Genomic DNA, 57,671 nt, shown 5'->3' with positions numbered 1-57,671 from the left:
AACACACCAAAAGCGGTTAGGGCGATACATAATATGAGTTTTTTCATTGAGTTCTCCTTAAGCGCTAATTTCATCTGAGAGAGGTCTTTTATTGTCGTCTCCATAGTGTAGGTGACGGTGTAAAAGAAATGTGAATACGGCATTGAACAAGCTCGTCCCGATAGAATTGTCGTACTGCGTCTATCGCTGCGTTAACGAACTTTAGCGTTCAACCCATCCTTGATGGTCTGGAGGGTTCGAGCTATACAAGTTTTTCACACTTCTATTGATAGCTTAGTGACGATTAAAGTCATGATTGGATTGAACTCGTTGTATGAATAGAAATTTGATGCTCAATTTTGGTGTTGTACTCATTACGTTACTTGTCCCTTACGCTGTTTTGCAAATTGGAACTCCGACTCTTGAATGGCCCCTATTTTGGCAGGTGCGCACTTATTTGGTTAACTACAGTGGCATTGTGTCAATGTTGCTTATGTCGTTGTGCGTGATTTTATCTGTTAAACATTGGCCTTTAGAGCGCTGGTTAGGAGGGTTAGATAAACAATATCGATTGCATAAGTACCTTGGTATTTCTGCCGTGTTTTCGGCGTTGTTTCATTGGGGCACATTTTTAAGTGATGATTTCGCAATGGATTTTGGTTTTGTCGAACCAAAGGATGAGACTTTCCCGTTTTGGAAACTAATAGATGCAATGGGCGACCCTGCTCAGCTTATTGGTGAGTATGGCTTTTACCTTTCCGCTGCGTTTGTTCTGATCGCATGGATTAAAAAGTTTAAGCACAACGTCTTCCAACTCACCCACAAAGTGCTTCCGTATTTATACTTATTTTTAGTTTTACACATGGTGATGTTTTTTGAGGCGAGTCTATGGCTAACCCCTTCTGGAGCCATTCTCTTATGTGTGAGTGGGTTAGCAACGGTAGGGTGCTTCATGACCATCTTTAATTTGAATGGTAAGAAGAAATGCCATGATGCCAAAGTACAAAGTATCAAGCCGATCAGTAATGGCATTGAAGTCATGCTCAAAGTTGATTCAGCGGAGTTTGTTTATCAACCAGGTCAATTTGCCTTTGTCGATTTTGGTGATAACGAGCGCCCACACCCTTTTAGTTTAGCTTCCGCTTACCATCAAAATGGTGAAGTAAGGCTCATGATCAAAGCGAATGGCGATTACACCTCTGCGTTGAAAGGTTCTTTAAAGGTTGGACAAGCTGCGCGTATTGAAGGACCGTATGGACGGTTCAATTTTCAAGATAATGCAGAACGACAAGTTTGGTTTGCCGCAGGCATTGGTATTGCGCCATTTTTAACTGCGATAGAGACAGTTGGTACGAGCAAAACGGTGTACTTGTTTTACAGCTATCGAGAAGAAGATAAGCCACTTTTGGAGGAGCTAAAACAAAGAGCAAAGAAGGCTGGTGTTACGCTATATACGAAGAACACAAGTGTACAAGGTCGATTCAGAAATGCAGAAGTCACAGAGTGTGTAGAAGGTACTAGACATTGCAGTGTGTGGTACTGTGGACCATCAGAATTAGGCAAGACACTTGAGAAAGCATTTGTAAGGTTAGGTTTACCGGCGAAGTCATTTCATCGAGAGTTGTTTGAATTGAGGTAGTTAGAAATCGCTATCTGTTTACACAAAGGCGAACCGTTTGGTTCGCCTTATTTGGTATCTTTAGATGGGGTTGAATCGCCAATATCTGCGGTTAGAAAATGGTCTGCTTCTTATCTTTAAAGTAGAAAAATACGCTGATGGCGATAAACAAGAACGTAAAGTAATAAAAGAATGAAGATAGCGAAGCGATGAAATCGATGTGCTGTGCGATCTGTTCTTGCGTATAGTTTTGCGAGATTAACTTGTAGTAATAGGCATAAAGAATACCAATTGAGCCGTAGCCTAGGTTAAACATTAAACCTTTAAAGCTAAGTACCGTCGCTCGGTTGTGAGATTCCGTTTTCTTGTTGAGATGATAACTAATGAAAATGTTCATCGTCATAATGATGAAGATAAGGATCAACGCCGGAATGACGCCGTAAATAGACCATCCAAGGCTAATCCAATAATACGTCGCCATACTCGCAAACCCCATTATTGCAATGAACGTTTTCGGAGCCATGCTTTCTGCTAAACGACGACTTTGTCCTGCCAACAAAATCTGCAACACACTGATGCCTGCACCAATAAAACCAAAGTAAATAATCGGAATATCAATGGCACGGTAGTACTGGCTATTCATGGTTAAAAACATACGTGATGTATGCTCAAACAAGCTGTAGTAGAGAAGAATGAACAATACATAAGGCGTCGACAATACCCATTTTGCCGTGTTGAGGGTCAGCTTCATACTCTCCATCGTGGACGCTAACTTACTGCTGTTGCTCGGGATGACTTTTTTCGCTTCTCTCATGCTGAATGCCGAGTAGATAGCAATCATTGCTACAAACAAGGTCGCATAGACGGGGATTCTCATGATGTCTTGTGTAGACTCTGGCTCTGCGAATCCTAAGAAATGATAAACGCTTGCCATAAAGTTGACGTCGTACATGGCTGCACCCAAAAGGGTGACGACTATACCGATACTCGAAGACAGTCGAAGTTGGATTTGCAGCACTCGTGGCCACAAATCTTCTTTGCCTTGCTCTTTTAGCGTGTCGTAAGCCAGCGCTTCATCTGCGCCGCTTGCCAATGCCATAGCTAAGCCACTCAACACTCGGTTAATCAAAAATACAATGAAAACAAAAGTGGGATTTCCTGTAGGGACAAAGGCGATCATTGCAATTTCGATGAACATCACTATCGAAGATAGCACCACCAGTCGTTTGCGTCCTAATGTGTCGGCAAATGCACCGGAAGGGACTTCAGCTAGCACGATGGTTGCAGCCCAAACCACATTGAGCATCGCAAATTGAGACAGTGTTAAGCCGTAATCTAAATAGAGTAGAGTGAACACTGGATAGTAGAATCGCGCAAAGTAACTGCTTCGGAACATTAAGAAGCAGCGGACATTACGGATTTGCAGAATTTGTTTTAGCGTCATGAAATATCAGCACTTTGAATAATATAAGTTTATGTATAAACCTTTTTTAGTTCTGTGGTAAAGGTCTGTACTGGGAAATCATGATATCTCGTGGCGCATAGTCGCTATTCTTTGCTATCGGCTCAATGCCTCACCAAGCGGTCTGAAATAAGCTTGCAGTGCCTGGTGAATGACTTGGCGATGAGCAATGTCTGGATAGACGATAATGGCGTCCGCCTTAGTTGTGCCGGAAACCAAATAAGAGTTTTCGATGCCCGAGCAAGATTCTACGACGGCTTCAAATGCTCTTGCCATCATCTCCGTAGGTTGAGAAAAGTAACTAGCGCCCATTGCTTTATCCGCTTTAACGCTTCGAGTCACGTAATCGTGTTTATCTTGTCCGTCGGCACTGAGCAAAGTTGTATCGAAAATCTTAAGCAGTCGCTCGTTTAATGGGTGAGGGAAATGCTCTGCGTTATGCAGCCAGCAATCACTGGCAAATATCGTCTTACGTTGTGGACCTGATCTATCACCAATATCAAACGCTTTTTCCGCGATGTAATGGTCGAACGCATGCCAGAACTCATGAGCAAGTGCACCAGCACCTGCATTCTTAGCTAAAGCAAGTTCGCGTTGATTCGGTGCATAATGCGCTTGAACACCTTTACTTCCACCTGTACCGAAGGCGAGGTTCAAATTGCCTCTTAGCCCTATGGCGGAAGGTGGCAACGCTAAGAGATAAGCTAAGTCAGCCAAAGAATCAAAGCTCAAGTTTGCAGCGAGATCTTTTTCCTCCGTATTAACCCATTTGCCAATCCGGATACCACCAATGCCAAAGGTCTCTTTAATATCGATGAACGACACTTGCTCCCCATGACGATAGTCAGGACCTTTTCGCGTTTTGTATTTAAAGCTGGTTAATTGCAAGGCATTCCTCGGAATTGGCGTTGATTGAGTTTCCTCAAACTTATACTCAAAAGGTAAGGTGTCAGATTATAGCGTAATAGAGGCGGAAGTAACTGACTCCTTCTACACTAAAGGTAGTGCTCTTGTGCAAATAACTCAGAGATTCAATCACTTTGATGCGCTATGTCGTTCCTTTCTCGAGTTCACTAAATACGGATATTTTATGCAGCCAACCTTTCTGGTTTTTAGACAAAATAAAGAACATAGCCGATGGACCCGTTAACTCAAGGACTCGTTGGGGCATCTTTGTCTCAGTCGGCAAGTAAAAAACAGCATTTAGTGGCGGCAGGTGTGCTTGGAATGCTTGCAGGCATGGCGCCAGATTTAGACATTCTGATTCAGTCTTCGAGCGACCCGCTGTTGTTTCTTGAATACCACCGACAATTCACCCATTCATTGGTGTTCATTCCTATTGGCAGTTTGCTCTGTGCATTGGCTTTATACCCAATGCTCGGCAAAAGGTTTGGGTTATCGTTCAAACAAAGCTGGTGGTATTGCGCACTTGGTTACGCGACACATGGTTTACTGGATGCGTGCACCAGTTACGGCACTCAACTGTTCTGGCCGCTAACCAATGCTCGTTATTCGTGGAATACGGTTTCTGTTATCGATCCTCTCTTTACGCTTCCAATTTTAATTGGCGTTCTGTTTGTGTTATTGAAACGTAACCCTTGGTACGGGCGAATCGCTTTAATTTGGGCACTCGCTTATCTCTCCTTCGGAATGATTCAAAGAGAAAGAGCAGAAGAGACTGGATGGAAGGTGGCTAAAGCAAGACAACATGTGCCGTTGCGATTAGAAGCTAAACCCACGTTCGCAAACATTCTGGTTTGGAAAGTTATCTACGAAGCTGATGGTAACTACTATGTGAACGCCATAAGAGTAGGGACGTACACAAAAATCTATACTGGTGAATCTGTGACTAAATTAGATGTCAGCAAAGATTTTCCTTGGTTAAGCCGTACATCACAGCAAGCCGCAGATATTGAGCGATTCCGATGGTTTTCTGATGGCTTTGTCGTACGAGATCCCAACAATGAACGGCGTATCATTGACGTACGTTACTCACTAGTGCCAAACCAGATAAATGCCTTGTGGAGCATTGAGCTTACGAAAGCTGCTAAGGAAAGCGCTCATGTGGCATACACGACACATCGTGATATGTCTGCTGAATCAAGACGAGCATTTATCGATATGCTAAAAGGCGACGACTAGGCGTATTGAAAGTCTTTAACGAGCGTGGGCTTTTTGGAGAAGAAAAGTTTGCTAAACAAGGATTTGTATTCCCACCCAAGAGATAGCAACCTTTTCGCTAAATTTTGGTTTTCGATGATTGCAACTTCAACGCCTTGGTAGTGATGTGGATTGCTTTTGATGTAGTTGATAAAAGCCGTTAGCACACCTTGACCTCGTACCGAAGGATCAAACTTGATCGACACTATTGAAAAACGTTGACTGGCGATAGAGCAACGAACAAAGCAATAACCGAGTGGGTGACGGATGGTTTCCGATAGCTCAGGAAAAGGGCGAGTAGCTAAGTCTTGAGACAGCTCGTCGTATTGATGACACAGATGGTGAAAAAGTTGTTTTGCCTCGTTGTTCATAGGTGAGCCTCCTGAGTGTTACGTTTGAAAGCTGTTGATTTCATAAATATTGTAAACACAGGAAGCCGTACTAAATGCGGTGAACTTTGATGGAGGCAAGTTCCTCTTTTTGAAAGTAATGGAATTTCAAATGAAAATTCGTGATCTCTATAAAGCCCTTACCCAAAGTTAAAAGCGAGGTTGCACGGGTACATTCAAAGCTCCTAGTTCTCCAAAGTTATGAAAAACTACGATTTATGGTCAAATAAGGGGCAGAATGTGTTCTTCGGGGGTTAAGGTTGGCAGCCAGAGAGTAATTGATTGGCATCACTTGGCGCTTCCTCAAATATGCAATATTAGCTTACCGACTTTCAGACCTCGGTGGTGTTGACGACGACAATCATGGCGCGCATTCTTTTAAGTTCACTCAGGGCTAAGGCTCTTATTTAGCAAACAACTCGATAACTGCGTTTGGTGCGTGGGACTCGACTTTGAAAGGTAGCGCGTATGAACAAGGTTATTATGTTGGTGATGGGGCTGCTTTTTGCCAGTAGGTTGTTTGCAAGCATTGTTCCTCACGCAACCCAACTCGAACACGATGCGCCCATTCTCCTTCGCTCTGCATTGATCGTTGGCGTGGCAGCGTTCGCTGTTTGGAAAGTGTTCCAGTATTTTAAGAAGAGCAAATCTACCGACTAAGGCGGCGTGAACAAGATTCGTTGGACATCCAACAAAAGAAACACTGGCAATTGAAATCACAGCCCTTAGAATGCGCACTCTAAAAGTTATAACTGATATAGAGTGATTTTATGCTTCGTGATTACACGTTCGATTGTCTTGTGACTATGCCTCGCCATGAACTGGAAGAGTTCAGTGCTCGCATGATCAGTAAAATGGTGCCAGAAGATGTGATGAACGAGCTGTTTACCTTTGATCAAGAAGAAGTAGACAGCGAAGACCGTATGTTATCGGCGCGCCTAGATGCAATGTTACGTATGACTGCAATCGCGCTAAGCGAAATTCAGCAAGCATTTGATGAATCCGATAATGCGAAGCAGAACAGTGAGCGAATGACTCGGCTTGTGCTGTGGCATTTCTACGCGATTTCATTCCGTTTAGAAGAAGCTATCACACTTGAAACGCACTGCGCGCAAGTTGAAAAGCTATTAGAAAATACACCAAACGACGTTTTTGCATGGGTGAAAACGCTAACTGAGCTTCTTCACACCTACGCAGAAATCAACGCGAAAGAGAATCCACAAGACTAAATCAGTTTGGATTAAGCATAAAACCGCAAAAAGTCTCCGGCATAGCTGGAGACTTTTCATATGCTCTTCTATTTCGTTTGCCTTTAATACGGCTAGTTGAAGTAAGTTAATGGTTACTTAAACACTTGGTAGCCATTGATGCTATTACTCTACACAGCTCCAGCCTGTGGTATCGATCGAGTTAATCCAATCGGCAATTAACTGAACACCTTCATCATGAACAACGTGTCTGCCTAGTTCTGGCATCATATTTCCGTTGTCGACATTGATGCGGTAGTGCAACACAGAGTTTTCTGGATCACCCGGTACAATCACATATGGAGATGGACCTTTGTGGAAGGTGATACCACGAGCGCAAATACCCATTTCACTGATCCCTTCACGCCAGTATTCAAACTTGAACGGGTTGCTCGCCGCTTTACCTTCGGTGCGGTGGCAGTGCGCACAGTTCACATCAAGGTACGCTTTGGCATAATCCAGTAGCTCAGTATCCGTTAGATTACTTGCTCCCGCTTCGGTATCAAAGACAGGGGTCTTAGGTAAGTTCTCTGGTGTATCTGGTAAAGCTTCTGTAAATAGCCCCAGCGTTTCCCAATGTACAAGTTGGTTGACTGGCGAGCCATCAGAGACATCTTGAACACTGTTTAGGTTACGAGCTTTAGGACCAATAGGAGAGAAACCTTTTGGCTGTGTGTTACCAGTAGGATCGGAGACATCAGATTCTACTTTGTGACACAAGGTACATTCATTTCGGCTTGGTACTTCATAAGTGAAATTAAGCGTTTCGCCGTTATGTTCTACGCTGCGCTCAAAGGGTACTGATACCGCAGTCAGGTAAGCGTCGGTTTTGTCTTCGTTCCATACGTAAGGCAGGGCAATCCAACCGCTGTCACGACGAATCAAAAGGCGAGTCTCAATGAGCTCTTCGTTTTCACCACGGGCATTCTCAGTGCTCGAAGGCAGCGCAAAGGTTTTAATCAATACGGTACCTACTGGGAAGTCGAACACCTCTTGCTCACGATAGCTTGCAGAGGCTTCGTTTGGCATCACTACAAAGCGGTATTTGCGTGCATAGTCAGTAAAGAGTTCAACGTTCATCTCATACAGAGTACCTTTCGCAGATGCAGCTAAGTTGAGGTTTTGTGTTGGATCTTTCGCGTCTTCAAACAGATTGTATTGCGACAAGCTCACACAGTTTTCACCGTATGTCGCGCTTTCACGTGTAATCGCATCCCAGTTAATACCCGCCACGTCGTCTAGGGTACAGCTTGCGTTGCCAACGATACCGTTTGGTGTATCTGGATTATCAGGATCTGTCGCTCCGTCTTCGGTTTGATTGTAACCATAAACCACGCCATTAATTGTGACGGTATTGATGTCTAATGGCGTCTTAGAATCACAACCTGCGGTAAGTAGCGTTGTTTGCTCATTCTCGTATAAGAAATCAGCATTGGCTGGGTTTTCTGCATAACGACCAATCGCGGTTGGGTCCATGTTATCAACCAATACACCAACACTTGCGCCATTGTTTACTAAACAGTTGCTATCTGCATCGGTAAACTCGGTCAGGTAATTCCAGTTGGTTGTTCCTGTCATACCGTTGAGCGCATCACGCAATGGTGCAAACATCTGTGAACGGATCAGTGACTCTCCAGCGCCATCATAAAACAGAGCAGGGAAGGCTTGATGATTTAACGTGTACGCTAAAATCATATCCTCAATCAGAGAACCATTTGGATTGGCGCCCGTGTTGGTAATGGTGTTGTCGTGGAAATACATATTGGTCGGAACAGGGTTCCAGCCCTGCATAACGGCATTGCCCTCAGATGTCCCATTGAGTGGGCTGTAAGCGTTGGGATCGCCGTTCACCAACAAGTAACTCTTCATAGCAAGTGCCATTGAGTCGTGGTTAGTAATCGTGTTGTTGAAGAACTCACTATTACGTCCGGACAGAATGACGACGCCAGTACCAGGAGGGACGATGCCTACCACGCCACAGCCGCCAAGCCCATTTTGACAGGTAGTATCAACGTAGTTCTCTAAGTTGTTGTCACGAATGACGTTATCAAAGATACGTACATCATCAATTAAGCGACCAATAGTGGTAGCGCCCGGTAGGTCAAACAGCAGCACACCGCCCGTGTTTCCGAGCGCTAAGTTGTCGTAGACATCCACATTCGAACTGTTTTCAATCTCGATACCGGCGATGTTTTTTTCCGCTACGTTGTCACGAATAACCGCACCGATGGTTTGATCCACATAGATACCTGCATCGGCACTGCCGTAACTCCATGTATCTTCAATCAAGACGTTTTGAGATTTTACTGGATAGATGCCGTAAGTACCGCGTAGGTTGCCATCTTCGTCACGTGCACGAGGCACTTCGAGCCAAACCGCCGCGACATCACGAATAATGATGCCTTCAACCCCGTCAGCTTTAAGACCGTTCTTAGAGGCTTCTGCAATTTGGAGATCGGATACGGTGATGTTCGAACCACCACTGATGGCAATACCGTCTTTGCCATCTACGCTACTGAAGTCGAGGTAGGTTTGGTCGATACCAGCACCACGTAACACGAGGTTATTCTTCGAATCGACCGTCAATTGGTTATTCATTTTGAAACAACCAGCGGGCAGTGTTACCACGCTGTTGTCTTCGGCAAGTTCGACCAGGTTTTCAATCGCGGTGACTTGTTCCGCGCTCGCCCATTCCTGACCGTTGCCACATAATTCTGGTGTACCGTATTCAGATAATTCATAACCGCTAGAGGTTTGCGGTTCGTCATAATCGTCACTGTTACAACCCATCAAAAGACTGGAACTGATGAGTGCAGCGACAACCGTTTTGTTTATTCCGTGCATGATTTGCTTCCCTGTAATTAGTGTTATTGACTCAGTCAGGAATAATTAGAAAGAGTGGTTGTATTGGATTCCGTATATGTAGGCATCACCTTCGGAGCGATAGGCGATATCCACGCCCGGTAGAGCGTGCGGCTCAAGCGGCTCAGTGAACGTGACTTCTTCGGCATCAATAAAGGTGAATCCAAAGTCGATTCGGCTGTTTTGATTGAAGGCGTAGGTGGCACCAAAGCTGTAATTGATTCGGTCGGAATCAGGCAATTTATCACTGAATCGAATGCTAAACTTTATGAGTGATTAGAGCTTTTACTTAAGGAATGGGAAGTCATATGGAGCTGTATTTCTTAGGAACGTCCTCTGGGGTTCCAACTAAATCCCGTAATGTTTCTGCGACTGCTTTGCTGGAGAGCAAGGGGAAAGGGTGGTTTCTGATTGACTGTGGAGAGGCGACTCAACACCAATTGCTACACACTCCGTTATCACTGAATTACTTGCGAGCTATCTGTATTACTCACAATCACGGTGACCATTGCTATGGTTTACCGGGCTTGCTCGCCAGTGCAGGCATGAATAACCGCAAAGATCCTCTGACGATCATTGCGCCAGAGGGGATTAAACAGTGGTTTGAAGCGACTCAGGCGTTCACCAAACTCTATCTACCATTTGAACTTCACTTCATTGAAGTAGAGCAGTTTGATTCGATTGAAATTGGTCAGTTTACGATTACCGCAACTGCACTTTCCCATCGTGTTCCTAGCTTTGCTTACTGTTTTGAAGAGTCAACCATTCGTATGTATCCAGACATCGATAAGCTTGAGCAATTGAACATACCGAGGGGACCTATCTGGGGAGAACTTGTGCGGGGTAATGATGTGGAGTACCAAGGTCAAACCTTAATGAGTAAGGCGTTTACTAAGCTTGCACATCCACCGAGAAAAGTGATTATTTGTGGTGATAACGACAAACCAGAAACGCTCGATAGTCTAATTGAAGGTGCGCACCTGTTGGTACACGAATCAACGTACTCAGAAGCGATGAAAGAGCGAGCGGGAGAAGTTGGTCACGCTTATTCTTCTCAAGTCGCCAGTTATGCGCAGACAAAACAAGTTCCGAGCTTGATTCTCACTCACTTTAGTCCTCGCTATCAATTCAGCCCTGAAGCGGAAGTGTCGATCGAGCAGATTCGGCAAGAAGCTCAAACTGCTTACTCTGGTCATCTCTTTCTTGCTCACGATCTCGCGCATTATCGAATTGACAGGTCGGGTTTGGTTGAGGAGATTAAAGACGTAAAAGATAAGAAAGAATAAAGGCTCTTGTCGCGAAAGCAATTTAAAATGAAATCGTCACAACAAGAGCCAACATGTTCTAGATACCGCATTCATTGCAGCTTAAGACTAATGAAATACCTGACTACTAAAGCGTAGAAAACGACTTTCTCCCATCAGTTCACGGAATGCTTCTTTATCTAACTTAATCAAGGTTTCGTGATCGCCTGCTTCCAAATACACATGCTCTAAATTGGCGAGCATTTCATCGCAAATGGTTACCATGTGATAAGCGCTACCCACTGGAGGTATCGCGCCGTTATCGCAATCGGTAAACAAACGATAGACTTCTCTTTCTTTGATTAGATGGAAAGAGGCGTTGAGCTCGTCATTCAATCGAGACAAGCTGATTTTATTATTCGCAGGCAAGACAGCCATCATATGACGACCTTGGTGATCTTCCAAAATCACGCCTTTTGCCAAGTTGTTGAGAGGGATACCCGCTGCAACACCGCTTTGCAGCGAACTATTACTATGACTGTGATTCACGGTTTGAAAGTGAATATGGTGCTCAGTCAAATAGTGGTCGAGCCGGGTTGACATGGTCATGTTAGCCTCCAGAGTGTTGAGACCCACATAAAGTATAGGTAAATCTCTATTCCCCTGACGCTTTACTTGAGCTGTTCTACGCTTAACGAAAGCCAACCACAGAGTATGGCATTGAAAAAGGGAAGCAAAATGAGCAAACCAGTAATAGCGGATAACAAACCTATCAAAGTTGAGCTTGTGCAAGGGCAAGAATATTACTTTTGTCGATGCGGGCGATCTAAGAACCAACCTTATTGTGACGGCTCCCACGCCGGAACCGATTTTAAACCCATGAGCTTTGTCGCTGAAAAGGATGAAGATGCGTATCTGTGTCAGTGTAAGCACACCGCAAATGTGCCTTTCTGCGATGGGACGCATAAGCAGTTCACCTCTGAGCAAGTGGGACAAGAAGGTCCGGGTATCCAAGCGGGACATAACGAGATCCCAATTGCAGTGGCGACGCAAGAAGAACCCACGGTTGAGTTTATTCACCAACTGGCAAGAGAAGGGCTGTCAAAGTTAGGGCACCATGGACCTATGACTGCGATGGGGGTGCCGAGAGACCAATTGCCCCATTGGGATGACCTGCAAATGATGGTTGCACAAATGGCAACCAAACCTCTGATGGAGGATGTGTCAGTCAAAACTGAATTGGTAATTGGTCCGAAAGCGAAGAAGCCGCTGGTACTAAAAATTCCATTGTTTGTCTCTGACATGAGCTTTGGTGCGTTATCAGAAGAAGCCAAAATCTCACTCGCGAAAGGTGCGGAGTTAGCCGGAACCGGAATCTGCTCCGGAGAAGGTGGCATGTTGCCAGAAGAACAAGCGGCGAACTCCCGTTATTTCTATGAACTGGCGAGTGCGCAATTTGGTTACGACGAATCTAAGTTGCTCAATGTTCAAGCCTTCCACTTCAAAGGTGGACAGGGAGCAAAAACAGGGACTGGTGGTCATCTACCAGCCAATAAAAATGTGGGTAAAATATCGCAAGTGCGTGGCATTCCCGAAGGGCAATCTGCGATTTCACCCCCGACGTTTAAAGATCTGCATACCGCAGAAGATTTCAAAGAGTTTGCAGATCGGGTACGTGAAGTGACAGGTGGTATCCCGATAGGCTTCAAGCTCAGTGCAAACCATATCGAAGAAGATATTCAATTCGCACTCGATGCCAGTGCGGATTACATCATTTTGGATGGTCGTGGAGGAGGTACGGGCGCAGCGCCTGCTATGTTCCGTGATCACATCAGCGTGCCAACTATTCCCGCTCTCGCTAGAGCAAGACGCTACCTGGATGCACAAGGTATGAGTGACCGCGTCACGTTAATTGTCACGGGTGGACTGCGTGTTCCAATGGACTTTGTAAAAGCGATGGCGCTCGGTGCAGATGGCGTTGCGATTTCTAACAGTGCGATGCAGTCGATAGGTTGTGTAGCCGCGAGAATGTGCAATACCAACAATTGTCCAGCAGGCATTGCAACGCAAAAAGCCGATTTAAGACAGCGGTTGAATGTGGATAAAGCCTCGGTTCAATTGAAGAACTTTTTTGAAGCCTCGGTTGAGTTGATGCAAGTGATGGCAAGAGCGTGTGGACACGATGATCTTTGCAAGTTTAATCAACGCGACCTCGCCACTTGGAATCGCGATATGGCGTTGCTTTCTGGGGTGAAATACGCAGGCGTAGACAAGCCTTAACGTTTCTCTTGCTCTGATTCGTGCCTGTTTTACTGTGGCTGCAATTTGTACGATTGATAATTGAGCTCATATGGACCATAATATTAAGACCATTTGGTCTATAGGAGCTCAGTATGGCAACGGCAACATTAAAAAGCTTTAAACCGAAGCTGCCTCACAAGGCAAACTTTTGGTTTATGCTGGGCATTGAAGATGCCGAAACCGGTCGTACCGATGCGGTTCATAAAGGGTTTGAGCCAAAGGTATACCGTAATATCGTCGAGCGTGTGAAGCTTTCTCAAAGCGAATTCCAACACGTCACATTGATCCCGGTGAGCACCATCAAACGTCGACTCAAAAACGAAGAGCGCTTCAACACGCAAGAGAGTGATGCCATCTATCGTTTAGCGATGCTACTTAAGCTAGCAACAGAACTGTTTGATGATGAAGAACGCGCACTAGGTTGGATGCGAGAGAATGTTTACGGTTTGGGTGGCAAGCGCCCATTAGACATGGTTTCAACCACGGTTGATTTTGAAATCGTCAAAGATTTGATTGGACGACTAGAGCACGGGGTATTCTCGTAATATGAAGCTCTATCGACTGACTCAAAAGAAGTTCTCTGAGTCTCCATTTAGTCCAATCGGTGCCAAGCTATACGGTGGGCGATGGAACTCGAAAGGAACCGAAGCACTGTACTTTTCTCAATCCGAATCTCTCTGCTCGTTAGAAGTTTTTGTGCATGTAAACAACGATCCGGCGATCACCAAACTCTATGACTTGTATCGTATCGAGATGCCGGAATACTTAATTGCTGCATTGGATGAAGAAGATCTGCCAGTCACTTGGCGCTCCATTCCTGCTAGTGAATCCACACAATACATTGGCGACCAGTTTCTCAACGATCCGCATCCTGAGTTCGCTGCACTGCAAGTGCCTTCGACGATTTCTCCTCGTGACAACAACTACGTCGTCAATCCAAACCATCCCAAGATGAAAGACATCCTGAAGAAAGCAGAGAAGCTTGATTTTGCTTTCGACCCACGAATCTTCAAATAAAAAAGCTCAGAGACTAGGGTCTGTTGATTTTTTGCGGTTAAATTTTGTTCGAGATAGAATCGTTTTAGGCGCGGCAAGAAGTATGTAGCTTAGTCATTCTAAGTAAATGCTTCTTAACAAAGCATAAAACGATTCTAGCCGAACCCTTCGGGCAGCCTTTGTGCTTCATTTCTACTGCGTTATCGGCTTTTCATGTAGGCTAGCTACACTTCAAAGCCTCTGTCTTGTAGAAATTTCCCACAAAGTGCTGCAAAAATCAGCTCAAAAGATCAACAGACCCTAGATTAACGCTGAGCTTTTCTTTCTCTCTTTTCCATTGGGCTAATGCTGAGCAGTCAGTTTTTGATTGTCACTCAACGCCTTCTGATAGCTACTCAATACAATTTCTGCGCCTTTGTAAGAGAGGTGGCTTGCATCGGTGTACATGGCATTGTTGCTGCCCACTTTCATTGCGCATTTGCCCCGTTGGCAGATGTAGTTAGTAAGGTCGACAAACTCCACATGTTCAAATTGGTCAAAGTACGCTGCCAGCGTTGCTACATGATGCGGGTGTGACTGCTTCGGCGAAAAGTCACATTCATTGCCTGTGTTGTCACCAAACAATTGCGCTTTCCATAAGCATTCGCCAATAGCATGCGGTGCAGAGGGTGTTGGACCAAAGACAACGATTTCTCTGTCTTCTAACTCGTTCAATAGATGGGTGAGCGAAGCTTGGTAGTCCTGCTTAGAGAGCTCTTTATTGAAGTTAGAAGAAATCACCACACGTCGAATTGAAGGCGTATTCTGAATGGTTTCGACTGCATCGGTGAAGAAGCTTCGACAAGATAGATTAGTGACTCCTGCAATCATGTCGACATAACCGATCGCACAAGAATCTTGCGTAAGCTGGACAACTCCCGTAGGTGTGTCATTTGAGAGCTGCTGAACAAAGACCATGCTGTGACTGTTACCCAACACTGCGACAGTAGGTTCTGAAGATGATGAACAAGTTTCGTTGATGGTTGTATTACCATTACATGCAATGCCATAGCCATTGTTTACACGCATGGCTTCGAAAAACGCACTACGGTCGGGAAAGCCTCCATTTTTATGACCGACGACACCAAAAGCAAGCAGCGGCAGGGTGACTAACACAAGTGATGCAGCAAGTGTGCTCATGCCGATTTTCTTGCGGCTACGGAAAGGCTTTTCAACAAAGCGCCAAGTTAGATAAGAAAGGGCAATTAGAGCGACAAGATAAAAAGCTAGGCTGAACTCTTGTCCTGCAGTAAGTACGTAGCGATAAAAAAACAGCAATGGTATGTGCCATAAATAAAGGCTATAGCTGATCAACCCAACAAAAACCACCGATTTGAGGCTTAGAGCTTTACCCAGCGTGTTGTCTTTGGATGAGAACAAAATGATAAGTGCGGTGCCAACCACAGGGATTAACAGCATGATCCCAGCGCCATCTTTTGATTTATCAAACAACAAAGCAGAGGCGAGAACTAGCGTTAAACCAATCATGCCTATAGTGTTGTTGGGTTTGATGACGGTTTTGCGCATCACTAGGGCAATCAGAGAGCCCGCCGCCAGTTCCCACGCACGAGAGAAAATCATGTAAAAGGCGAAATCAGGATCACCACTGGCGTACCAAATAGTCATCAGGCTTAGTGCAAACACCGCAATGAAGAAGGTGAGGTAAGACATGAGTTTGCCACGTGCCAGAAGCATAAGCAGAAGAGGGATCACAATGTAGTATTGTTCTTCTACACCTAAGCTCCAAGTATGAAAGAGCGGATTGGCTTGTTCTTCCAGCCCAAAATAATTGTGCCCTTTGAGGTAAAGCAAAACATTAGAAGCGGACAGAATGGAAGACACAGAAAACTCGCCCACCTCTTTGTGTGCGTGGGGAAGGAACAACCACCAAGAGAGTAGATAACATACTGCAATAACCAACAGCAGTAAGGGTAGAATTCGACGAATACGGCGCTCGTAGAAATCAGCAAGGCTGAATTGGTTGTTATCCAAATCGTTTATCACAATTGTGGTAATTAAATAGCCACTGATCACGAAAAACACATCTACGCCGATAAAGCCACCAGCAAACGCTTTGATGTCTGCATGGAAAAAGATCACCAATAGGACCGCAATCGCTCTTAATCCATCTATTTCTGCTCGGTAAGTCATCATCATCTCTCCCTAGTCAACAAACTCACTAACGCAAAATACGCACCAAAAATTAGGCTTATAAAATCAGTGAGTTAAAAGTTATTCTGCAGATGAGAAGAGTTTTACAGGGTGACTTCTTATATTGATTTTCATTTTGAAAATTTAAAACTCGGCGGTTTCTAGCAAAATGACGTGCTACGGATGTAAATCAAAGAACGATTGAACGGAAGTTTTTATACTGAAAGCTAAGTGAACAAACTTCAGAAACGAGGCTATGAGCCAAAACGATATTCAAGCCAAGATTGCTAGCTTTACTTGTATCGAAGAAGCTTTGGATTACTTCGATATTGGTTTTGACAGCCGCTTTATTGATAAACACAGAGTGGAGTTAGTGAAGCGCTTCAATGGCTATTTGATTCTGACTAAGCCTGAAGATTGGTTTGCGGCTCGCCGTGCATTAAAGAACGCATACTGTAAGGTGCAACGCAGTTTACTGGATAAAACTACACGCTCAGCTTGTCGTGGTTGCACTTCTTGCCAGCGTCGTTAGAGAAAACTCTAATGCCAAAACCATAATGTCAGACAACACCGGACGCTAAAAAGAAACCCCGCAGATGCACTCAAACGCATCTGCGGGGTTTTTGTCTATTCAACTTGCCTATTCAAATAAGTCGGCTGAACTAGGCAAGCGAAGCAATTTAGTTTGCTTGGTAAGTTGGGTAATCCAACAGACCTTTTTCGTTACCACCAAACAACGTCGCAGGATCGTGAGCCGCTAGCGGGTAATCGTTCTTGATACGGTTCGGTAGGTCAGGGTTCGCGATGAACGGACGACCAAAGCCAACCATATCTGCCAAGCCACTTTCTAGAGCTTCAGCCGCTTTCTCTGTGTTGTAGCGACCAGCATAAATGATAGTGCCTTTGTAAGCTTCACGAACGGCTGTTTTGAACTCAGCAGGCGTATCTGGTGCGTCATCCCAGTCTACTTCTGCAATGTGCATGTAAACAACGTTTAGCTTATTAAGCAGTGTCGCAGCAGCTGTGTAAGTTTCTACTGGTGTTTTATCTACAGTACCATTTAGTGACGTAAACGGAGCAAGACGAACACCAACGCGCTCAGCCCCAATCGCTTGAGTCATCGCTTCAACCACTTCACCCAAGAAACGTAGACGGTTTTCAACTGAACCACCGTATTCATCTGTACGGTTGTTTGCTTCAGAATCGATGAACTGGTTTACAAGGTAGCCGTTTGCTGCGTGTAGTTCGATGCCATCAAAGCCCGCTTCAATCGCATTCAATGCCGCTTGACGGTACTCTTCGATAACCACTTTGATGTCTTCTTTCGTCATCTCACGCGGTTCTACCACGTCAACAAAACCAGGTTCATCCGTGCCGTTATCGATAAACACTTTCACGTTTTCTGCTTTTAGTGCAGAAGAAGAAATTGGTTGCTCACCGCCGATGTTGTCAGGGTGGGTCACACGGCCTACGTGCCAAAGCTGAGCGAAGATCGCGCCGCCTTTTGCGTGTACAGCGTCAGTGACTTTTTTCCAACCTGCGATTTGTTCTTGGCTGTAAATACCTGGAGTCCAAGCGTAACCTTGACCCATAGGTGAAATCTGTGTGCCTTCTGCAACAATCAAACCCGCAGATGCGCGTTGTGCATAGTACTCAGCCATCATGTCGTTTGCGACATTGCCAGGTTGGCTTGCACGAGAGCGAGTCATTGGTGGCATAACGATACGGTTCTGAAGCGTTAGAGAACCAAGTTGTACAGGTTGAAACAATGTATCTTTCATGACTAACCTCGTTATTTGCTTGTTTGAATCAATTCGATTTGGTAACCGTCAGGGTCTTTAATGAATGCGATATGAGTTTCACCGCCTTTCATTGGACCTGGATCACGAGTGACATTGCCCCCAAGTGCTTTGATTTTGTCGCATGCAGCGTAAATATCTTCACAACCTAATGCCATGTGACCGAACGCATTACCTAGGTCATAGCTATCTGTGTCCCAGTTGTAAGTCAGTTCAATCGTCGCGCTTCCTGGTTGGTCTGCGTTACCGACAAACACAAGTGTGTAGCGGTATTCTGTGTTTTCGAAGCGATCAAGCTCGCTCATACCAAGAACTTTGGTGTAAAACTCAATGGACTTATCTAGATCAGCAACGCGGATCATAGTGTGAAGAAATTTCATATTTAACCTTCTTATCTCGGCTTGTTAGGTGTTGTTCGAACAACAACCGTGCCCCAACAAACAACGTCATTGGGATTAAGATAATGGCTAACCTTGAAAACATGAAATTATCATTGGTTATTGATTGCATAACATATTGTTATTAATGAGAGGCTTTAAGTTCACTTTGTTTGTGATGATACTGAAAAAAATGAGGTGAATAACGGATGCTTTCTTTTTGAATTTAAATTACTTAGAGTGAGTGACTATCTAATTGAAAGCACAAATCTTGGTGTAAAGAGGAGAAAGCAATGGAGAGCTTTAAAGCCTTGTTTGACATTGCTCAGCGCAAAGCTGAATACGACAAGAACAACACTTGGTATAGAGGCTCAGAAACGTATTTTGATGCGCTACACAAAGAGCTTGAAGAAGTCAGCGAAGAGATCGCTAAAGAGCGTCAGTGTTATCTAGAAGATGAACTTGGCGATGTGTTGTGGAACTACTTAAATATCCTGATGGCGTTAGAAAAAGAGCAGGGCGTTGACCCTTATTCTGTTTTAAATCGAGCAGTAGAGAAATACCAAGCTCGGGTGACAGCGATTGAAAACAACGGAAGCTGGGCGGAAGTAAAAGCAGATCAAAAGGAAAAGTTACAGCAAGAATACCAAGGCAAGATGAATGAAAATTAAGCCTATACCCAAGTAACCTCAAGATGGGTGTCTATTTGATAAAAACTAGGGGTAAGGCTCGCTTACCCCTAGTTAGAAATCAAAGTGAACTAGAGCATTAAAGTAAACTAATGAGTAGGTTAGCTTCTAACGTCTCGCTTTCACTTCGCGTTTGTCACTGCAAGCAAAAGCTCAAGCTCTTCGGGTGTAAGTAAGTCCTTGTTTTTAAGAAGTTCGCTTTCGTCCAAAGAGAGTTGAGTTTGACTTATTAAGTATTTTTTTTGAGTTGGAGTCAGATCCTTAAGTGAATCTATCAACTCTTTAAAATTCGTGTTATTCATAGCCTAGCATTCCAATTAACGTATATTTTTATAGTGTTGTTACTGATCCATGTTAGATAAGTAATCTGTTATTTGCTGGTTTATCGTCACCAGCTCTTTATTAACTATAGCTAGATCCCCGCTATCCGGTGCGATATTGTCTCTTGTGTGCTCCTCAATGTTGCTCAATGCGGTTACAGCTGACTCTTCTCCAAAGCTAGAAAGGATGCCTTTTAAGCTGTGTGATAATAAGAATAAGTCCCCCCAGTTCTGCTCTGCGTTGAGTTGGTTGATTCTTTCTAATCCATCTTCGTAGTCTTCCATGTAAGTTGAGAAAACAGCAAAGATAATGTCGACATCGTTGTCCATGTAGGTATTCAACACTTCGAAATTAATCATTATTCATCTCCACTGTGTGGCTTGTAAGTTAAAAGGTATTGGTAACTGGGTCGAATACGATCCCGAAAGATAATCTTTGAGCCAGTTAGACCAATTTGGTGGTAGTGGACGCTGAGAAAGGAATTCAATGCTCTCATCCAAAATGATGTCTGTCGCTTCAATGTTGTTATCCGATAGCCGCTTGAGGCGCATCTCGACTGAGAAAGGGTATCTTTTGCCTAACGTCTCTTCATCGGAGTTCTTTTGTTCGCTGAGTTTTAAAGCGGTTCCTGACTTCGCTGCAAGTAAGGTTAACAAGCAACGCTTGATAGCAAACTCGCCGAAAAAGTCCATCAAAGGAATAGCTTGTTTTAATAGCAGTAAAGGTGCTTTGTTCGGCGTTGCGTAGTAGTAGCTAAGTGAGTGCATTAGCTTTCTATGAGCGTACTCCGGACGTGATTCTAGTAAAAGAAGCTTACATTGCATCATCTGCTTAAAAGCGGCTAAATCAACTTGTTGGTTACGATTAAGCTGTTTCTCAGCGAGCAAACAAAATTCATTGAGCTTTAGGAGTACTTTCTTTTTGTCATTTGCATTAGTGAGCGTCTTAAAATGTTCACTAATCAAGTCAACATAAGTATTCATCGCAGCGAGCCACTGAGTATCCGTGGATGAAACATTGGATGCGTAAAGGTAACCAACGTCGTACAGTCGCTCGAACTGAGCGAGTTTTGACAGAACCCTAGATACAGTAATCAGTCTTGCACTGCTACTAGGGGTGAGTTCAAAGGCTCGGTTTGCAAGTATAGAGGCGTTATTGTGTTGCCCTAAGGTTTCATAAAGCCCGACAAGATTATCGATAGCCCTTAAGCAAAGCGGATTGTGTGTGACGTAATTTGCAAGGACTTCAACAGCTTCACGGATCTTACCTTTTTGGTGAAGTAGGAATGCTTCAGCACAAATTCGACTCGCATGTTCTTTGTCGTTGCAAAAAGGAAGGAAGTTCTCTAGTACCTCAAACTGTTTCGCTTCAATCAAAGTATCAATTAAGAGTGATTCAACACAAACACTGGTCGCGTATTTCTTATGCAGTTGCGCAACGTCATTGAGAGAAAGCACTGAAACTTTGCTAAGGTATTGTTTTACTTCAGCAAGGTGATGCTGCTCTTGTAAAGCAGTGAGCATTTTAGTTTGTAGTGCTTTTGTCTGAAGCGGCTTAGTAAGTAGATGTCTAACACGACCAGAAAGCGCAGTGAGCACGGTTTCTTGCGTAGCGTCGCCAGATATCATAAGCACGGCTGTTGTGTCTGATATCAATTTCGCTCGACTCATCAGGTTAATTAGATCAAGCCCGGTCAACTTAGAAGACAGGTGATAATCCATAATGATGAACGAGTAAAAGCGAGTCTTAGTAGCACTCAACGCCTGCTGCGCATTGTTAACGCAGGTAATGTTGGATATTTTGGCTCCCAGCGAGACGAGTTGATGCTTGATCAACGTTGAAGAGGTTGAACAGTCATCAATGACTAAAATGCTGATGTTATCGACTTCGATCTTCCCTGTGGTCAAACTTCTACCTATTTATACGGATTAGCACACTCTAAAATAAAATTAGTCATCAGTTTGCATAAAGGCAAGCGCTTTTACGTTAAAATAAGGGGCGATATGCCCCTCATCAACTTTTGTAGTCATTAACTCTGTTCAGCTTCCGTTTCGACGCGTTTTAACAGCTCGTTTGCCTTCTTCATCGCACGCCTCGCACTTTTAGATTTCCGCTTGTTTAAAAGAATGTCAGAAAACTGTAGGTACTTATCGGCGGTTTGGAATCGTAGATCATTAATATCTTGGAAACCCGGCGGGAAATTTTCAGAAAATGCATCAATATCTTTGACGAGCTTATCTAGGTTAACCGTTGTGCGAGCTTGGTTGAGTCGGTAGTGCAGTCCTTCAAACTCTTCCTGATACAACAATCGTGCAGCATCAGCAGGGAAAGGCAACGGCGTAGAGCTCTCTTTTGCGGTCTCGTAAAGTTTCATTTCCAATACCGCATCTTTCATCGTATTGCTAATCGCCAAATTTTGCTGATGTTCTTCAGACTCAGCAAAAAAGGAGTTTCCAACTTTGATGAGTGTGACTAAAGCTGCTGCATCGCGCATTTTTAGCGCTTCATTGAGGTGTTGACCAAAGACTTCGCTTGCCAACGAGCTAGGAGTGAAAGGGTACTCTTTATGTATTTCATGGAGTTCCTTTTTTAGATCGTAAATAGATTTAGCCTCGTCTTGCTGGGTGTACAAGGATTTTTCTAAGTGGCTGTTTATCTGTCTCGCAATAGAAAGCAGAGTAGAGTGTTTGCTTGATTGAATATCCAATGCCAAAACTTCGATTTTATGGGAGTCTGGGTAATAGTTTTTTGCTTGCTGTAAGATGGATTCAATCTGTTTGTAGTTTGGATAAGTCGTTACATCAGAGTTAAGTACGTCATCGATCTTTGCTTCAAATTCTCCAAGGATATGCGGTTTATACAAACGTAGGAAACCAGCAGCAATCACTGGGTGTATCCCTTGTTTGTTGTCAATTAACGCTTTGGTTTGCTCCGGAAGCGTATTTAACAGTTGCTCTGCAGATTCGATGGCTTGATCTTTTTCTATGAGAGTAAGGTTGAGTTGGTTAATGGTATTTTGCTGTTGTTGATAGAACGTACCTAACAAACCCATTAAGGTAAGACTGGCGGCTATACCTGAATAAAGTGACCAACGGTTCTTATTCAACAGGTGCTTGATATCAGTAGCGCTGAGCTGAGAAGGGGCGACACCAGTAGCAAAAGCTTTAGAGAAGATGCGCCACTTTGAAAATGGAAAATGAGATGGCTTGCTTACTTTAACGCTTTTTTTAAGCGCTTCGTTGACTGGGGTTCGTCCGTATGGGTGTTTGCAGCTCAGCAACTCGAAAGTAATGCAGAAAAACGCAAACAGATCGTCACTTTGTTTCGGTTCTTTGCCCGACAAGATATCAAGTGAGGCATAATTCGGTGTATAACCCAGCGTGTCAGTGTCTTGTGATTTTCGTTTTGCTGCATATTGGTCATGCTTCAGTTGGTGCGTTTTAGAGACGCCAAAGTCCAGCAACTTCACTTTACCTTCCGAAGTGAGAATGATGTTTGCGGGCTTTAAGTCTGCATGGACCACACCAAGTGAATGTGCATACGATAATGCATCTAACGTTTGGTTCAGAATTGAAAGGGTGGCGTTGTACTTTAACCCGTCCGGTCTAGAGCGTTGAATAAGTCCTTCTAATGTCTCCCCATCAACATATTCCATCACGAGGAAATAGATTTCTCCGTCTACTCCAAAATCGTAGACTCGGATGATGTTGGGGTGACTAAGCTTCTGAGTTTGTTGTGCTTCACGAATCAGCATGCGGGCGGTTTCTGGCTGAGACGCATACTCTTTTTGTAGTACCTTTAATGCGACATAAGGGACATCTGCTCCAGAAGATTCAAGAATTTTGTCTTTCGCCAAAAAGACGTCACATAAACCACCATGACCGATCAAAGATTCAATTTCATAACGGTTTTTTACCGTCTCCCCGAGCAATGAATCAGATCGAGTTTGCTTATCATCATTATCAATATTACGCACTAATTTATTTGCTGGTGGAATTGTGTTTAGGTTCTGAGACACTTTTGTATTTGTTTCATTATTATTTAGGGCAGAGCCTTCATTGTTTATATTGCCCTTATTGTCATTTGTATTTTCTCTTTTTTGAGTCTTTACAATTTTGGTTTTATCGCCACTGCATTCTTTATTTATAGAACTGTCTTTATTTTTGTCGTCCATCACGAGGCTCCATATAAAATGATGGTGTGAATATATAACTCATCTGCTAATGAAAAATGATTAAATGAAGATTTCTCGGTTAAGCTAACATCGGTTTTTTGACGAATGAAAAGTTAAGCGTCAAAAATTTGAACCTCGTTGTATATTTTGTTTTGCGTAATAATCCTAGATTGCTTTGCTGAGAAATTAATTCATTATTCCGTTCGTGAAATACAATTATTATTTGATTAGGCATTATTAACCTTAGTGTTAATAAATGGTCGCCTAACTATTAAGAACTAAATTTATATATTAAGCGGTTCCTTTGGCGAGGTTTACATGACGTTGGTTTTAACCATTACAAGTTTTCATAAGTTCACTCCAGAGATTGACACTGAGTTCGTTTTTGATGCGACAGGTGAACATGATAAGGTCAGTTTTGGGCGCTCTGAACAGTGTGATTGGACATTGCCTGACCCTGAAAGAGTCATATCAAGTAAGCATGGTGAACTGATCAAATTTGGTGAAAAGTACTTGATTAAAGACTTATCGACGAATGGTACCTTTGTAAATAATGCCGTGACGCCGGTTGGTCAAGGAAATGAATTGGCACTCAACCATGGCGATGTCGTGGCTCTCGGCGATTATCAAATTCAAGTAAGTTTAGAAGAAAGAATTATCGATGATAGCAATAGAGTACACAATACTATCAATGAGTTAGCTGTTGGTGATGTAGACCGAAATTTAACTCATGATGAGTTTGGCTTGAACGCAGCGGATCTGTTAAGAGACAGTGCGCCTTCTGAGTTTCAGCTTGATATTGGTCTGATGGATGACTTTTTAGAAGCACAAGAGCCGAGTGTTGAAGAAGTATCCCCTCATGCGTCTACCCCGATTAGCGCTCCGAAGCCTTTGGTAAAAAATGAAAGCAAAAACCAACAAGCCTTCGTCAGAGGTCTGGGTATCAACCCAAATATGGTTCCAGACGAAAATAGCGAACAGTGGTTCGAGCAACTAGGCCAGTCGTTTTCTTTGATGCTACTGGGCTTAATGGAAACATTACATAATCGAGCTGAGTTTAAACAAAATAATCGTTTAAACCATACCGCTTTTCGAAAGTCAGAAAATAATCCATTAAAGTTTTCCGCTAATTTAGAAGATGCTATTCATAATTTATACAACCGAAACACTGCTAGTTTTATGCGAGCAGACATAGCAATTAAAGAAGCGTTTGTTGATATAGAAAACCATGAAAAAGCGTTGATGAAAGGTGTCGAAGGTACCGTTTCAAGTGTTATGTCGTTAGTTGAGCCATCAAGTATTTACTCCGATGCAATGTCAAGTGATAGTTTCTTCAATAAAATAATTCCAGCAAGAAAATATGCTCAAAGCTGGAAGAAATTTGAAGGTATTCATTATCAATTAACGGATGAAATTATAAATAAGGGATCACCTTTTTATTTGGAAGATTTTGCAAAGCATTATGAAAATGCACTGAGAAGTAAAAATTAAGGAATGATGATGAAAACAATAATGAAGACCTTACTTCTATTTATTACGGCAGTTTTAGTTGGTTGTTCAGCGGCAAACCTAGTAGTTGATCCCTATGCTGATTTAGCGCTCACCGCCAAACATAATATCAACCCAGATTCAAATGGCAGACCGTCGCCTGTTGTGATTTATGTGTTTGAATTGACATCTTCAACCGTCTTTGAAAGTCAGGATTTCTTTTCGCTGTACGAAAGCTATGACACGGTTTTAGGTCCTGATTTAGTGAACAAATATGAAATTTCTTTAACGCCTGGTCAGGAAGATATTTATCACGCAAGCATGTCACCAAAAACTCAGTATTTAGGTTTAGTCGCGGCATTCCGTGACATCGAAAACTCCAATTGGAGGCAGGTGATTAAGGTAGACCAGACAGGTTACAACACTTACCAAATTCACCTAGACGACCTTTCTATATTCGTTAAATAACCTCACTTGGCGACTAAACAATGGCAGATTACTCCCACACAGCATGGTGTGAGGGGATGTTTTTACGTCCTCAACATTTCCAGCAAAGCGAGCGTGCATTTGAGCATGAGTTTAAGGGATTGAACCGTTTTCAACAGCCTTATAATTGGGGCGTGTATCAAGTTCGTATAAACCCGAACAGTCTGAAAGAAGGCGTGGTAGAAATCGAGAAACTCGAAGCGATTCTTCCTGATATGACTCTTATTGAATTGCAGAACGTTAATGAAGTTCTTCCGCCATTACTGGTTGAAAAGGGGACTCAAAACACATTAGTTAAAGTGGTCGTTGCTTCATCGAGCCTTAAAGAAAAAACGATTGCGGATGTTAGTGAAGGTGTTGTCAGCAGATATGTGTTAAACGATCTAGACGTTATAGACGTGCAAACTGGTCAGGATGAAGAGCGCATTCAAGTGGCGTCGTTGAATGTTGCGCTTAAAGTAAGCAATGACAACTTGTCAGGTTTTGTTGAGTTACCGATTCTTAAAATTAAAGAAGTCACTGCGGAAGGCGCAATTCTTCTTGATGAAGAGTATACGCCGCCACATCTCAATGTGCTTAAAGATCAAGCAATGTTGGCTTGCCTAAAAAATGTAACGGGAATGACAAAAATCCGTGCTGATGTGGTTTCTCAACGTTTAGTGCAAGGTAAAGCGGCATCTGCTTCAGCTGTCGATTTCATCATGCTTCAAATGCTCAATCGCTACGAAACGATTCTTAGACATCTGGGGCAGTTAGAACAAGTTCACCCTTTAGAGTTTGTCACGCTATTACGAGGATATGTTGGTGAGTTGTCGACTTTTTCGAGTAAAAATAAGCGCGCTCCTTTGCTTATTGATTATGAACACTCAAATCTGACCTCTACGATTTCAGAGCTTAATCAGGTGTTAAGCCAATACCTGAGTGTTGTTCTAGATCAGACGGCTAATAAACTTCCTTTGGAGGTTCGACAACTTGGTATTCGAGTGACACCGTTACCTGATAAGCGACTTCTTGAATCAAGCCAGTTTGTTTTGGCAGTAAAAGCAGACACAAGTACTGATGAGATTAGACGTTTGGTACCAGCTCAACTCAAGTTGGGACCAGCAGAACAAATTAGAGATCTTATAAACAATCAAATCAACGGTATTAACGTTGCACCACTCAATGTTGTTCCTCGACAGATCCCTTATCAAACGGGGTACGTGTATTTTGAAGTGATTAAGAAAGGACCATTCTGGGTTCGTCTCCAAGAGAGTGGCGGTATTGCTCTTCAACTATCTGGTCAATTCCCGAATTCAGACATAGAGCTATGGAGCATTAACCAATAACAGGTTACGTCATTATGGAACAGACAATAATAAAGCCAACACCAGGTGGAAGACCAACAAACGCTAATATCTCAGTACCAAAATCTGCCGATAGTACAGTTGTGATCTCAAAGAATCCTGAAGTGGTCAACAATGACTCAGTGGTCGCATTTGGCAGCAACCCGATTTTAGCTGAAGCTAATGGCATACTTTCTATTATTGGACAGATTCGAGCAACAGCGAGTCACTCTGACGTCTTATTTTTAAAAGAAACGTTGGCACAAAAGTTAAGAGACTACGAAAACCGACTACGTCAACAAAACATAAATCTGGAAACAATAGATACCGCTCGTTACTGCTTATGCTGCGCAATCGATGAAGCAGTTTTGAATACAAATTGGGGTAGCCAATCGACATGGAGTCACGACTCGTTGCTGACCTCTTTCTATTCTAGCAGTCAAGGTGGGGAGGCGTTTTTTCAGCATTTAGAAACATGCATGTCATTCCCTGAGACTCAGCTTGATCTCTTGGAACTCATGTATGTGTGTATGTCTTTAGGTTTCGTAGGGCAATATCGATTAGAAAAAAATGGTCTGGAAACACACCGTCGTTTGAGAAAGCAAGTTGTTAGCGTTTTAAAGTCAAACGGTCGAGGGTTACAGCAACGCTTAAGCGACAATATTGAAAGCCGTTTGTTAAATGGTTCGCAAGTGGCGGAACGTGCGCCTTTATGGGTGGTTTGCTCTGTCACATTGGCAATATTGGTCTGTATCTTTATGTTCTTCAGCTATGACCTTAACAAGGCTTCAAATCAAACCTTTGCCAGTTTAATTAATCTCATCTCACCTAATCAAACAGAGATGGCTCCTACGTCCGATTCTCAAGTAATAAAAGTTGCTGAACGCGTTTCTATGTATCTAGCAACCGAGATAAATAAAGAACTGGTGACTGTTGAGGCTCTATCCGACAGAGTTCGGATTTCTCTCAAAGCTCAAGACTTGTTTGAGTCAGGTAGTGCGGAAGTCGTTGAATATATCCAACCTGTTATATCTAAGTTGTCTCGCACTTTAGAAACAACCGAAGGGAAGATTTTGGTCACTGGACATACTGACGATAACCCTATTTTTACCAGTAAATATCCGTCCAATTGGCATCTTTCCCTTGCTCGTGCAACGGCGATGTCTGAACAGTTGATTGCGAACAGTGCACTGGAAGGAAGAGTCCTTCCTGAAGGGCTTGGTGATGCAAGACCCCTTGCTGAAAACTCTACTGATGAAAATCGTGCGCTTAACCGCCGAATCGAAATTGACCTTATGGTTGCAAACTAAGGAAAGTGAGATAAATGAGTATCCGAGAAGTAGGCAGAATATTTACTCAACGTTGGTTTATCGGTTTAGTCGGTGTTGCTGCGTGCTCAATTTTTATTTGGGTCGTAGGTCCCCTCATCACTGTTGCGGGATATGAGCCCTTAAAAACTGACTTTCAGCGTTTGGTTAGCATCCTGGTATTAGTTTTCGTTTGGGGTGTGTTCAATCTTACAAAGCAACATAAGCAAAAAGTAAAAGAAGACGAAACAATTCAAAGCCTGTTAGAGGTGGATTCGCAATCTGATAAAGAAGCTGCCTCAGAAATTAATGTGCTGCAAGACAGAATAGAGCAGGCAATCAAAGTGGTTACCAAAACACATAAAGGTAAACGTAGCTTATACGAATTACCTTGGTATGTACTGATTGGTCCTCCTGGTACAGGTAAAACGACAGTTCTTAAGCAATCTGGGTTGGAGTTTCCGTTAGCGGATTCATTAGGTTCGGACTCTGTTGCAGGTGTTGGGGGAACACGCCATTGTGATTGGTGGTTTGCAAACAAAGCGGTTCTTGTTGATACCGCTGGTCGTTATACGACACAAGATAGCCAAGAAAAAGTTGATGCTAAGGCATGGCATGGATTTCTTGGGCTGTTAAAAAAATATCGAACACAGAGACCAATTAACGGCGCAATTGTGACAATCAGCTTAGCTAGCATTATGTCGCAAACACGCACGGAAAGGAGCCTGCATGCAAGGGCGATAAAGTCTCGTTTACAGGAACTAAAAAACCAACTGGGTATGCAGTTTCCAATTTACGTTCTTCTTACAAAAATGGATCTGGTGGCGGGGTTTAATGAGTTTTTCGCGGATCTGAGCAAAGAAGAGCGTGAAGAGCTATTCGGTTTTATGTTCCCAAATGATTGCGAAGATGAGCGCGGTGTCGTTTCTCTTTTCAATAAAGAGTTTCATCATCTACTTGAGCGATTGGACGCCCGAATGCTGCGCATTCTGGAAACAGAGGATGATCTTGATAAGCGCGCGATGATCTTTGAATTTCCAAAGCAACTTCGAGTACTTCAAGCAAACCTAGATGAATTCCTTACAGAAATATTTGCTCAGAACAGCTTTGAAGAGCCCACCCTTATTCGAGGCGTGTTTATGGTTAGCTCGGTTCAAGACGGTATCCCTGTTAGCCGGCTAATGAACGAATCGAGCAGCGGGCTAGGGCTAGGGAAGTTAGGTTTATCTGCTCAGCACCACGGATCTCACAGCTATTTCGTTAGAAGCTTGTTTGATCAAGTCATCTTCAAAGAGCAACTGCTTGGGACGGTCAATCGTCATTATCAAAAGCAATCCAGTTGGCTCCATCGAGGCGTTTACATCGGCTGTGCGGTCGCGTTATGCGGAGCGATTGGAACGTGGTTTATGAGTTATCAATGGAACTCGGCACTTATCACCCAAACCAACAAAGAGACAGGTCATATAAAAGCAATGATCGGTGCAGATAGTTTAGATTTTGAATCAGACATTATCAGCGCGATAGAAACACTCGACCGAATCATGACTTTACCTTTGGGAAGGCAAAGCGACTACGGAAATTTGGATGCAATAAAGAAGTTTGGTTTGTATCAGGGCGACAAAGTCTCTCAAGCGGCAAATAACGCCTACACGTCTGCTCTAACCAAACACTTCGCTCCTCTGGTGCTTGATAGCCTGATTTCAGAAATGGAAGGAAACCAAGAGCATCGTCAGTATCTATACGAAACGCTTAAAACTTACCTAATGTTGTTTAACCCAGAAAAGTATCAACAAGAAGAAGTATTAGCGTGGTTTGGCTTTTATTTTGAAAGACATTATCCAGGCGCTCTTAATGAATCACTAAGAGACCGTCTAATGACGCACACTAATAACCTTCTGGAAAGCAACGAAAGAGGTTTCTCATTTAATGACTCAGCTGTAGAGAGTGCTCGAGAAGTGTTAACTCAAATGTCTTTGCCTGAGCGTGCTTACCAACGCATGAAGTTACAATTTTCAAAAAGTCATGTGCCGTCATTCAGATTAACAGACGTTCTGGGACCAAAAGGGTTAGAACAATTTGAGCGAATGAGCGGTAAACCACTGTCTCAAGGGATCTCCGGTTTTTACACGTATAACGGGTTTCACAGCATTTTCCAAATTCAAATTAACCGCACTGTGAAAGGGTTAATGGAAGAGAACTGGGTATATGGAGACGATTTAAAAGCGTATGAAATTGACCAAGCAAGTGCAATCCAGGGTGTACAAGCACGTTACTACCAAGATTATGTGAATGAGTGGAAAAACTTAATTGAAGACATTCAGCTTAAGCAAGCGCCAACCCTTGATCTAGCCTCTACTCAAGCAAGAGTGTTGTCGGGGGTTGAGAGACCAATTGAATCATTATTGCGTGCGATTCAAAAAGAGGTTGGTTTGACCAAAGTTGTCTTGTCAGAGAACCAAAAAGCGGCGTCAGAGGTGGCAGGGAAGGTTGCTAAAGTGAAGTTTTCCAACACCGCTGACAAGTTAGATATGTATTTACCTGAAGAGAATAGCTTTAATGTTTCCTTGCCAGGTAAAGAAGTCGAATCCCACTTTACTGAAATCTTACGTTTGGATGAACAAGATTTTGAAGATATTCAGACAGCAATGGTCAATTTGCGCTCTTACCTGTCTGATTTATCAAGTTCGGGTAACAATCAAAAAATTGCATACAAGAGCATTCTCGATGGAACAGTTACCCAAGATGTTGCTGCGTCGTTTGAACGTGCAAGGGAGTTGTTACCAAAGCCATTTAATCAATGGTTAGGAGAACTGTCTCAAGAGTCAGTTAAGTTTGCAGAGAATGGGTCTAAAGATCACTTGAATCAATTATGGTTAACAAAGGTGGTTAAACCATATCGAAGCTCAATTGCTGGTCGCTATCCATTTGTTCCTAATGCCTCGAAGGAAGTTCGCCTCAAAGATTTTAAGCGGTTTTTCGGTTACGGCGGAACCATGGATGCCTTCTTTAAGGAGTATTTAGAACCATTTGTAGACACTTCAACTCGACGTTGGAAGCTTGAAAAAGAAATTGGTGTTCGTCCAGAAACACTCGCAGTATTCCAGAAAGCCAAACGGATAAGACAAACTTTCTTTGAGCCGGACAATTCTTTGCGCGTCGAATTTGGAATGAAACCTGTTTATTTAGATCAGCATATTACTCGTTTTGTACTGGAGCTGGGTGGGCAAGATTTAGTCTATAAGCACGGTCCTGCTCGCGCGAAGTCATTAAGCTGGCCCGCAGGGCAAGACCAAACTCGAATCGTCTTTACTCCACCAGAATCAAAACGCGAGATTGCACATACCTACGAAGGTGAGTGGGGTATTTTCAAATTACTTGATCAATCGCTAAAAGCGCGTCCGGAGTCGCGAAATGACAACATCGTTATGATCGATTTGAAAGGAAACAAAGTTCAACTGGAACTCATCCCTTCAAGTGCGATCAACCCGTTTTGGTCTAACGAGATGGAGAGTTTTCGATGTCCTCAAACGCTATAACACCCTGTTGGGGCTACATTGGAAAAATGCCTGCGAAAGGGGATTTTGTTAAAAATGGGCTTTCTCAAGAGTTTACTGAACGATGGCATGATTGGCAGCAAGCAATAATAGCTGTTAGCCGAGAACAATTGGGCGAAGGATGGCATCAATACTTTCTCACGGCTCCAATTTGGCACTTTGCACTGGATATCTCCTACATGGAAGACGCAACTTACATTGGGAGTGTCATACCGAGTGTTGACTCTGCGGGACGCTACTTCTTTTTCACCGTTGTGAGACCAGTCGAAGGGAGTGCTGTGGATTATTGGGAACAGAGTCAGTGGACTCAAAATAGTCAAGATCTTGCCGTCGCTGTACTCAATGACGACTTTGTATTTGATGCATGGGCTCGAAGACTCACTGACTCGGATAAGACAGTTTTAGATGATGTTCCTACGGCAGAAGTACCGTTAGTACATTACAAAAGCAAACTTTCAACCATTTATGAGAACACCCCACAGTTATCTGCGAATGGTCTTTTAAATCAGATATTAGGTAAGGAATACAAAAAACCTTGTTTTTGGTGGACTGAAGGGTCGGCAACTATATCGCCCTGTATGCTGATTACGTCGGGACTGCCTTCAATAGGTCAATATGCGGCAATGTTAGATGGAAACTGGCAAGAGTGGAACTGGTAGGTATCAGCGAATGAATTGGAATTACTTTACTTTTTCGAGGACTCATCCAGGAAAGGTCCGTCCATATAACGAAGATGCATTACTTGATATGTCCGAACTTGGTTTGTGGGTCGTAGCAGATGGTATGGGTGGTCATTGTGCAGGAGACATCGCCAGTCAGATGTTGGTCGATAAGATTGCCCGCTATGCAAAAGACAATAAGACAACCCACATTGATGAGTTGAGAGGTGTTATTCAGCAAGCAAACAAAGAGATCTTTGATTACGCAAAAGAGCATTTAGAAGGTAAAACGATGGGGACAACACTTGTACTGTTATTTATGCAGGACGGGTATTTTCATTGTTTGTGGGTTGGGGATAGCCGTATATACCAACTGAGAGAAGGGAGCTTCACGCAAAAAACAAGAGATCACAGCCAAGTTATGGATCTGGTCGAACAAGGGTTATTAGCGATTGAGGATGCAGAATCACACCCATTAGCTAACGTCATAACTCGTGCGATAGGTGTCGATGAAATAGTAACGATAGACCAAATCTCCGGTCAGCTCTTGAACGGTGATCAATTTCTGTTGTGTAGCGACGGGCTCTCTAAAGAACTGACCAATGACGAGATACACAACACGCTCTATGCTGATTCAGTCAATCAAGCAGGGTTAGCCTTGATGCACTCTGCGTTAGTTCGAGGTGCTAGTGACAACGTCACATGTGCGTTGGTCAAAGTATGCTGTGATCAAAATGAAATAGCTGAAAATCAGCAAGATGACGCGACCATTCCTGTTTTCTTGAGGAGTAAAGTGCGTGGATGACCTAATCAAAGCGTTCGAGTGGTTAGAACCAGTACTACAACCTGTCTCTGCTGATCAACCAACGGGCGTGGACCCTCGTGAGGACGTATCTCCTCAATCTGCTTATTACAGATTAAAAGACCACAGGATGGCTGCGCGCAATACAGAGCGTAACGCCATTATTGAAGAAGAAAGCATACTCAGCCACACCAACCTTTGGCGTGTTTTCATTGATGAAGTTCCAGAAGTTCTGACTTCTCAGTCAAAGGATTTGGAGCTTGTCGCTTGGCTGATTGAGGCGCTGACACGTATTTATGGCTTTCGCGGAATGGGGATCGGATACGAGATAGCATCACACTTTATTGATCATTTCTGGGAACAGCTGCATCCCATGCCTGATGAAGACGGAATCGAGACTCGTATTTCTGCAATCATTGGATTAAACGGTATCGAAAGTGAAGGTACCTTAATTTTTCCACTGGCTTCGATTCCGCTTACGGATATGGGGGTAGAGCAAGCTTACGCATTTTGGGAATACCAACAAGCCATTGAATTAGAGCGACTTGATGAAGATAAACGACGTTACAAAGTCGAGCAAGGTGCTGTGGAACTGTCGAAAATCAGCGATACCGTTAAATCCACCTCTGATGAGTTTTACAGGACTTTGATCACTGATCTTGAGTTCGGCATAAGGGCATTTAACCAATTTAGCCAAAAGCTTGATGATGCTGTTGGAGACGTTACCCCAAGTTCTTACATCTCAAAAAAGCTTGATTCAATACACTCGGCATTAAAGCATTTGCTTGGTGACCGCTTTCAGGCACCGAAAGAGGTGATTGAAGAGGCTGATATGGAATCTAACGAGCCGACTACGGTCACAAGCCAGTCAGCTAACAACAGCGAATTGCTAATAACAAATATGCAATCACGCGAGCAAGCGATTGAACAGTTACAAAAGGTGGCAGACTTCTTTAGAGAAAGTGAGCCTCATTCACCAGTTTCTTACTCCATCGAACAGATTATTCGTTGGTGTGGAATGCCTCTGCCGGAATTACTGGCGGAATTGATCTCCGACGGAGATGCAAAGAGAAGCTATTTCCGTTTAGTTGGCATAGCAGAACAAAATGAAAATTAAGGAAGGGAGAACGGTATGACGAGTATTCACTCGAAACTGTCACGAGTAAGGAAGCCTCGTGTTCACATTACCTATGATGTTGAAACCGAAGGAACAACGCTTAAAAAAGAGCTTCCTTTTGTGGTTGGTGTAATGGGCGACTTCGCTGGACAAAATACCGAAGCGTTGAAGCCTTTGAAAGACCGACGTTTCATTCAGATTGATCGAGACAACTTTGATGATGTTTTGAAAAAAATGAGTCCATCAGTGAAGTTTAAAGTCGCAAACAAATTGGCGAAAGATGACTCGCAATTTGAAGTGGATTTAAGCTTTAAATCTATGCAGGACTTCGAGCCCGCAGCGATTGTTAATCAAGTTGATCCTTTACGCCAACTGATGGAAACCCGAAATAAACTTCGTGACTTGATGACGAAGGTCGACCGCTCAGAAGAGTTAGAAAACATTCTAGAGGATGTATTAAACAACACGGAAAACCTGACAAAGTTGGCTGGAGAGTTAAAGCTGGGCGAGTCAAGCTCTGTAGATAATCCAGAGGGAGCATAGTAATGACGACTCAAATTGACAAACAACTTGATCCAACGGTAGAGCAACAAACGTCATCATTCCTAGAGCAGGCGATTGGTGCAACAAAGCAAACAGAAGCTTCTCGTGCCGAAGAGTTGATCAAGACATTAACAGAAGAAGCAATGAAAGGTACCGTTTCCTGGAATAAGAACCTAACGGTGACGTTCCGTGAAGCAATCACGCTTCTTGACCAACAGATTTCGGAACAATTGTCTGAAGTCATGCATCACCCAGAACTACAAAAGCTTGAGGGCTCTTGGAGAGGCTTAAATTACTTAGTGATGAACTCGGAAACAAGTTCAGCATTGAAAATTCGCATGATCAGCATGACGAAAAAAGAGCTTCATAAGGATTTAAGCAAAGCGGTTGAGTTTGATCAGAGCCAAATCTTTAAGAAGGTGTATGAGTCTGAATTCGGTAGTGCTGGTGGTGAGCCTTATGGTGCGCTTATCGGTGACTATGAGTTTACAAACCATCCGGAAGATATCGAATCATTGCGCCTGATGTCTAACGTTGCTGCTTCTGGTTTCTCGCCGTTTCTTTCGGCGGCTTCACCGGCTTTGTTTGGCTTTGATGAATGGACGGAATTATCTAAACCTCGCGATTTGGATAAGGTATTCGAGTCATTGGAATACGCACAATGGCGTTCCTTCCGCGAAAGTGCTGACTCGCGTTTTGTAAGCCTAACCATGCCGAAAGTGCTAGCACGTTTGCCTTATGGTCAAGCGACTTCTCCAGTTGAAGAGTTTGGGTTTGAGGAGTTTGATGTTGACGCTGTTTCCGGCATTGCGACTAATGCAGAACACAACGACTACTGTTGGATGAACTCTTCGTATGTACTAGGTGCGAAGCTCACAGATGCTTTTTCAAAGTATGGCTTCTGTACAGCGATTCGAGGTGCAGAAGGTGGTGGTCGTGTAGACAATCTACCAACGCACTTCTTCATGAGTGATGATGGCGATCCTGATATGAAATGCCCAACAGAAATCGGTATTACTGACCGCAGAGAGGCGGAGTTAGGTAAACTTGGTTTCTTACCATTATGTCATTACAAAAACACAAACTATGCCGTGTTTTTTGGTGCGCAAACCTGTCAGAAACCAGCAAATCATGACTCTCCGGATGCGACAGCGAATGCTGCAATTTCCGCACGCTTACCTTACATGATGGCGACATCGCGTTTTGCCCATTATTTGAAAGTGATGGCTCGCGATAAGATCGGTAGCTTCATGGAAGCAGAAGATGTTGAATCATGGTTGAACCGTTGGATCTTAAGTTATGTGAACGCATCTGAAGGAGGCGGTCAGGAAATCCGCGCGAAATACCCATTGGCTGATGCTCGCGTGCAGGTTAAGGAGATTCCAGGCGCGCCAGGCTCTTACAATGCAGTAGCATGGTTGAAGCCTTGGTTACAGATGGAAGAGCTTACGACTTCATTACGCTTAGTTGCAAAAATCCCTCAATCGGGTGGTTAAGTGAATTGTGGTTGGCTTTATGGGTCAACCACACTTTCCCTCCTGTGGTGTGTAAAAATGACTAACGATACAGCGTTGAATTTCTTAGACCCAAGCGAGCTAAAGCATGAGTTTAGTCCGCTTGGGTGTGCGGAACTTAATAGTTACTGGATTACTCGGTTTGTCGAAACAGAAGATTCAATACACTCGGCAAAAATTTGGTTAGAAGGTACCAAAAGCAGAAGTGTTGCTGAATTTCGTCGCAGTTTGATTATGACCATCAATCAAATAGATCAATTGTTACAGAAACAACTAAATGAAATCATTCATCACCCGAGATATCAGCAGTTGGAGCGATCTTGGGTGGGGGTTAAGTATCTGTGTGAACAAACAGACGGTCAATCTGGTGAATTGGTAAAAATAAAGCTTTTATCGTCGACATGGGAAGAAGTCAGTAAAGATGCTTTAAAAGCAATCGAATTCGACCAGTCAGCTTTATTTAAACTGCTTTACCAAAATGAATACGGCATGGCTGGAGGTGAGCCATTTGGACTGATAGTTGGTGATTATGAGCTTCGACATGACCCTAACCAAAACTACTTTGATCGGGATTTGTCGGTATTGGGTAAGATTGCCCAGACAGCAGCAGCTGCGTTTAGTCCTTTTGTCATGTCTGCGCAACCAAGTGTATTTGGGGTTGATCGTTTTTCGGAGTTGTCATCTACCACAGACATTACTTCTCAATTTGATCAAGTTGAGTATGGGAAGTGGCAACGCTTGAGAGAATCAGAAGATACAAAGTTTATAGGTATTGCAGCGCCTAATGTTCTTTTTAGGCAGCCTTATATCAAAGATGGTTCTCGGATAGAGGCGTTTGAGTTCGAGGAGACGATTGTTGAATCAGAACAAGAGTTGTTGTGGGGTAGCGCCGCTTTTTGTTTCGCCGCCATCGCAATTAGAACCTATCAAGAACATGGTTGGTTTACTCACATGAGAGGTGTGAAGCAAGGAGATTACACCCAAGGAGCCATTCTAGCTCCAACAAGAAGTTCTGTTCAGCTTATGAGTAAAAACACACGAGATAGGAGCCCTTTAAATCTGAAGGTATCAGAGCGTAAAGAGAAAGAGATATCCGATTGCGGTTTCATTACGATGTCACCTGTCGCAGAAACCGATTTAGTCGGCATGATATCCAGTGTGTCTATCCATAAGCCGAAGTTATTTGAAGACCAGAACATAACGATGAACGCCAAGCTGACTTCGATGCTGCAATATACATTATGTGTATCTCGAATCGCACATTACATAAAGGTAATGGGAAGAGACAAGGTTGGTGGGTATCAAGATTCTGATTCAATCCAGCGGGATTTTCAGCAATGGCTTCACCAATATACAACTGCTTCTGATGAAGCTTCTGATGAACTCAGAGCAAAGTATCCACTCAACGAAGCAAAAATAACAGTTAAAGAAAAACGCGATTCGCCAGGGCATTACTTTTCAGTAGTGCATTTAAGACCTCATTTTCAACTCGATCAAATGGTTTCGGCGGTCAAATTAATTACGGAGTTATCACCGGAGCAGGTGGTGTAAGGGAACACGATGACAACATGGAAAAAAGCCTTATCTGAAGGTCAATTGCAGCAAGCTATTACTCTATTAATTGAAGAGATAAAGTCTGCCCCGAAAGATGCAAGCTTGCGAAGTTCGTTCATTGAGCTGCTTTGTATTAACGGTGATTTGGAGCGAGCGGACGATCAACTGATTCAATCGATCAAGCTATTTCCGGAATATTTGGCAGGTGCGAGTCAATTGCGTCATCTTGTAAAAGCGGCGCAAGCCCGTAAAGACTTTAGTGAGGGGGCAGCAACTGCGCAGTTTGTTGAAGGTGATTCAAAGGTTAACGAGTTGATCATCGAGTTGAATCTTGCCATCAAAAATAAAGACTATGAAAGTGGTTATGAGTTGGCGCAGCAGCTTGAAAAAGGAAGAACCACTAAACGCTTTTCTCAAAATGGAAGTATGACCGATGAGGTAAGGGATATTGACGACCGTTTGTCTGGTTATGTCGAGCTGTTTTCTACTGCGGGAAACTACTTTCTTGTCCCAATTAAAAATATTAAATATTTAGAAGTGAAGGATCCAAGCTCATTACTTGAAAATGTTTGGCGACCTGTGGAGTTTGATATTGAGGGTTTAGGTGAAGGAGAGGGGCACATGCCACTCACATACATAGACTCATCTACAGACGCCCAAAAGCTTGCCAAAGAAACGGATTGGATACAACTTGGCGCTAGCGAGTTGTTCGTAGGTTCAGGACAAAAGTGTTGGTTGGTTGGGGACAAAGCAGTACCTATTTTTGAGCTAAACCAATTGTCAGAAATCGCAGAGCTTGCATAGAGGTTTAGATGGCACTGGCAGCATCCTTACTTGATAAGCTAATCGATAATGATCCTCAATCCCGAGAAGATAAAGACTTTCCACTCACTCAACAGTTGCTGATAGACAATTTATTGAGAGATTTAGAGTCGATGTTGAACAGTCGGATTGGGTGGAGAGAAGTCCCGTTTGAGTTAAAAGAAGCGAATAAATCAATCTTAAATTATGGTCTGCCTGATTTCTCTTCAATGCCATTCAGTAGCCAGCAAGGACAAGGGCAGCTCTGCGGCATTGTAAGAGCTGCCATTCGTGAATTTGAACCGCGTTTATCGTCGCCGGTTGTCAATATACTGCAGGAAAAGAGTGCGGTAGATCGCACTTTAAGGTTACAGATAAATGCAACGTGCCTTATAGGAAATAGTGAGCGCGACGTGACGTTTAATACCGAAGTTGAACCCGTAAATTTAGGCATGAAATTGAGTAGAGCAAAATGAGCGAAGAGTTCTTGAAGTACTATAACCGCGAGTTGGCATATTTGCGCCACAAAGGGCAGGAGTTTGGCGAGCAATACCCAAAGATTGCTGCGCGTTTGGGTATTAACGAAGAACAAGTAGATGACCCTCATGTAGAGAGGCTGTTAGAAGGTTGCGCGTTCATGACGGCGCGAATTCGCCAGAGTTTGGATAACAGTTATCCGCAGTTTACTGAGTCTTTAATGGGGCAACTACACCCAGACTTTCATGCTCCAATACCCTCGATGTCGATCATCAGAATGAAGTGTAATGGGTCAACGTCATCACCCTTTGATATACCTGCTGGAGAAAAAGTAAAGATCAGTGCACCCGGTTTTGATGAGTGCGAATTTAAAACATGTTATGACACACAGATTTACCCTTGTGACGTTTCACAAGGAAGCTTTGATAATGCCCCTTTGGCATCGATAGGTTCTCGTTGGGAAACAAATGCGCACTCGATGCTTAAGTTGAGGCTCAATTCAAATGAGAGTGGGGCGACATTTGCTGGAATGGGGGTTGAGACGCTGCGCTTTTACCTGAATGGTCAAACTCAACTCACACAAAGGCTATATCAACTTCTGTTCAAAAGTCTGATAGGCATATCGCTTTCAGCAAACGGTAAAGAAATTGCGTCATTAACACCACGCCACTTACACGCAGTGGGATTTCATGATTCTCACAAAGTCGTTCCCTATAGTAAGCGCAGCTTTTCATCCGCGAGGATGTTAGTGGAGTATTTACATTTTCCTGAAAAGTTTATGTTTTTTGAGCTGCAGGATCTCGCACTTGAAAGATTAGAGGTAGAAGGCGAGCTCGATATTAGTTTTTACTTTGATATCGACGATGACTGGTTACCAAAACAAGTAGATGAAGAAAGTGTGCTTTTAGGGTGTGTTCCAATCATTAACTTGTACGAAAGCACGATGGAGCCAACACGGTTAGAAGCTTCAGAGTATGAGTATCAGATGTCTCCTGGGCATCAAAGTGCTGATTGCAGTGAAGTAGTTGCGATCACGGATGTTACTTTGAATAACTGGAACAAGTCTTATAAGAATTTACCCAGTTACTTCGCTGGCGAGCATAACCATTATATGAACAAAAGTGATTTGTTTTGGGTAATGAGGCGAGAAGATAAGAACTGGGCGGGGGGATTTGATGAACCAGGTAGGGATATCTATATTTCTTTTGTTAATAAAAAACATCAACAGTTTGAATTCGATAGCCATGACAGTTGGTTACTTTCAGTTAAGGCAGAGTGTTGTAATAGAAACATGCCCCAAAAATTGCCTTTTGGTGGCGGTTTGCCAAACGTATTGCTACCAAAAGTAAGTGACAATTTTCAGCAAGTAAAATGTTTGGTTTCAATGACTGAAACAATCAGACCTGATATGGATGAAGGCAGCCGCTGGCAACTAACCAAATTATTAACGCTTTCCCACTTCACTGATGAGACTGGTCTAGCAACGTTAAAACAACGACTTAAACTCTATGCATTTGCGGGTACAGCTGAGACCAAAGCACTTATCGACGCCTTAGTAAAATTAGAATATCAACAAACCACAGGAAGGGTTAATGAACAGGGAAGAGTTGGTTTTGCTCATGGGGTAAAACTGGTGCTTACCGTTTCTGATCAAATGCTATCTAAAGAGCAAACCTTTTTCTTAGGATGCGTACTTTCAGTGTATTTTGCGCAATTTGCTGAGGTAAATATTTTTACACAGTTAGAGGTAAAGACGAAATCTACGGACAAAGTATTTCATCGATGGCCTGCAATGCTTGGTGAAAAGGTATTGTTATGAATGAGGTGGATTTTTTTCAACAATTGAAAAAGCGACCATTGTTTGAAGCGATTCACCTCATTGAATTGGGATTACTTAAAGGTGGGGCTCAACTAGGGAGCGATTCATTACCTAAAAATGAAAAGGTAGATCTAAAAGTAAACTCAACGCTAGGCTATGAAAACGCACAACTTTCCAATGTTCATCGCTCTGGCAACGATAGGCTGATACTAGAAACAAACTTAATTGGTCTGACAGGGGAACAGGGCGTGTTACCCCACCATTACAGTGAACTTGCGATTAGTCGTCAAAAAGAAGGTGACGGAGCGATGGTGGATTTCTACGATATTTTCAATCACCGCTTACTTTCGTTGTATTACCGTAGTTGGCAGTTGAGTCAGATATCAGTTCAGGCACATGAACATTCTAAAGGGGCTCGTTCCCCTCTCATAAACAGTCTAGAAGCTGTTTCAGGTCACTCTGACCACCTAATTAATCACTACGCCGGCTTATTTGCATCGAGAAACAGAAGTAAAGGCGCACTAAAAACCATTATTGAAGACCTAACAGGGTGTGACGTTAGGTTACACGAGCTTCAAGGGCAATGGTTACGTTTATCAAAGGAAGAACAGACGAGATTAGGTGGAAAGTCGACGCCGGAAGGACAATTTGCTCAAGTCGGTAGAGGCGCATCTATAGGCGCAAAGGCGTGGAACATAAATGCAGCAGTGATGATCGAACTAATACCAACGAGTACAGAGCAAGTCAGTCAGTTACTGCCCAATAACCCATACATAAACACAGTTAAGTCTTTGGTCCATGAGTATGTAGGCAAACATAAGTCCATTAAGTGGAAGCTCACTACACGTCATAAGTATTTGCCCAAGGTGTGCATTACTAAACGACATGGTCAACTAGGGATTGGTACGGTTTTATCTAAACATAAGCGAACTGAAGATCGCGAAATAACTATCACCATTTAAAGGAATCACAATGGCTTTACTATCACTTTCAGCGTTGGTCGAAAGGTTGTCTCCTGTCGCTAAAGAAACGCTTGAACAAGCGGCTGCAATGGCGAGTTCTCGTACTCATCATAGTATAGAGATGACCCACTGGTTGTTATCCATACTCCAGCATCCCGCAGAGATTTATGTTGAAGTATTTAAGAAGTTTAATGTAAACCCGAAACTGGTTGAAACACAGTTATTGTCGCAATTGGAAAAATACAAAACGGGTTGTGAATCGGTGCCGGGACTTGCAACCCACACTGTTACTGTGATGCAAAATGCAGTGATGATAGCAACAATAGAGTTTGACGCACATGAACTCAACTGTATCCATCTATTAAGTGCTTATCTATCGGATGAGTCCTTAGCGAATGCGATAAATCAACCTTGTCCTGAATTAAATAAAATTGAAGTGACGACATTGCCTGCATTCAATAAATCGCAGCAGGTAACTTCTGCAGCAAAACAAACTAGCACTGCCTTGGATCAATTTACTGTTGATCTTACAGCACAAGCTAAAGCAGGAAAGCTTGACCCAGTTGTTGGGCGTGATAACGAAATTCGACTCATGGTAGATATATTGCTGCGAAGACGCCAAAACAACCCAATTCTCACAGGGGAGGCGGGAGTTGGTAAAACGGCTGTAGTAGAAGGGTTAGCCCTAAAAATTGTCGAAGGTGACGTCCCTCCAGCATTGCAAGGTGTTGCTATTAAGTCGTTAGATATGGCTTTGCTACAAGCCGGAGCAGGAATGAAAGGTGAGTTTGAAAACCGCCTAAAAAACGTCATAAAAGAAGTTAATCAATCTGATACACCGATTATTCTTTTTATCGATGAAGCTCATGGTCTGATTGGCGGAGGTGGTCAGGCGGGGCAAGGTGACGCTGCTAATATTTTAAAGCCAGCACTCGCAAGAGGTGAGTTAAGAACTATTGCTGCAACAACTTGGGCTGAGTACAAAAAGTACTTTGAAAAAGATGCAGCGCTGACTAGGCGTTTCCAAGTGGTCAAAGTAGATGAACCCACTCCGGAAGTTGCAGTGGATATGCTTCGCGGTTTATTGAATGTGATGTCGAACCATCATGGCGTATATATTACCAGCCAAGCATTAGAAGCCGCTGTTCAACTGTCTTCTCGATACATCAATGGTCGACAACTTCCTGACAAAGCGGTGTCTGTATTAGATACAGCGTGTTCACGCGTAGCCTTAAGTCAATCTTCAATACCCGGTGTATTGGATAACAAGAAAAAGGCAATGCAGCTAAAACAAGCAGAATTAGAACAACTGATTAAAGAGTCTCAATTTGGTCGCGACCATAGTGATGTGATAGAGAATATTCGAATCGAGATTGACCAGCTCTCTCACTCAGTACTTACTCTTGAGGCGCAATGGCAAAAAGAACGACTTTGGGTTGAAGATGCAAAAGCCTTACGTAATAAAATCCTCCTATCTCCGTCAGATTCTGACAAACAAAAATTGATCGAGATTGAAGAACAACTCGGTACGAATGCTCAGCCTTTGGTGTTCTCTCATGTAGGGGATGCATTGATCGCCGAAGTAATCTCTGATTGGACTGGTATTCCGCTAGGTAAGCTGCAAGATGACGAGATTAAGGCAGTATTGAACTTAAAAGAGAGTTTAATTAAACGAGTTGTAGGGCAAAATCATGCTCTTGAAACCATGTCGGAAGTGATTAAAACGGCAAGTGCCCAACTTACAGATGAATCGAAGCCAAACGGGGTGTTTCTGCTTATTGGACCAAGCGGAGTCGGTAAAACTGAATCCGCATTAGCAATAGCGGAAAAGGTGTATGGTAGTGAAGAAAACGTTACCACGATCAACATGTCAGAGTTTAAAGAGGAACATAAAGTCTCATTACTATTAGGCTCTCCTCCTGGCTATGTCGGTTATGGTGAAGGTGGTGTGTTGACGGAGGCGGTGAGAAGGAAGCCATACAGCGTCATTCTTTTAGATGAAATGGAAAAAGCGCACCCAGGTGTCCAAGATATCTTTTATCAAGTGTTTGATAAGGGAATGATCAAAGATGGTGAAGGTAGAGACATTGACTTCAAAAATACCATTATCATTATGACGGCAAATACTGGTACAGATACAACAATGTCATTGTTTGAAGACCCTGACTTAGCTCCAGATGTTGGCGCCCTAAAAAATGCGTTGAGAGATGATTTAATTGCGGACTTTAAACCTGCTTTCTTGGGACGTGTAAATGTCCTACCTTACTTACCACTAGACGAAACAGTATTAAAAAATATTACTCACCTAAAAGTAAAAAAAATCTCAGATAGAATTAGAAAAAACTACTCCTCAGAGCTGATAGTGAGTGATCAATTAATAAATAATATTGTTGCTAGTAGTAATGAATCAGGAAGTGGAGCAAGGGTCATACAAACAACCATTGAAAATACACTGTTGCCTAAAATATCGCATGAAATCCTTACGGCGATTCTTAAAGGTAAGAATTTTAAAGAGATTAAGGTCGAGGGTGAAGTTAATTCTTTAACTGTCTCACTTTTATAACAACTATTTCAAAATGAAATTAATATGAGAGTTGCTTCGTAAGAAGCATTTTACATTTAAAATAACGCTTATATTAAATCTAAATACAAGATATAAAATATCGTATTTAAAAATTGGTTTTTGATACATTAATCATTAGTTTTAATTGATGATTAAAATATAAAATTACTATGTAATATGTCATTAATAATGCTATAGGAGATTAGCATGCAGTCTAACACGTATCTTAAATATGCAGATATTAAAGGTGAGGCAACAGCCGAACAGTACAAGGATCTAATTACTCTACTATCTGTAGATTGGAGTGTTGGTCGTGAAATTTCATCGTACACTGGTACAGCGATGGACCGCGAAGCAAGTGCAACACGTCTATACGATTTGACGATCACTAAGCTTCAAGACCGTTCATCACCGGACCTATTTAAAGAAGCTACCATTGGTAAAGGTAAACCAGCGGTATTCCACATCACCAAGCAAGGTGAAAAGGTAGAAGAGATCATGAAAATCGAACTTACCGATGCAATGATTTCAAACTACTCTGTGTCAATCCAGGACGATCGTCCAATTGAAACAATCACTATTTCTTACACTGAAATGATGATGACAGTTACACCTACTGACGATAAGAACAACACATCTGCGCCATTAGTATATGGCTACAGCGGTGTTAAAGGTCAGCAAATGTAATTGTATTGCGGGAAGAGCTTTCTTCCCGCTATTTTATAAAGAAGTATCTAATGAAAAAAGCATCTCAGAAAAATAACTTTATACGAATTTCTTCACCATTTGGGAGTGATACGTTAATTCTTAATTCCTTTGAATATAAAGAGACTGTATCCCAACTTTTTTCATTGTATGCTCATGCTTATTTTAACGATCAACATGAGGAATTGAATAACATCATTGGAAAAGAGGTCTTGATCACGATGGATAATCATCCATCTGTTAGCGCTAAACCTCGTTATTTTCATGGGGTTGTATCTAGAGCCAGATTAACTGGTTCAAGGGTTACTACAGTTGAGCATGGTGAGAATTACAAAAACATAGATTTGTATATCGAGCCTAAAATTCGATTTTCTGATTACCGCACTAACTGCCGTATTTTTCAAAATAAAAGCATAGAAGAAATAATTTCATTAATTCTATCAGAACATGATGTTGAGTTCAGTTTTAAAACTCTAAGAAGTTACCCCAAGTATGCGTATAAAGTTCAATATGACGAAACTGATCTGGCATTTATAGAGCGGTTACTGTCTGAAGACGGAGTTGCTTATTGCTTTTCGCATACAGAATCTTCCCATGTTATTGAATTTTTTGATGACGCTGATTACTACGAGTCAGGGGAAGAGTTCTTTGTTAATCATTCAACAGGTACGAGTGAAGTAAGCCACATTAGTTCATGGAATGAGACCCAAACACTGACGACTAAAAAAACATGTAAAGCAGGCTTTGATATGCTTAAGCCTTTGTCTCATCCGATGCACCAAGCGAATGGAAAGAGTGAATATTTTTCGGTACCAGTTAGTGAGCACTATGAGTATCTCGCGGAAACTGAGACTAAAGATGATTTTTCCTTACGCAACAAGCATGCAATTGAGTCGCTACAACAAGATGCTTATCAATGTAGTGGTGAAGCAAGTTGCAGAACCTTTACTGTTGGTAAATTATTTAAATTTAAAAAACATGAAGATGTAAGCCGTGTAGGTAAAGAGTTTGTCCTTTCTTCGGTTTCCATGTCTGCGTCAGTGCTCAATCAAACTGGGCAAGGTGGGACGTCAGCTCAAGGTTTTAAAATGTCTTTCCACTGCGTCGGTTCAAAAACCATGCTTCGTCCAAAAACTCATATTCGAAGACCTCAAGTTAGAGGTCTTCAAACCGCGATTGTTACTGGAAATGAGGATGGTGAGATTTACCTTGATAAGCATGGACGAATTAAAGTTCAGTTTCATTGGGATAGACAAGGTAAATATGATGCTAACAGTTCATGCTGGATTCGCGTTGCGCACGCTAGCGCGGGTAATGGCTGGGGTAGTATTTTCCACCCAAGAGTTGGTCAAGAGGTCATTGTCGATTTTGTTAATGGCGACCCGGATCAGCCTATAGTTACCGGCTCTGTTTACAATGGAACTCAAGAGACACCATACAAATTACCGGACCAAGCTTCTCAAAGTGGTTACAAATCTCGCTCTGTACAAAAAGAGGGAAATAACTACAACGAGCTTCGGTTTGAAGACAAGCCTGGAGATGAGCATGTCTACTTACACGCAGAAAAGCTGTTTCAAATGGTAATCGAAGACTGTGCAGATATTTCTATAGAGAACAATAAAAAAGAAAAAGTCACCAATGAATTGCGCCAAGAAGTGGGTAAAAGTGCCGACCTTAAAGTAGGTGAGAATCAATCTTTAGATGTTGGTAAGGCATTATCAATTAATGCAGGAAAAAGTATTGAAATTAAGGTTGGTGGGGCGTCGATTCAAATGTCGAGTTCTGGCGAGATCAATATTAAGGGTAATAAGATCTCGATTAATGGCTCTGCCATCGCACTAAAAGCCGGGCAAATTTCTCTTAATTAAGGCGCGAAGAAATGGGAAAACCAGCAGCAATAATAGGTAGCTTTCACATATGTCCCAAAAAGACAGGGAAAATTCCTCACGTCGGAGGACCTGTCATAATGGGGTCTCCAAACGTAAAAATCACAGGTCTTCCTGCAGCACGAAAAGGCGATAAGCTAATTTGCGTTGGCCCACCAGATAGTATCTCTTCGGGGTCTTCTAGCGTGAAAATCAACGGGAAACCGGCAGCACGGCTAGGGGATTCGACATCTCACGGCGGTAAAATTTTAGTCGGCAACCCAACGGTAGTCATTGGTGGATAGATGGGGCTTATGTTTCAGCCAAGCTTGTGTTTATTGGGAGACCAAGAATTTTCAATATCGCAGCTCACTAATCATACGTTAAAGCCGTCAGAATTCTCTGTATCGAACTTTGAAGAGATCGACTCTCTCTCTATTATTGATACGCTTGATTCTTATTCTAACTATCTGAGCAAGCGGGATATTTCAGGTCATGTTTTCTTGTTGCTGCCAAATATCACCGATAAGAACATTCTGCGAAGAGTTATCGCTTCGTTTTTGTCGATATTTAGCAAAGTCGAGGCGGATAAAATTGCCCTTTATCCATATGGTAATGCCTCTTTTTTGATGGCTCTTAACAGTATTGAACGCTTGGTCAAAAAAAATAACTCAGTGTGGGTCGTCGCTATAAACGCAATCGATTCTGGATATGGTCTTGATTCGTTAGTTATGGCGCGTTGTTCCATGGGGCATAGAGGACTACGTCCTTACAAGGTTGCTGTTGATTTGGACTTTGAAGGGACTGATACGGCGACATCAAATATCACCAAACAACTGGGGCTTGTTTGTACTCATCTTCTAGACGAACTCGCTCTGTCTATAGAAGGAGAAGAGCCAGTATGGCTGGAGTCTATTCAGTTCTTATCTCCTTGGATAACAGCGGATACTTCCTATCAGCTAATAGATTCGGTCACGGGTCCCTTAGGTCCTTGTAATGGTTTATTAAAAGCGCTCTGTGTTTACCAGCAGCAAGCAAATAGAAACATATTAAATTATTGCGGATTGCAAATTGACGTTGAACGGTATGGATATGCCGTAGGCGTTTTGTATCGCTGGGTTAATGAGTAACTTGAAGAGATGAACTTACAACGGATTGTCAAACTTAAAGCGTTAAGTGGTGCCGTATTTTGCTTTTCTCATCAACGTTTAAATGTTGGTATTGAAAAAGAATTTGGCACCGAAAACTGTGCAGCGGTTTTTATTGAGCAATTTCATTTTGCATCATTGGATGACCTAAGAGAAATCGCCTCTTGGACGAGTAAAGAAGTGTCATTTGCTCATGAGTATGAAGATAAAGGCATAGAAGAGCTCGACCAGCTACTCGCTAAAGGGTTATATGATCGTGTTTTGTTTGCATCAGAACTGCCTAAGTTACTCCCTAAAACATTCTATCCACCAACGAATATTCCACAACCTGTCGCTCTAAAGGTGTCAAAAGGTGCGAGGGTATTGTCGCGTTCTGAACGTGTTAATGCGAGCAGTTCTGTAAGTCTCTCTCCTCAAGATGAAAGCAGTAAACGTCATGTTAAAGCTGGCGATCCCGTGTCGATGGTGACAGGTGAAGAACATTTATCTTTAGTGGATGTTAGATTACCTTTTCATTTGACGTGGTTACGTACGTATCGCTCTTCTCTCTGTGATACGAGTACATCTTTAGGCTTTGGCTGGAGGCATATATTTCAATACGAGCTAATGGATGTATTAGATGAAAAGTCTAACGTGGTAGGTTGGCTTTTTATGGATGAAGTAGGAGACACGATTCAATTTCCTAGTGTGGAGATCGGCGGAATTAGTTATCAAGCTTATTCTGGTGCAAGCTGCCTGTTCCACAAAAATGGTTATCGACTCGTGTCATTGAGAAACGAAGTTCAAATTAAGTTTTATTTGAAAGACGAGTTGTGGGTCGCACGTGAAGTTCGTCTGGGTCACATGAAAACCGTGAACCTTGAATACTCTCGCAATCACAGAGTGGTTGGAGTCAGTGTCAACCAGAAACCAAAACTTGAACTTCAGTACGACGAACATGGATTGCTTGTAGAAATCAGAACCCCCAAAACAAACCACGTGTTAGCAAAATATGATTACGATGCAGGTAGTCGCTTAATCTGTGCCAAGAACGAAAACGGTCTCATAGAAAAGTATCAATACAACGACTCGAACCTACTGGTTAAGCGAACGCGAGCGACTGGCTTTTCTCATTATTTTGAATGGTTGGGTGAAGGAAAAGATGCAAAATGTGTTCGAAATTGGGGGGATGAAGGCGTCTATGACTATCGGTTTGATATCGGGTTATACGAGTCAACTTACTGGGACTCGTTAGGAAACCGATGGCAATATAAGCATGATGAAAATGGAAAATTGCTTGAATGCATAAGCCCTGAATCCAGACTTATGGCATATGAGCACGATTCTATGGGGAGGTTAGCGTGCACGACTAATCCGGATAAAAGCTACACTTTCCACTTCTACGATGAGTTTGGCTTGATGAAGCAAAAAGTGCATTCTTCAGGGGCGATCGAAGATTTTGAATACAATGAATTTGGTCAATGTATAAAGCATTGTTTTCCTGACGGTGAAGTTGAGATAAGAGAGTTTAATGCTTTAGGTCAGTTGGTCATGCACCAATACAAAAACGGGCTAAAAGAACATTCGTTGTTTGATAAACACGGTCGACAAGTAGAGCAGAACAGCGATGTTGGAACTCGTACTCAATGGTGGTGGAGTGAGGCAAACCAGCTGCTAGCAAAGAAAGTAAACCAGTGTTTGGTTCGTTATAGCTATGACGAATATGAACGTATCAATGGTATCTCTTATCCCCATGATTTGATTGCTGGTTTTGAGCGACACGAAAACAACTTACTTACCCGTTTATATTTTCAAAGTAAAAAAGATCAAACATTTCGAGAGCATCGTTACGAATATGATGATTTTGGTCGAGTTAAACAGATCTGCACGCCACGAGGTTCTATAGATATTGTTTGGGGGCATCTAGCCCAGCCAACAGCGATAGTGAAACAAGATCAGAGTGCTTTTTCTTTTTCTTATGATTCGGAAAGAAACCTGACGAGCATTGAGCGCTCGGATGGCTGCAAATATGAGTTTGAGTACACACCTGACGGTCATATAAGCCAGACAATTAACTTCGCTCGAATTAAGACCAATTACACCTATGACCGAGCTGAAAGGTTAAGTCAAATATCACATTGCTCTATTCTGATCTCGTTTCAATATGATGAGCTTGGACAGGTTGCAAAAGTTAAAGCCAGTGGCAAAAATCGAAGTGTAGAGAACCATTACCAACATACTCTAGGTGGTAAATTAACTCGCGCGCACAACCGTTTCTCTAATATTTCATATACGTATTCTGGCACGAAATTGGTGAGTGAGGAGCAGGGACGCTTTTCTTTCGTCAATCAATACCAAGATAACGGTTTACTTCGTTCTCAACGCTATGACGATGGAACAGAGGTGCTATATGAGCATGACCAATTTGGCACGGTATGTGGATTAACGATTCATTCAAACGGCTCTGAGAGAGAAGATTCAATTAAGTTTGAATACGATGAATTACAACGTTTATCGATAATCACTTATAGCGCGGGAAAAGAGCTAAGAGAGTTCGATGGAATAGGTCGCTTGAAGCGCCAAATATGGACTGGTTTCGAGCGTAAGTATCATTACAACGCGCAGCATTTATTGTCTCTTATCGTTGATAGTGAAAAGGGGGCGTTGCATTACCGTTATGATGAACTTGGGCAATTAGAAAGAGTAAAAACACAGACTTTAGAAAAGTCATATTCCTTTGACAGTTTTGGTAATTTTAATGATGAAAGTGCACAGCTAGACTATGATCGGCTGGTTGAATATAACGGCGTAAGGTACGACTACGATGAGCTAGGCAATAGAATCCGCACTCAAGGCAATGGGTGGGAACAGCATTGTGCTTATGATGCAAAAGGACAGTTAATCAGTGTCGAGACTGAAGGGCGGTTGTGTCAATTTGAATATGATGCACTAGGACGCAGAACGAAGCAAATCAGCGAAAATGGAACCACCGAGTTTATTTGGCAAGGAAGTCATCTAGTCGGCGAGTATTCGCGTTCGGGTTATCGGTGGTATCTATATCAACCAAACAGCGTAGTTCCGCTTGCTCTTATTGAAAACGGCAAGTGTTATTTTTTCCAATGTAATCAAATCGGAACCCCAGAACGTTTGGTGGACTCTAAAGGGCAGGTAGTTTGGCAAGCAACATACGATACCTTTGGATTTGCTCACGTTGAAATCGAGACGGTTAAAAACAACCTTCGCTTACAGGGGCAGTATTTCGATATTGAGACTGGTCTGCATTACAATTTAGCACGCTATTATGATCCTCAAATAGGTCGATTTATCCAACCCGATCCCCTAGGGCTGCTTGGTGGAACTAACCACTATCAATTCGCACCAAACCCTGTCTCGTGGGTTGATCCTTTGGGTTTATGTGCAAAAGAGGAGTCGCATACAGTTCTAGCGGGGCGCAACGATAATTCGCCTGAGAAGTCGGTGTACTACGCAATGGGCTCGGGGAATTATCAAGCTACAATTACTCAAGCTTCACCTAGTTACAAGCTACATGCGTATTCGTCCCCGCATCATTCAGCTTTAAGTATTAACGATGTTCATATGGCACTCGATGCCGCGGGTATGCTGCCCGGAGTCGGAATTATTCCTGACGCAGTTAATACTTTTTTGTATGGAGTAACTGGTGACTTTGTTAACGCGGGAATGTCACTTTCTGCAATGGTTCCTGTTGTCGGGCAAGGGGCTATGGCGACTAAGTATGTCAGTGAGCTCGACAAAATTGAAGGTCATGGCAATAATATCGCGGATAATGTAAGTACGCATATAGACGATTATGTGTCACGGCTTTATAGTAAAGTCACGCCTTCAAACCGACCTGCCAATCTGTTTGAAATAGAACAGACTGGGCCTCGGAACTATCGAGTCTTTGGAGGGGGGACATCAATAGACATTGATGGCTATGAAGGAACTGTAATTCTTGAAGCAAAGTTTGTTGATAAAAAGAGCAGAAGTCCTTTTATTGAAGACTCTAAGATTCCGCCATTTTTGCGTGAAAAAATTCGCAAGGAGCAAGCACATGAATTTGAACGATTGAAAGCTGTTTTAAAGGATTCTGAGGTTCCGTTTAACAAGTTGGAGGTGAGAATTAATGAGCCTCTAGCAAAGCCTTATTTTCAGTCACTAATCGATAAATATAAAATACCAGGGCATGTTAAGGTTGTTAGGACATCAATCAAAGAGTCAGGAGGGGGATGATATGAGTAAACTATTACTATTTATTGGTGAAAATGAACAATTTGATAAAGATACCGTTGTTCAACAAATTAGAAAGATAGTAGGTGTTAGAAATGACAAAGAAGGAAATTTTATTGGCTCTGTTTTTGAGGCAGAGTACGCTGTAAATAATGAGAGTTACATTGTTCGATTGAGTGATGACCTCGAAACAATAACTGTCGATGGAATTGATGATAATAGTCTAGATTTTGTTCTTCAATTGAAAACTCTGCTCATGATACCTCTCCAAGTGGTTGACATGGATTACTCATTTCATCTGGAGTTAGCTAACGTAAACTCATTAGTTCAGCTTAAAGAAGAAATTAGGAAGGGAGTGTAATTGAATCGAGCAGTGTCTGGGCGAAAATTTTGATAATCAGGATACCACTTCTTTCGGGGAAATAATTTGTATTCTTAAAGTTGCGTCCAAAACAAACCACATGAAAAACTTACGAACTCACGATATCCGGCGGGGATCTCAGTGGCGCACAAAATCGCGCTTATCTCAGACGGATGAGCAAGCGCAACGTGCATTCGAAACTTTAGGACCAGATACCCAAATGAATGTTTCGCTGGATCGCTGCCCATTACGTGGAATTAAATAAGTTGAATGACGAATATTTTGAAATGTTTATAGAAGAGTTTGGCGAGCCGACCGAACATATTCAGGCGACTGACCAACAAGTTGAAGCATATCGAGGCATACTTCCAGATCAGCTACTTAAATACTGGCAAATGGTCGGTTTCTCTGGCTTTAACGATGGTCTATTCTGGATCACCAATCCCGCAGAATTTGAAGATGTGCTTGAATCTTTTCTCGACGATACAGAGTTCGCACACTATGACAACTACCATGTGATCGCTCGAAGCGCCTATGGTCAACTCTATTTGTGGGGAGAGCGAACAGGCGCGTCACTCGATATAGCGACACACTTAAATTGGATAATGACAAATCAAGGACACGCAAAAGACATTTCTAAAGGCGATGCTAATATTGCAATTCAAAGCTTTTTCGGTTTTCAAGATAAAGAATATATAGACGTAGAAGTTAGTTCAAAACCTCTCTTTCCGTCTGCGATTAAAAAACATGGTCCAGTGGGTAAAGAAGAAGTGATGGTGTTTACCCCTTACCTATTTATGGGGGGCAAGAAGTCCGCAGATGCTATGACCAAAGAAGATCTACATGTATTTTTACAGGTTATGGCGGATTTAGGGGGAGCCGAAATTATCGATATGGCGTCAATGGTCGGCAATGTCCTTAAAAGTCACAGAGATTAACCCGTCCTGCATAGCAAAACTCAAGCTCACGCTTTGTGGGCTCTTTTGTTTACCCAGTATCGATCTAGATAGATATCTTTTAAACAATCAGTTTGGCTGAATAGTGATCACACACAAGGCAAGAGTTCTTAGCTTAAACCCAGATATTGAAGAAGAAGTTACGCTTGAAGTTAATGGTGTCGAATTAACCTGTTTTGCCGGGGTGTGCCCCTATGAATTGTATATTGGGCAAGAATATCCCGTTGCATTTGAAATGTTGGACTTTGAATTAACAGAGCAGGAAAGTGCAGACGAAACTAGTATGACAAGGGTCGATAGTACCTATGCTTATAAGCTATTAGGTAGACTAAGCGGTGGGACCATAGACGCTGGACTTAAGATTTGTGATGATTTTTTAGAGTCTGATTATGCATATTTGGATGGTCAGTTTATTTGTCTCTGTGTCGAGCGGTTGGACGTAGAATTTTTAGATAGGTAAACCGAGTTCTTAGGGCATGTCTTTTCCCCCTAAATAATGAGCGGGTTTGTGCAAATAAATTAGGCAAAGGATATAAACGCAAATGAATAATGAAAACTCTACACTAGTTCGCTTTGTTATGAATGCTGATAAATTGAAAAAAGTACCTCATCAATCCTATAGCCTAGATGGACTAAAAAATGGTGAGTGTTTGTGTGTGGTCAATCGAGATGATTCTTGGCAAGTTGTATACAACAGTCAAGGAAGAATTACGTCTGTAACTGAATGTCAAAATGAAGAAGATGCGTATGAGGAACTATATCGCCAAATCTCAGATGCTTATGGTTGGTAGATTTGAAGAACGCACAATTAGCTCGTTTATACTTTAACTTCAGCATACGCCACAAACCACATGAAAAGCTTACGAACTCACGATATCCTAGTGGGATAATAAGATAGCGCCATATTGATGGCAGAAAGTGAATTCGAATGAAGTTTATCCATACCTCAGATTGGCATCTTGGCCGACAGTTTCATCACGTCTCTTTACTTGACGATCAGCAAGCCGTTCTTGACCAGTTAATCCAATACATTGAAAACAACCCTGTTGATGCGGTGGTAGTTGCTGGGGATATTTATGACCGTTCTGTCCCACCAACCATTGCAATTGAGCTACTTAACAAAGTAGTGAAGCGAATCTGTGGTGAGCTAAACACGCCGATGATTTTGATTTCTGGTAACCATGATGGTGCAGAGCGCTTGGGATTTGGTTCAGAACAGATGAAAAATGCGGGCCTTCACATTATCAGTAACTTCGGAGACATGCTTACCCCTGTTGTTATTGAAACCGAAAGCGCAGGGCAAGTGGCTTTTTATGGCATGCCTTATAACGACCCTGAGCAAGTCCGTTTTACTTACCAAGAACCCGTTTCGACCCACGACCAAGCGCACAAGCTACTTGCTGAGAAAATCGCTGAACAGTTCCAACCAGAGCAACGCAACGTGTTGGTCAGCCACTGCTTTGTCGATGGTGCCATTGAGTCTGAATCTGAGCGTCCACTTTCGATTGGCGGTTCCGACCGCGTCAGTCACGAGCATTTCCTCAACTTTGACTATGTGGCGTTGGGGCATCTGCATCAGCCACAGAAAAAAGGCGAAGAGTACATTCGTTATTCTGGTTCACTGATGAAATACAGCTTTGGTGAACAAAACCAGAAGAAAGGTTTCACGCTTGTGGAAATTGACCAAAACGGGTTTGTCTCGGCAGAGCACATTAACCTTGCTGCACCTCATGAGATGCGAATCGTTGAAGGTGAACTTGATCAAGTAATAGAGCAGGGCAAAACCGATCCGAAAAACGAAGACTACTTGTTGGTACGTTTGATGGATAAGCACGCAATCTTGAACCCAATGGAAAAGCTACGTACTGTTTACCCGAATGTTTTGCACCTAGAAAAACCGGGCATGTTAATTGGTGTCGAGCAAGAAATGGCGCAAGCGAAATTGGCGAGAAGTGAGATAGATATGTTCCGAGACTTTTTCACGGAAGCGCAAGACGGCCAATTATCGCAAGAACAAGATCAAGCGATCAGTGACATTATCAAACAACTTTCTCAGCAAGCTCAGTAAGGACCAAACATGAAACCCATTAAACTGACAATGCAGGCTTTTGGTCCGTTTGCTCAAACAGAAACGATTGAATTCGACAAGCTGGGAACTAACCCTCTGTTTCTTATCAATGGTCCTACTGGTTCGGGTAAAACCTCGATTCTCGATGCGATTTGTTTTGCTCTTTATGGTGAAACAACGGGTAACGAGCGCCAAGGTATTCAAATGCGTTGCGATATGGCAGCGCCAACGTTATTGACCGAAGTGACGTTAGAGTTCTCTTTGCACGGTAAGTCTTATCGAGTGATTCGCTCACCAGAACAAGAAGCACCAAAGGCGCGTGGTGAGGGCATGACGGTGCGTAAGCATACCGCAGCATTGTATGAGATTACGGACGAAGAAAAGCTCATCACTAGCAAAACAACGCAAGTAAAGACAGAAGTGACCAATATTATTGGCTTGAACGAAACTCAGTTCCGCCAAGTGATGGTGTTGCCACAAGGTAAGTTTCGAGAGTTGTTACTTGCGACATCCAAAGAGCGGGAAGAGATCTTTGGTCAGCTATTCCAAACGGATATCTACAAGAAGATTGAATATGCACTGAAAGACAAAGCGAGTGCCATTAGCAAAGCCAAAGACGAGTTTGATAACCAAATTCGAGGCGCACTGCAGGTGGCTGGTGTTTCTTCTGAAGCGGAGTTGACAGAGCAGCGCGAAGCCTTATCTGTTCAATTTGAATCTGTACAAAAGCAAGAGCAAGAATCTCTGGCGCAATTAAATGCTCTAAAAACTGAACTGCAAAAAGCAGAAGCGCTGAGCAATGAGTTTAAAAAGCGCGAGCAAGCCGAAATTGCATTGAAGCAACATTTGGAACAGAGCGATGCTGTCTCATCACGTCAATTGCAGTTAGACAATGCGAAGAAGGCAAGCAAGGTTGAGTTGCCTTATGTCACGTTACAAAGCGCCTCCAAGCAAACGCAAGAACTTGAGCAAAAAGTAGCTAAGCTATCTCAAGATCTTACTGTGGCAAATGACGCGGTAAAATCCAAAGAAGGCGCATTGCAAACCGCGAAAGAACAAGCCGCACAATTGCCAAAACTGACAGAGCAGCAATACCAACTTGAAGGTATGAAAGGAAAGTTGGTTGAAAAGTCAGAGCTAGAGAAAGCCATTAATGCAGGTTTGACGCAAAAATCTGAGTTTGAGGCAACGCTTAAAAAATATATCGCTCTGAAAGAGAAGTTAACGCTAGAGGCGCAACAAGGTCAGAAGTCACTGGATCAAGCTCGAGTCGATGTTGCAAGTATTGGCAGTGTAGAGGCTGAGATAAAACAGCAACAGCGTTTGATGCAAGACCTACAGAAGCTAACTGGCTTAAACCAAGAGCTAGCGAAATTGGATGCATTGACGCCTAGCAAACAAGCTTCGGTTGACCAAGCAAAAGCGCGATACGTAGAACTTCAACGCTCAGCAGACACTCTTGAATTGAGCTGGCACAATGCTCAAGCCGCTGTATTGGCTCAGCGCTTACAAGCCGGTGAAATGTGTCCGGTGTGCGGTAGTGTAGAACACCCTCAACCCGC

General features: G+C 42.8%; 51 protein-coding genes (2 of these 51 cut by a window edge). 37 read left to right on the top strand and 14 right to left on the bottom strand.

What is annotated here, in order from left to right; genetic code table 11:
- On the bottom strand, positions 1–47 hold the 5' portion of the coding sequence (locus AACR11_RS16930) for a PepSY domain-containing protein (RefSeq protein ID WP_017818757.1). It extends 286 nt beyond the left edge of the window; only the first 47 of its 333 coding nucleotides appear in the window; the start codon lies at positions 45–47; the stop codon falls past the left edge of the window.
- A 266-nt stretch (positions 48–313) separates the two neighbouring features.
- Here AACR11_RS16930 and AACR11_RS16925 point away from each other — a divergent pair, with 266 nt between their 5' ends.
- On the top strand, positions 314–1,618 hold the full coding sequence (locus AACR11_RS16925) for a ferredoxin reductase family protein (RefSeq protein WP_223295752.1): 1,305 nt from the start codon (positions 314–316) through the stop codon (positions 1,616–1,618).
- Positions 1,619–1,709: 91 nt separating this feature from the next.
- On the opposite strand, the gene AACR11_RS16920 is transcribed toward AACR11_RS16925, so the two are convergent.
- Both AACR11_RS16920 and AACR11_RS16915 read right to left on the bottom strand, forming a co-directional pair.
- Positions 1,710–3,041 carry an MFS transporter gene (locus AACR11_RS16920; RefSeq protein WP_005447086.1) on the bottom strand — a complete coding sequence of 444 codons (1,332 nt, stop codon included), beginning with the start codon at positions 3,039–3,041 and terminating at the stop codon, positions 1,710–1,712.
- Between the two features lie 114 nt (positions 3,042–3,155).
- Entirely contained in the window at positions 3,156–3,947 is a 792-nt protein-coding gene (locus AACR11_RS16915; RefSeq protein WP_079324926.1) for a CLCA_X family protein, read from the bottom strand.
- 249 nt (positions 3,948–4,196) lie between these two features.
- Between AACR11_RS16915 and AACR11_RS16910 the strand changes: the two genes are divergently transcribed.
- The gene (locus AACR11_RS16910; protein ID WP_029789698.1) at positions 4,197–5,201 is read left to right on the top strand and encodes a metal-dependent hydrolase; all 1,005 of its coding nucleotides are present in this window, start codon (positions 4,197–4,199) and stop codon (positions 5,199–5,201) included.
- On the opposite strand, the gene AACR11_RS16905 is transcribed toward AACR11_RS16910, so the two are convergent.
- Positions 5,198–5,590, bottom strand: a complete 393-nt coding sequence (locus tag AACR11_RS16905) for a hypothetical protein (protein WP_029789699.1) — start codon at positions 5,588–5,590, stop codon at positions 5,198–5,200. The genes AACR11_RS16910 and AACR11_RS16905 overlap by 4 nt on opposite strands.
- Before the next feature lie 486 nt (positions 5,591–6,076).
- Here AACR11_RS16905 and AACR11_RS16900 point away from each other — a divergent pair, with 486 nt between their 5' ends.
- Together AACR11_RS16900 and AACR11_RS16895 are read left to right on the top strand one after the other, a co-directional pair.
- Positions 6,077–6,268: a hypothetical protein gene (locus AACR11_RS16900; RefSeq protein WP_005447081.1), complete on the top strand. Its 192-nt coding sequence runs from the start codon at positions 6,077–6,079 to the stop codon at positions 6,266–6,268.
- 110 nt (positions 6,269–6,378) lie between these two features.
- A complete protein-coding gene (locus AACR11_RS16895) occupies positions 6,379–6,837 on the top strand; it encodes a hypothetical protein (RefSeq protein WP_009699017.1) in 459 nt (152 codons plus the stop codon).
- Positions 6,838–6,981: 144 nt separating this feature from the next.
- On the opposite strand, the gene AACR11_RS16890 is transcribed toward AACR11_RS16895, so the two are convergent.
- Both AACR11_RS16890 and AACR11_RS16885 read right to left on the bottom strand, forming a co-directional pair.
- Positions 6,982–9,699, bottom strand: a complete 2,718-nt coding sequence (locus AACR11_RS16890; RefSeq protein WP_029789700.1) for an SO2930 family diheme c-type cytochrome — start codon at positions 9,697–9,699, stop codon at positions 6,982–6,984.
- Between the two features lie 45 nt (positions 9,700–9,744).
- A complete protein-coding gene (locus AACR11_RS16885; RefSeq protein WP_223295751.1) occupies positions 9,745–9,957 on the bottom strand; it encodes an outer membrane protein transport protein in 213 nt (70 codons plus the stop codon).
- Between the two features lie 68 nt (positions 9,958–10,025).
- Between AACR11_RS16885 and AACR11_RS16880 the strand changes: the two genes are divergently transcribed.
- On the top strand, positions 10,026–11,003 hold the full coding sequence (locus AACR11_RS16880) for a ribonuclease Z (protein ID WP_029789701.1): 978 nt from the start codon (positions 10,026–10,028) through the stop codon (positions 11,001–11,003).
- 87 nt (positions 11,004–11,090) lie between these two features.
- Here the strand turns inward: AACR11_RS16880 and AACR11_RS16875 are convergent, their stop codons facing one another.
- The gene (locus AACR11_RS16875) at positions 11,091–11,570 is read right to left on the bottom strand and encodes an aminoacyl-tRNA deacylase (protein WP_029789702.1); all 480 of its coding nucleotides are present in this window, start codon (positions 11,568–11,570) and stop codon (positions 11,091–11,093) included.
- Positions 11,571–11,699: 129 nt separating this feature from the next.
- On the opposite strand from AACR11_RS16875, the gene AACR11_RS16870 reads away from it, so the two are divergent.
- The 3 genes from AACR11_RS16870 (at position 11,700) to AACR11_RS16860 (ending at position 14,279) form a co-directional block, all read left to right on the top strand.
- Positions 11,700–13,241 carry a glutamate synthase-related protein gene (locus tag AACR11_RS16870; protein ID WP_029789703.1) on the top strand — a complete coding sequence of 514 codons (1,542 nt, stop codon included), beginning with the start codon at positions 11,700–11,702 and terminating at the stop codon, positions 13,239–13,241.
- Between the two features lie 113 nt (positions 13,242–13,354).
- Complete coding sequence (gene parS, locus AACR11_RS16865) at positions 13,355–13,807, top strand: type II RES/Xre toxin-antitoxin system antitoxin (protein ID WP_005426938.1); 453 nt, start codon at positions 13,355–13,357, stop codon at positions 13,805–13,807.
- Between the two features lies 1 nt (position 13,808).
- Positions 13,809–14,279 (top strand): RES family NAD+ phosphorylase, encoded by a 471-nt coding sequence (locus tag AACR11_RS16860; RefSeq protein ID WP_005447071.1) that lies wholly within the window; start codon positions 13,809–13,811, stop codon positions 14,277–14,279.
- Between the two features lie 321 nt (positions 14,280–14,600).
- Here the strand turns inward: AACR11_RS16860 and AACR11_RS16855 are convergent, their stop codons facing one another.
- Entirely contained in the window at positions 14,601–16,448 is a 1,848-nt protein-coding gene (locus tag AACR11_RS16855) for an acyltransferase family protein (RefSeq protein ID WP_029789705.1), read from the bottom strand.
- Positions 16,449–16,704: 256 nt separating this feature from the next.
- Between AACR11_RS16855 and AACR11_RS16850 the strand changes: the two genes are divergently transcribed.
- Positions 16,705–16,980: a nitrogenase-stabilizing/protective protein NifW gene (locus AACR11_RS16850; RefSeq protein WP_005441361.1), complete on the top strand. Its 276-nt coding sequence runs from the start codon at positions 16,705–16,707 to the stop codon at positions 16,978–16,980.
- A 148-nt stretch (positions 16,981–17,128) separates the two neighbouring features.
- On the opposite strand, the gene AACR11_RS16845 is transcribed toward AACR11_RS16850, so the two are convergent.
- A complete protein-coding gene (locus AACR11_RS16845; RefSeq protein ID WP_029789706.1) occupies positions 17,129–18,229 on the bottom strand; it encodes an alkene reductase in 1,101 nt (366 codons plus the stop codon).
- Positions 18,230–18,240: 11 nt separating this feature from the next.
- Positions 18,241–18,627: a lactoylglutathione lyase gene (gene gloA, locus AACR11_RS16840; protein WP_029789707.1), complete on the bottom strand. Its 387-nt coding sequence runs from the start codon at positions 18,625–18,627 to the stop codon at positions 18,241–18,243.
- A 290-nt stretch (positions 18,628–18,917) separates the two neighbouring features.
- On the opposite strand from gloA, the gene AACR11_RS16835 reads away from it, so the two are divergent.
- A complete protein-coding gene (locus tag AACR11_RS16835; RefSeq protein WP_029789708.1) occupies positions 18,918–19,295 on the top strand; it encodes a MazG nucleotide pyrophosphohydrolase domain-containing protein in 378 nt (125 codons plus the stop codon).
- A 140-nt stretch (positions 19,296–19,435) separates the two neighbouring features.
- Here AACR11_RS16835 and AACR11_RS16830 read toward each other — a convergent pair whose 3' ends face one another.
- From AACR11_RS16830 to AACR11_RS16815, 4 genes are all read right to left on the bottom strand, one after another.
- Positions 19,436–19,615 carry a hypothetical protein gene (locus AACR11_RS16830; RefSeq protein ID WP_005447058.1) on the bottom strand — a complete coding sequence of 60 codons (180 nt, stop codon included), beginning with the start codon at positions 19,613–19,615 and terminating at the stop codon, positions 19,436–19,438.
- A 39-nt stretch (positions 19,616–19,654) separates the two neighbouring features.
- Positions 19,655–19,993, bottom strand: coding sequence for an Hpt domain-containing protein (locus tag AACR11_RS16825; protein WP_005447056.1), 339 nt, complete (start codon positions 19,991–19,993; stop codon positions 19,655–19,657).
- 3 nt (positions 19,994–19,996) lie between these two features.
- Positions 19,997–21,541 (bottom strand): response regulator, encoded by a 1,545-nt coding sequence (locus tag AACR11_RS16820; protein ID WP_029789709.1) that lies wholly within the window; start codon positions 21,539–21,541, stop codon positions 19,997–19,999.
- 122 nt (positions 21,542–21,663) lie between these two features.
- Complete coding sequence (locus AACR11_RS16815; protein ID WP_029789710.1) at positions 21,664–23,808, bottom strand: serine/threonine-protein kinase; 2,145 nt, start codon at positions 23,806–23,808, stop codon at positions 21,664–21,666.
- A gap of 318 nt (positions 23,809–24,126) precedes the next feature.
- On the opposite strand from AACR11_RS16815, the gene tagH reads away from it, so the two are divergent.
- The 27 genes from tagH to AACR11_RS16680 all read left to right on the top strand — a co-directional run.
- A complete protein-coding gene (gene tagH / locus AACR11_RS16810; protein ID WP_029789711.1) occupies positions 24,127–25,299 on the top strand; it encodes a type VI secretion system-associated FHA domain protein TagH in 1,173 nt (390 codons plus the stop codon).
- A 9-nt stretch (positions 25,300–25,308) separates the two neighbouring features.
- The gene (tssJ, locus tag AACR11_RS16805) at positions 25,309–25,764 is read left to right on the top strand and encodes a type VI secretion system lipoprotein TssJ (protein ID WP_009699029.1); all 456 of its coding nucleotides are present in this window, start codon (positions 25,309–25,311) and stop codon (positions 25,762–25,764) included.
- Between the two features lie 20 nt (positions 25,765–25,784).
- Positions 25,785–27,110, top strand: a complete 1,326-nt coding sequence (gene tssK, locus AACR11_RS16800) for a type VI secretion system baseplate subunit TssK (protein ID WP_074051443.1) — start codon at positions 25,785–25,787, stop codon at positions 27,108–27,110.
- 14 nt (positions 27,111–27,124) lie between these two features.
- Positions 27,125–28,417, top strand: a complete 1,293-nt coding sequence (tssL, locus tag AACR11_RS16795; protein ID WP_017190835.1) for a type VI secretion system protein TssL, long form — start codon at positions 27,125–27,127, stop codon at positions 28,415–28,417.
- Between the two features lie 14 nt (positions 28,418–28,431).
- The gene (tssM, locus tag AACR11_RS16790; RefSeq protein ID WP_029789712.1) at positions 28,432–31,950 is read left to right on the top strand and encodes a type VI secretion system membrane subunit TssM; all 3,519 of its coding nucleotides are present in this window, start codon (positions 28,432–28,434) and stop codon (positions 31,948–31,950) included.
- On the top strand, positions 31,932–32,627 hold the full coding sequence (gene tagF / locus AACR11_RS16785) for a type VI secretion system-associated protein TagF (protein WP_017190833.1): 696 nt from the start codon (positions 31,932–31,934) through the stop codon (positions 32,625–32,627). Before tssM ends, tagF begins: the two co-directional genes overlap by 19 nt.
- Before the next feature lie 10 nt (positions 32,628–32,637).
- A complete protein-coding gene (locus tag AACR11_RS16780; RefSeq protein WP_029789713.1) occupies positions 32,638–33,432 on the top strand; it encodes a PP2C family protein-serine/threonine phosphatase in 795 nt (264 codons plus the stop codon).
- A complete protein-coding gene (tssA, locus tag AACR11_RS16775; RefSeq protein ID WP_005447042.1) occupies positions 33,425–34,546 on the top strand; it encodes a type VI secretion system protein TssA in 1,122 nt (373 codons plus the stop codon). The genes AACR11_RS16780 and tssA overlap by 8 nt, the downstream gene beginning before the upstream one ends.
- Before the next feature lie 15 nt (positions 34,547–34,561).
- Positions 34,562–35,089 carry a type VI secretion system contractile sheath small subunit gene (gene tssB, locus AACR11_RS16770; RefSeq protein ID WP_005447041.1) on the top strand — a complete coding sequence of 176 codons (528 nt, stop codon included), beginning with the start codon at positions 34,562–34,564 and terminating at the stop codon, positions 35,087–35,089.
- A 2-nt stretch (positions 35,090–35,091) separates the two neighbouring features.
- The gene (gene tssC, locus AACR11_RS16765; protein WP_005447040.1) at positions 35,092–36,585 is read left to right on the top strand and encodes a type VI secretion system contractile sheath large subunit; all 1,494 of its coding nucleotides are present in this window, start codon (positions 35,092–35,094) and stop codon (positions 36,583–36,585) included.
- 57 nt (positions 36,586–36,642) lie between these two features.
- On the top strand, positions 36,643–38,154 hold the full coding sequence (tssC, locus tag AACR11_RS16760; protein WP_005447039.1) for a type VI secretion system contractile sheath large subunit: 1,512 nt from the start codon (positions 36,643–36,645) through the stop codon (positions 38,152–38,154).
- Between the two features lie 9 nt (positions 38,155–38,163).
- Entirely contained in the window at positions 38,164–38,961 is a 798-nt protein-coding gene (locus AACR11_RS16755) for a type VI secretion system accessory protein TagJ (protein ID WP_017190828.1), read from the top strand.
- Positions 38,962–38,969: 8 nt separating this feature from the next.
- Positions 38,970–39,434 (top strand): type VI secretion system baseplate subunit TssE, encoded by a 465-nt coding sequence (gene tssE, locus AACR11_RS16750; RefSeq protein ID WP_017818777.1) that lies wholly within the window; start codon positions 38,970–38,972, stop codon positions 39,432–39,434.
- Entirely contained in the window at positions 39,431–41,254 is a 1,824-nt protein-coding gene (gene tssF / locus AACR11_RS16745; RefSeq protein WP_029789716.1) for a type VI secretion system baseplate subunit TssF, read from the top strand. The genes tssE and tssF overlap by 4 nt, the downstream gene beginning before the upstream one ends.
- Positions 41,251–42,216: a type VI secretion system baseplate subunit TssG gene (gene tssG / locus AACR11_RS16740; RefSeq protein WP_029789717.1), complete on the top strand. Its 966-nt coding sequence runs from the start codon at positions 41,251–41,253 to the stop codon at positions 42,214–42,216. Before tssF ends, tssG begins: the two co-directional genes overlap by 4 nt.
- Before the next feature lie 10 nt (positions 42,217–42,226).
- Positions 42,227–44,779, top strand: coding sequence for a type VI secretion system ATPase TssH (gene tssH, locus AACR11_RS16735; protein WP_029789718.1), 2,553 nt, complete (start codon positions 42,227–42,229; stop codon positions 44,777–44,779).
- Positions 44,780–44,986: 207 nt separating this feature from the next.
- Entirely contained in the window at positions 44,987–45,466 is a 480-nt protein-coding gene (locus AACR11_RS16730) for an Hcp family type VI secretion system effector (protein WP_005447029.1), read from the top strand.
- 50 nt (positions 45,467–45,516) lie between these two features.
- On the top strand, positions 45,517–47,352 hold the full coding sequence (gene tssI, locus AACR11_RS16725; protein WP_079324924.1) for a type VI secretion system tip protein TssI/VgrG: 1,836 nt from the start codon (positions 45,517–45,519) through the stop codon (positions 47,350–47,352).
- Between the two features lie 11 nt (positions 47,353–47,363).
- The gene (locus tag AACR11_RS16720) at positions 47,364–47,654 is read left to right on the top strand and encodes a PAAR domain-containing protein (protein WP_005447025.1); all 291 of its coding nucleotides are present in this window, start codon (positions 47,364–47,366) and stop codon (positions 47,652–47,654) included.
- Positions 47,655–47,663: 9 nt separating this feature from the next.
- The gene (locus AACR11_RS16715) at positions 47,664–48,479 is read left to right on the top strand and encodes an NAD/NADP transhydrogenase beta subunit (RefSeq protein WP_223295750.1); all 816 of its coding nucleotides are present in this window, start codon (positions 47,664–47,666) and stop codon (positions 48,477–48,479) included.
- A 9-nt stretch (positions 48,480–48,488) separates the two neighbouring features.
- Entirely contained in the window at positions 48,489–52,727 is a 4,239-nt protein-coding gene (locus AACR11_RS16710) for an RHS repeat-associated core domain-containing protein (protein ID WP_029790239.1), read from the top strand.
- Position 52,728: 1 nt separating this feature from the next.
- Positions 52,729–53,085, top strand: coding sequence for a hypothetical protein (locus tag AACR11_RS16705; protein WP_005447021.1), 357 nt, complete (start codon positions 52,729–52,731; stop codon positions 53,083–53,085).
- A 224-nt stretch (positions 53,086–53,309) separates the two neighbouring features.
- A complete protein-coding gene (locus AACR11_RS16700; RefSeq protein ID WP_005447020.1) occupies positions 53,310–54,023 on the top strand; it encodes a GAD-like domain-containing protein in 714 nt (237 codons plus the stop codon).
- A 103-nt stretch (positions 54,024–54,126) separates the two neighbouring features.
- Positions 54,127–54,501, top strand: coding sequence for a hypothetical protein (locus AACR11_RS16695; RefSeq protein ID WP_029790240.1), 375 nt, complete (start codon positions 54,127–54,129; stop codon positions 54,499–54,501).
- Positions 54,502–54,583: 82 nt separating this feature from the next.
- Positions 54,584–54,832, top strand: a complete 249-nt coding sequence (locus AACR11_RS16690) for a hypothetical protein (RefSeq protein WP_005447016.1) — start codon at positions 54,584–54,586, stop codon at positions 54,830–54,832.
- A gap of 137 nt (positions 54,833–54,969) precedes the next feature.
- A complete protein-coding gene (locus AACR11_RS16685) occupies positions 54,970–56,109 on the top strand; it encodes an exonuclease SbcCD subunit D (protein ID WP_029790241.1) in 1,140 nt (379 codons plus the stop codon).
- Positions 56,110–56,118: 9 nt separating this feature from the next.
- Positions 56,119–57,671: the 5' portion of an AAA family ATPase gene (locus tag AACR11_RS16680; RefSeq protein ID WP_029790242.1), read on the top strand. The gene runs 1,504 nt beyond the window's last position; only the first 1,553 of its 3,057 coding nucleotides appear in the window; it begins with the start codon at positions 56,119–56,121; its stop codon lies beyond the right edge, outside the window.

It is taken from the genome of Vibrio sp. L85 (assembly GCF_963871815.1).
Classification (GTDB): domain Bacteria; phylum Pseudomonadota; class Gammaproteobacteria; order Enterobacterales; family Vibrionaceae; genus Vibrio; species Vibrio harveyi.
The sequence above is the reverse complement of the archived record's forward strand: the minus strand, read 5'-3'. Positions and strand labels throughout refer to the sequence as shown.

What these genes read in the sequence shown, in the direction of transcription:
- AACR11_RS16910 (WP_029789698.1), top strand. Translation starts at nt 4,197, where the DNA reads ATGGACCCGTTAACTCAAGGACTCGTTGGGGCATCTTTGTCTCAGTCG.
- AACR11_RS16870 (WP_029789703.1), top strand. Translation starts at nt 11,700, where the DNA reads ATGAGCAAACCAGTAATAGCGGATAACAAACCTATCAAAGTTGAGCTT.
- AACR11_RS16855 (WP_029789705.1), bottom strand. Translation starts at nt 16,448, where the DNA reads ATGACTTACCGAGCAGAAATAGATGGATTAAGAGCGATTGCGGTCCTA.
- tssH (WP_029789718.1), top strand. Translation starts at nt 42,227, where the DNA reads ATGGCTTTACTATCACTTTCAGCGTTGGTCGAAAGGTTGTCTCCTGTC.
- AACR11_RS16920 (WP_005447086.1), bottom strand. Translation starts at nt 3,041, where the DNA reads ATGACGCTAAAACAAATTCTGCAAATCCGTAATGTCCGCTGCTTCTTA.
- AACR11_RS16905 (WP_029789699.1), bottom strand. Translation starts at nt 5,590, where the DNA reads ATGAACAACGAGGCAAAACAACTTTTTCACCATCTGTGTCATCAATAC.
- tssG (WP_029789717.1), top strand. Translation starts at nt 41,251, where the DNA reads ATGAATGAGGTGGATTTTTTTCAACAATTGAAAAAGCGACCATTGTTT.
- AACR11_RS16830 (WP_005447058.1), bottom strand. Translation starts at nt 19,615, where the DNA reads ATGAATAACACGAATTTTAAAGAGTTGATAGATTCACTTAAGGATCTG.
- AACR11_RS16880 (WP_029789701.1), top strand. Translation starts at nt 10,026, where the DNA reads ATGGAGCTGTATTTCTTAGGAACGTCCTCTGGGGTTCCAACTAAATCC.
- tssJ (WP_009699029.1), top strand. Translation starts at nt 25,309, where the DNA reads ATGAAAACAATAATGAAGACCTTACTTCTATTTATTACGGCAGTTTTA.
- AACR11_RS16860 (WP_005447071.1), top strand. Translation starts at nt 13,809, where the DNA reads ATGAAGCTCTATCGACTGACTCAAAAGAAGTTCTCTGAGTCTCCATTT.
- AACR11_RS16895 (WP_009699017.1), top strand. Translation starts at nt 6,379, where the DNA reads ATGCTTCGTGATTACACGTTCGATTGTCTTGTGACTATGCCTCGCCAT.
- parS (WP_005426938.1), top strand. Translation starts at nt 13,355, where the DNA reads ATGGCAACGGCAACATTAAAAAGCTTTAAACCGAAGCTGCCTCACAAG.
- AACR11_RS16780 (WP_029789713.1), top strand. Translation starts at nt 32,638, where the DNA reads ATGAATTGGAATTACTTTACTTTTTCGAGGACTCATCCAGGAAAGGTC.
- AACR11_RS16875 (WP_029789702.1), bottom strand. Translation starts at nt 11,570, where the DNA reads ATGACCATGTCAACCCGGCTCGACCACTATTTGACTGAGCACCATATT.
- AACR11_RS16850 (WP_005441361.1), top strand. Translation starts at nt 16,705, where the DNA reads ATGAGCCAAAACGATATTCAAGCCAAGATTGCTAGCTTTACTTGTATC.
- AACR11_RS16690 (WP_005447016.1), top strand. Translation starts at nt 54,584, where the DNA reads ATGAATAATGAAAACTCTACACTAGTTCGCTTTGTTATGAATGCTGAT.
- AACR11_RS16705 (WP_005447021.1), top strand. Translation starts at nt 52,729, where the DNA reads ATGAGTAAACTATTACTATTTATTGGTGAAAATGAACAATTTGATAAA.
- tagF (WP_017190833.1), top strand. Translation starts at nt 31,932, where the DNA reads ATGTCCTCAAACGCTATAACACCCTGTTGGGGCTACATTGGAAAAATG.
- tssL (WP_017190835.1), top strand. Translation starts at nt 27,125, where the DNA reads ATGGAACAGACAATAATAAAGCCAACACCAGGTGGAAGACCAACAAAC.
- tssF (WP_029789716.1), top strand. Translation starts at nt 39,431, where the DNA reads ATGAGCGAAGAGTTCTTGAAGTACTATAACCGCGAGTTGGCATATTTG.
- AACR11_RS16845 (WP_029789706.1), bottom strand. Translation starts at nt 18,229, where the DNA reads ATGAAAGATACATTGTTTCAACCTGTACAACTTGGTTCTCTAACGCTT.
- AACR11_RS16900 (WP_005447081.1), top strand. Translation starts at nt 6,077, where the DNA reads ATGAACAAGGTTATTATGTTGGTGATGGGGCTGCTTTTTGCCAGTAGG.
- tssK (WP_074051443.1), top strand. Translation starts at nt 25,785, where the DNA reads ATGGCAGATTACTCCCACACAGCATGGTGTGAGGGGATGTTTTTACGT.
- tagH (WP_029789711.1), top strand. Translation starts at nt 24,127, where the DNA reads ATGACGTTGGTTTTAACCATTACAAGTTTTCATAAGTTCACTCCAGAG.
- tssC (WP_005447039.1), top strand. Translation starts at nt 36,643, where the DNA reads ATGACTAACGATACAGCGTTGAATTTCTTAGACCCAAGCGAGCTAAAG.
- tssB (WP_005447041.1), top strand. Translation starts at nt 34,562, where the DNA reads ATGACGAGTATTCACTCGAAACTGTCACGAGTAAGGAAGCCTCGTGTT.
- tssE (WP_017818777.1), top strand. Translation starts at nt 38,970, where the DNA reads ATGGCACTGGCAGCATCCTTACTTGATAAGCTAATCGATAATGATCCT.
- AACR11_RS16685 (WP_029790241.1), top strand. Translation starts at nt 54,970, where the DNA reads ATGAAGTTTATCCATACCTCAGATTGGCATCTTGGCCGACAGTTTCAT.
- AACR11_RS16890 (WP_029789700.1), bottom strand. Translation starts at nt 9,699, where the DNA reads ATGCACGGAATAAACAAAACGGTTGTCGCTGCACTCATCAGTTCCAGT.
- AACR11_RS16755 (WP_017190828.1), top strand. Translation starts at nt 38,164, where the DNA reads ATGACAACATGGAAAAAAGCCTTATCTGAAGGTCAATTGCAGCAAGCT.
- AACR11_RS16715 (WP_223295750.1), top strand. Translation starts at nt 47,664, where the DNA reads ATGTTTCAGCCAAGCTTGTGTTTATTGGGAGACCAAGAATTTTCAATA.
- AACR11_RS16815 (WP_029789710.1), bottom strand. Translation starts at nt 23,808, where the DNA reads ATGGACGACAAAAATAAAGACAGTTCTATAAATAAAGAATGCAGTGGC.
- AACR11_RS16825 (WP_005447056.1), bottom strand. Translation starts at nt 19,993, where the DNA reads ATGATTAATTTCGAAGTGTTGAATACCTACATGGACAACGATGTCGAC.
- tssC (WP_005447040.1), top strand. Translation starts at nt 35,092, where the DNA reads ATGACGACTCAAATTGACAAACAACTTGATCCAACGGTAGAGCAACAA.
- AACR11_RS16730 (WP_005447029.1), top strand. Translation starts at nt 44,987, where the DNA reads ATGCAGTCTAACACGTATCTTAAATATGCAGATATTAAAGGTGAGGCA.
- tssM (WP_029789712.1), top strand. Translation starts at nt 28,432, where the DNA reads ATGAGTATCCGAGAAGTAGGCAGAATATTTACTCAACGTTGGTTTATC.
- AACR11_RS16700 (WP_005447020.1), top strand. Translation starts at nt 53,310, where the DNA reads ATGTTTCGCTGGATCGCTGCCCATTACGTGGAATTAAATAAGTTGAAT.
- AACR11_RS16925 (WP_223295752.1), top strand. Translation starts at nt 314, where the DNA reads ATGAATAGAAATTTGATGCTCAATTTTGGTGTTGTACTCATTACGTTA.
- AACR11_RS16835 (WP_029789708.1), top strand. Translation starts at nt 18,918, where the DNA reads ATGGAGAGCTTTAAAGCCTTGTTTGACATTGCTCAGCGCAAAGCTGAA.
- gloA (WP_029789707.1), bottom strand. Translation starts at nt 18,627, where the DNA reads ATGAAATTTCTTCACACTATGATCCGCGTTGCTGATCTAGATAAGTCC.
- tssI (WP_079324924.1), top strand. Translation starts at nt 45,517, where the DNA reads ATGAAAAAAGCATCTCAGAAAAATAACTTTATACGAATTTCTTCACCA.
- AACR11_RS16720 (WP_005447025.1), top strand. Translation starts at nt 47,364, where the DNA reads ATGGGAAAACCAGCAGCAATAATAGGTAGCTTTCACATATGTCCCAAA.
- AACR11_RS16710 (WP_029790239.1), top strand. Translation starts at nt 48,489, where the DNA reads ATGAACTTACAACGGATTGTCAAACTTAAAGCGTTAAGTGGTGCCGTA.